The sequence below is a fragment of the Nocardioides pakistanensis genome, assembly GCF_054781215.1.
Genome location: NZ_BAAGUV010000066.1, coordinates 1 through 54743, shown reverse-complemented (window position 1 = coordinate 54743; position 54743 = coordinate 1). Strand labels below are relative to the sequence as shown.

At 72.6% G+C, this 54743-nt stretch carries 59 protein-coding genes, 1 pseudogene and 1 riboswitch (1 of these 61 running past the window's edge); of the genes and pseudogenes, 6 read left to right on the top strand and 54 right to left on the bottom strand.

Translation table 11 applies throughout. The features are described from left to right. From argG to infC, 14 genes are all read right to left on the bottom strand, one after another. On the bottom strand, positions 1-34 hold the beginning of the coding sequence (gene argG / locus ACYVIH_RS19700; protein ID WP_460871241.1) for an argininosuccinate synthase. The gene continues 1400 nt to the left of window position 1, outside the view; only the first 34 of its 1434 coding nucleotides appear in the window; it begins with the start codon at positions 32-34; the stop codon falls past the left edge of the window. Continuing rightward, positions 31-582, bottom strand: coding sequence for an arginine repressor (locus ACYVIH_RS19695; RefSeq protein ID WP_460871240.1), 552 nt, complete (start codon positions 580-582; stop codon positions 31-33). Before ACYVIH_RS19695 ends, argG begins: the two co-directional genes overlap by 4 nt. Further along, entirely contained in the window at positions 579-1514 is a 936-nt protein-coding gene (gene argF / locus ACYVIH_RS19690; protein ID WP_460871239.1) for an ornithine carbamoyltransferase, read from the bottom strand. The genes ACYVIH_RS19695 and argF overlap by 4 nt, the downstream gene beginning before the upstream one ends. Continuing rightward, the gene (locus tag ACYVIH_RS19685) at positions 1511-2701 is read right to left on the bottom strand and encodes an acetylornithine transaminase (RefSeq protein ID WP_460871238.1); all 1191 of its coding nucleotides are present in this window, start codon (positions 2699-2701) and stop codon (positions 1511-1513) included. Before ACYVIH_RS19685 ends, argF begins: the two co-directional genes overlap by 4 nt. A 1-nt stretch (position 2702) precedes the next feature. Then, a complete protein-coding gene (gene argB, locus ACYVIH_RS19680) occupies positions 2703-3605 on the bottom strand; it encodes an acetylglutamate kinase (RefSeq protein WP_460871252.1) in 903 nt (300 codons plus the stop codon). Positions 3606-3681: 76 nt separating this feature from the next. Next, entirely contained in the window at positions 3682-4833 is a 1152-nt protein-coding gene (gene argJ, locus ACYVIH_RS19675; RefSeq protein WP_460871237.1) for a bifunctional glutamate N-acetyltransferase/amino-acid acetyltransferase ArgJ, read from the bottom strand. Positions 4834-4882: 49 nt separating this feature from the next. Further along, positions 4883-5926, bottom strand: coding sequence for an N-acetyl-gamma-glutamyl-phosphate reductase (gene argC / locus ACYVIH_RS19670; RefSeq protein ID WP_460871236.1), 1044 nt, complete (start codon positions 5924-5926; stop codon positions 4883-4885). 43 nt (positions 5927-5969) lie between these two features. Next, complete coding sequence (pheT, locus tag ACYVIH_RS19665) at positions 5970-8468, bottom strand: phenylalanine--tRNA ligase subunit beta (protein WP_460871235.1); 2499 nt, start codon at positions 8466-8468, stop codon at positions 5970-5972. Continuing rightward, positions 8468-9580 (bottom strand): phenylalanine--tRNA ligase subunit alpha, encoded by a 1113-nt coding sequence (pheS, locus tag ACYVIH_RS19660; RefSeq protein WP_460871234.1) that lies wholly within the window; start codon positions 9578-9580, stop codon positions 8468-8470. The genes pheT and pheS overlap by 1 nt, the downstream gene beginning before the upstream one ends. 91 nt (positions 9581-9671) lie before the next feature. Beyond that, the gene (locus ACYVIH_RS19655) at positions 9672-10730 is read right to left on the bottom strand and encodes a sensor histidine kinase (RefSeq protein ID WP_460871233.1); all 1059 of its coding nucleotides are present in this window, start codon (positions 10728-10730) and stop codon (positions 9672-9674) included. A gap of 46 nt (positions 10731-10776) precedes the next feature. After that, entirely contained in the window at positions 10777-11622 is an 846-nt protein-coding gene (locus ACYVIH_RS19650) for a TrmH family RNA methyltransferase (protein ID WP_460871232.1), read from the bottom strand. 32 nt (positions 11623-11654) lie between these two features. Then, positions 11655-12041, bottom strand: a complete 387-nt coding sequence (gene rplT / locus ACYVIH_RS19645; RefSeq protein ID WP_460871231.1) for a 50S ribosomal protein L20 — start codon at positions 12039-12041, stop codon at positions 11655-11657. 54 nt (positions 12042-12095) lie between these two features. After that, a complete protein-coding gene (gene rpmI, locus ACYVIH_RS19640; RefSeq protein WP_460871230.1) occupies positions 12096-12290 on the bottom strand; it encodes a 50S ribosomal protein L35 in 195 nt (64 codons plus the stop codon). Between the two features lie 52 nt (positions 12291-12342). Further along, positions 12343-13020 carry a translation initiation factor IF-3 gene (gene infC, locus ACYVIH_RS19635; protein WP_460871251.1) on the bottom strand — a complete coding sequence of 226 codons (678 nt, stop codon included), beginning with the start codon at positions 13018-13020 and terminating at the stop codon, positions 12343-12345. 416 nt (positions 13021-13436) lie between these two features. Between infC and ACYVIH_RS19630 the strand changes: the two genes are divergently transcribed. Further along, positions 13437-13811, top strand: coding sequence for a DUF1844 domain-containing protein (locus ACYVIH_RS19630; protein ID WP_460871229.1), 375 nt, complete (start codon positions 13437-13439; stop codon positions 13809-13811). On the opposite strand, the gene ACYVIH_RS19625 is transcribed toward ACYVIH_RS19630, so the two are convergent. Beyond that, a complete protein-coding gene (locus tag ACYVIH_RS19625) occupies positions 13777-14298 on the bottom strand; it encodes an SseB family protein (protein WP_460871228.1) in 522 nt (173 codons plus the stop codon). The genes ACYVIH_RS19630 and ACYVIH_RS19625 overlap by 35 nt on opposite strands. 59 nt (positions 14299-14357) lie before the next feature. Between ACYVIH_RS19625 and ACYVIH_RS19620 the strand changes: the two genes are divergently transcribed. The 3 genes from ACYVIH_RS19620 to ACYVIH_RS19610 are packed head-to-tail and all read left to right on the top strand — an operon-like array spanning position 14358 to position 16653. Continuing rightward, positions 14358-14816, top strand: coding sequence for a hypothetical protein (locus tag ACYVIH_RS19620; protein WP_460871227.1), 459 nt, complete (start codon positions 14358-14360; stop codon positions 14814-14816). Next, complete coding sequence (locus ACYVIH_RS19615) at positions 14813-16042, top strand: alanine racemase (RefSeq protein ID WP_460871226.1); 1230 nt, start codon at positions 14813-14815, stop codon at positions 16040-16042. The genes ACYVIH_RS19620 and ACYVIH_RS19615 overlap by 4 nt, the downstream gene beginning before the upstream one ends. Beyond that, positions 16039-16653 (top strand): uridine kinase family protein, encoded by a 615-nt coding sequence (locus tag ACYVIH_RS19610; RefSeq protein ID WP_460871225.1) that lies wholly within the window; start codon positions 16039-16041, stop codon positions 16651-16653. The genes ACYVIH_RS19615 and ACYVIH_RS19610 overlap by 4 nt, the downstream gene beginning before the upstream one ends. On the opposite strand, the gene ACYVIH_RS19605 is transcribed toward ACYVIH_RS19610, so the two are convergent. The 35 genes and pseudogenes from ACYVIH_RS19605 to efp all read right to left on the bottom strand — a co-directional run bounded on the left by ACYVIH_RS19605 (position 16650) and on the right by efp (position 48730). Next, positions 16650-16949, bottom strand: a complete 300-nt coding sequence (locus tag ACYVIH_RS19605) for a hypothetical protein (RefSeq protein ID WP_460871224.1) — start codon at positions 16947-16949, stop codon at positions 16650-16652. The two genes, ACYVIH_RS19610 and ACYVIH_RS19605, sit on opposite strands and share 4 nt — an antisense overlap. A gap of 45 nt (positions 16950-16994) precedes the next feature. Then, a complete protein-coding gene (locus tag ACYVIH_RS19600) occupies positions 16995-17987 on the bottom strand; it encodes a GNAT family N-acetyltransferase (RefSeq protein WP_460871223.1) in 993 nt (330 codons plus the stop codon). Between the two features lie 44 nt (positions 17988-18031). Next, a complete protein-coding gene (locus ACYVIH_RS19595; protein WP_460871222.1) occupies positions 18032-18499 on the bottom strand; it encodes a PH domain-containing protein in 468 nt (155 codons plus the stop codon). Beyond that, complete coding sequence (hisG, locus tag ACYVIH_RS19590; RefSeq protein WP_460871221.1) at positions 18483-19355, bottom strand: ATP phosphoribosyltransferase; 873 nt, start codon at positions 19353-19355, stop codon at positions 18483-18485. The genes ACYVIH_RS19595 and hisG overlap by 17 nt, the downstream gene beginning before the upstream one ends. Positions 19356-19392: 37 nt before the next feature. Then, entirely contained in the window at positions 19393-19659 is a 267-nt protein-coding gene (locus tag ACYVIH_RS19585; protein WP_460871220.1) for a phosphoribosyl-ATP diphosphatase, read from the bottom strand. 143 nt (positions 19660-19802) lie between these two features. Then, complete coding sequence (gene ribH / locus ACYVIH_RS19580) at positions 19803-20303, bottom strand: 6,7-dimethyl-8-ribityllumazine synthase (protein WP_460871219.1); 501 nt, start codon at positions 20301-20303, stop codon at positions 19803-19805. Further along, complete coding sequence (locus ACYVIH_RS19575) at positions 20300-21553, bottom strand: bifunctional 3,4-dihydroxy-2-butanone-4-phosphate synthase/GTP cyclohydrolase II (protein ID WP_460871218.1); 1254 nt, start codon at positions 21551-21553, stop codon at positions 20300-20302. Before ACYVIH_RS19575 ends, ribH begins: the two co-directional genes overlap by 4 nt. Then, complete coding sequence (gene pnuC, locus ACYVIH_RS19570; protein ID WP_460871217.1) at positions 21550-22239, bottom strand: nicotinamide riboside transporter PnuC; 690 nt, start codon at positions 22237-22239, stop codon at positions 21550-21552. Before pnuC ends, ACYVIH_RS19575 begins: the two co-directional genes overlap by 4 nt. Then, positions 22236-22844: a riboflavin synthase gene (locus ACYVIH_RS19565; protein ID WP_460871216.1), complete on the bottom strand. Its 609-nt coding sequence runs from the start codon at positions 22842-22844 to the stop codon at positions 22236-22238. Before ACYVIH_RS19565 ends, pnuC begins: the two co-directional genes overlap by 4 nt. Next, positions 22844-23857 carry a bifunctional diaminohydroxyphosphoribosylaminopyrimidine deaminase/5-amino-6-(5-phosphoribosylamino)uracil reductase RibD gene (ribD, locus tag ACYVIH_RS19560; protein ID WP_460871250.1) on the bottom strand — a complete coding sequence of 338 codons (1014 nt, stop codon included), beginning with the start codon at positions 23855-23857 and terminating at the stop codon, positions 22844-22846. The genes ACYVIH_RS19565 and ribD overlap by 1 nt, the downstream gene beginning before the upstream one ends. A gap of 132 nt (positions 23858-23989) precedes the next feature. After that, positions 23990-24119: riboswitch (FMN riboswitch) on the bottom strand. Between the two features lie 160 nt (positions 24120-24279). Then, a complete protein-coding gene (gene rpe / locus ACYVIH_RS19555; RefSeq protein WP_460871249.1) occupies positions 24280-24948 on the bottom strand; it encodes a ribulose-phosphate 3-epimerase in 669 nt (222 codons plus the stop codon). A 108-nt stretch (positions 24949-25056) separates the two neighbouring features. Next, positions 25057-25347: pseudogene (locus ACYVIH_RS19550) on the bottom strand (YchJ family protein); the annotation flags it as partial. Continuing rightward, complete coding sequence (gene ligD, locus ACYVIH_RS19545; RefSeq protein ID WP_460871215.1) at positions 25344-26321, bottom strand: non-homologous end-joining DNA ligase; 978 nt, start codon at positions 26319-26321, stop codon at positions 25344-25346. The pseudogene ACYVIH_RS19550 and the gene ligD, both read right to left, overlap by 4 nt. 10 nt (positions 26322-26331) lie before the next feature. Then, on the bottom strand, positions 26332-27798 hold the full coding sequence (locus tag ACYVIH_RS19540) for an RsmB/NOP family class I SAM-dependent RNA methyltransferase (RefSeq protein WP_460871214.1): 1467 nt from the start codon (positions 27796-27798) through the stop codon (positions 26332-26334). Then, on the bottom strand, positions 27791-28720 hold the full coding sequence (fmt, locus tag ACYVIH_RS19535; RefSeq protein WP_460871213.1) for a methionyl-tRNA formyltransferase: 930 nt from the start codon (positions 28718-28720) through the stop codon (positions 27791-27793). The genes ACYVIH_RS19540 and fmt overlap by 8 nt, the downstream gene beginning before the upstream one ends. After that, positions 28720-29265, bottom strand: coding sequence for a peptide deformylase (def, locus tag ACYVIH_RS19530; RefSeq protein WP_460871212.1), 546 nt, complete (start codon positions 29263-29265; stop codon positions 28720-28722). Before def ends, fmt begins: the two co-directional genes overlap by 1 nt. Before the next feature lie 93 nt (positions 29266-29358). Continuing rightward, positions 29359-31482 carry a primosomal protein N' gene (locus ACYVIH_RS19525; RefSeq protein WP_460871211.1) on the bottom strand — a complete coding sequence of 708 codons (2124 nt, stop codon included), beginning with the start codon at positions 31480-31482 and terminating at the stop codon, positions 29359-29361. A gap of 153 nt (positions 31483-31635) precedes the next feature. Beyond that, on the bottom strand, positions 31636-32832 hold the full coding sequence (gene metK, locus ACYVIH_RS19520; RefSeq protein ID WP_460871210.1) for a methionine adenosyltransferase: 1197 nt from the start codon (positions 32830-32832) through the stop codon (positions 31636-31638). Between the two features lie 103 nt (positions 32833-32935). Continuing rightward, a complete protein-coding gene (coaBC, locus tag ACYVIH_RS19515; protein ID WP_460871209.1) occupies positions 32936-34192 on the bottom strand; it encodes a bifunctional phosphopantothenoylcysteine decarboxylase/phosphopantothenate--cysteine ligase CoaBC in 1257 nt (418 codons plus the stop codon). Positions 34193-34194: 2 nt separating this feature from the next. After that, the gene (rpoZ, locus tag ACYVIH_RS19510; RefSeq protein WP_460871208.1) at positions 34195-34488 is read right to left on the bottom strand and encodes a DNA-directed RNA polymerase subunit omega; all 294 of its coding nucleotides are present in this window, start codon (positions 34486-34488) and stop codon (positions 34195-34197) included. Positions 34489-34521: 33 nt separating this feature from the next. Then, complete coding sequence (gene gmk, locus ACYVIH_RS19505) at positions 34522-35076, bottom strand: guanylate kinase (protein WP_460871207.1); 555 nt, start codon at positions 35074-35076, stop codon at positions 34522-34524. A gap of 5 nt (positions 35077-35081) precedes the next feature. Beyond that, positions 35082-35414, bottom strand: coding sequence for an integration host factor, actinobacterial type (mihF, locus tag ACYVIH_RS19500; RefSeq protein ID WP_460871206.1), 333 nt, complete (start codon positions 35412-35414; stop codon positions 35082-35084). A gap of 117 nt (positions 35415-35531) precedes the next feature. Continuing rightward, positions 35532-35999, bottom strand: a complete 468-nt coding sequence (locus ACYVIH_RS19495; RefSeq protein ID WP_460871205.1) for a hypothetical protein — start codon at positions 35997-35999, stop codon at positions 35532-35534. Next, complete coding sequence (gene pyrF / locus ACYVIH_RS19490; RefSeq protein ID WP_460871204.1) at positions 35996-36823, bottom strand: orotidine-5'-phosphate decarboxylase; 828 nt, start codon at positions 36821-36823, stop codon at positions 35996-35998. Before pyrF ends, ACYVIH_RS19495 begins: the two co-directional genes overlap by 4 nt. Beyond that, positions 36823-37758: a beta/alpha barrel domain-containing protein gene (locus tag ACYVIH_RS19485; RefSeq protein ID WP_460871203.1), complete on the bottom strand. Its 936-nt coding sequence runs from the start codon at positions 37756-37758 to the stop codon at positions 36823-36825. The genes pyrF and ACYVIH_RS19485 overlap by 1 nt, the downstream gene beginning before the upstream one ends. Beyond that, complete coding sequence (locus ACYVIH_RS19480) at positions 37755-38630, bottom strand: iron-sulfur cluster-binding protein (RefSeq protein WP_460871202.1); 876 nt, start codon at positions 38628-38630, stop codon at positions 37755-37757. The genes ACYVIH_RS19485 and ACYVIH_RS19480 overlap by 4 nt, the downstream gene beginning before the upstream one ends. Then, a complete protein-coding gene (locus tag ACYVIH_RS19475) occupies positions 38627-39700 on the bottom strand; it encodes a quinone-dependent dihydroorotate dehydrogenase (RefSeq protein WP_460871201.1) in 1074 nt (357 codons plus the stop codon). The genes ACYVIH_RS19480 and ACYVIH_RS19475 overlap by 4 nt, the downstream gene beginning before the upstream one ends. A gap of 4 nt (positions 39701-39704) precedes the next feature. After that, positions 39705-43010 (bottom strand): carbamoyl-phosphate synthase large subunit, encoded by a 3306-nt coding sequence (gene carB / locus ACYVIH_RS19470; RefSeq protein ID WP_460871200.1) that lies wholly within the window; start codon positions 43008-43010, stop codon positions 39705-39707. 1 nt (position 43011) lies between these two features. Next, positions 43012-44259, bottom strand: coding sequence for a glutamine-hydrolyzing carbamoyl-phosphate synthase small subunit (gene carA / locus ACYVIH_RS19465; RefSeq protein ID WP_460871199.1), 1248 nt, complete (start codon positions 44257-44259; stop codon positions 43012-43014). Next, a complete protein-coding gene (locus ACYVIH_RS19460; protein WP_460871198.1) occupies positions 44256-44816 on the bottom strand; it encodes a PH-like domain-containing protein in 561 nt (186 codons plus the stop codon). The genes carA and ACYVIH_RS19460 overlap by 4 nt, the downstream gene beginning before the upstream one ends. After that, positions 44813-46099 carry a dihydroorotase gene (locus ACYVIH_RS19455; protein WP_460871197.1) on the bottom strand — a complete coding sequence of 429 codons (1287 nt, stop codon included), beginning with the start codon at positions 46097-46099 and terminating at the stop codon, positions 44813-44815. Before ACYVIH_RS19455 ends, ACYVIH_RS19460 begins: the two co-directional genes overlap by 4 nt. After that, the gene (locus ACYVIH_RS19450; RefSeq protein ID WP_460871196.1) at positions 46096-47067 is read right to left on the bottom strand and encodes an aspartate carbamoyltransferase catalytic subunit; all 972 of its coding nucleotides are present in this window, start codon (positions 47065-47067) and stop codon (positions 46096-46098) included. Before ACYVIH_RS19450 ends, ACYVIH_RS19455 begins: the two co-directional genes overlap by 4 nt. After that, positions 47064-47651: a bifunctional pyr operon transcriptional regulator/uracil phosphoribosyltransferase PyrR gene (gene pyrR / locus ACYVIH_RS19445; RefSeq protein ID WP_460871195.1), complete on the bottom strand. Its 588-nt coding sequence runs from the start codon at positions 47649-47651 to the stop codon at positions 47064-47066. The genes ACYVIH_RS19450 and pyrR overlap by 4 nt, the downstream gene beginning before the upstream one ends. 105 nt (positions 47652-47756) lie before the next feature. Continuing rightward, on the bottom strand, positions 47757-48167 hold the full coding sequence (nusB, locus tag ACYVIH_RS19440; protein WP_460871194.1) for a transcription antitermination factor NusB: 411 nt from the start codon (positions 48165-48167) through the stop codon (positions 47757-47759). Next, positions 48167-48730, bottom strand: a complete 564-nt coding sequence (gene efp, locus ACYVIH_RS19435; RefSeq protein ID WP_460871193.1) for an elongation factor P — start codon at positions 48728-48730, stop codon at positions 48167-48169. The genes nusB and efp overlap by 1 nt, the downstream gene beginning before the upstream one ends. A gap of 99 nt (positions 48731-48829) precedes the next feature. On the opposite strand from efp, the gene ACYVIH_RS19430 reads away from it, so the two are divergent. Further along, positions 48830-49714 (top strand): AAA family ATPase, encoded by an 885-nt coding sequence (locus ACYVIH_RS19430; RefSeq protein WP_460871192.1) that lies wholly within the window; start codon positions 48830-48832, stop codon positions 49712-49714. Beyond that, positions 49702-51069, top strand: a complete 1368-nt coding sequence (locus ACYVIH_RS19425; RefSeq protein ID WP_460871191.1) for a vWA domain-containing protein — start codon at positions 49702-49704, stop codon at positions 51067-51069. Before ACYVIH_RS19430 ends, ACYVIH_RS19425 begins: the two co-directional genes overlap by 13 nt. Before the next feature lie 12 nt (positions 51070-51081). Here the strand turns inward: ACYVIH_RS19425 and aroB are convergent, their stop codons facing one another. From aroB to ACYVIH_RS19405, 4 genes are read right to left on the bottom strand one after another with little or no spacing between them, the layout of a single operon-like run. Further along, a complete protein-coding gene (gene aroB, locus ACYVIH_RS19420) occupies positions 51082-52179 on the bottom strand; it encodes a 3-dehydroquinate synthase (RefSeq protein WP_460871190.1) in 1098 nt (365 codons plus the stop codon). Further along, positions 52176-52718: a shikimate kinase gene (locus ACYVIH_RS19415; RefSeq protein ID WP_460871189.1), complete on the bottom strand. Its 543-nt coding sequence runs from the start codon at positions 52716-52718 to the stop codon at positions 52176-52178. Before ACYVIH_RS19415 ends, aroB begins: the two co-directional genes overlap by 4 nt. Then, positions 52715-53893: a chorismate synthase gene (aroC, locus tag ACYVIH_RS19410; protein WP_460871188.1), complete on the bottom strand. Its 1179-nt coding sequence runs from the start codon at positions 53891-53893 to the stop codon at positions 52715-52717. Before aroC ends, ACYVIH_RS19415 begins: the two co-directional genes overlap by 4 nt. Positions 53894-53927: 34 nt before the next feature. Then, a complete protein-coding gene (locus ACYVIH_RS19405) occupies positions 53928-54680 on the bottom strand; it encodes a prepilin peptidase (RefSeq protein WP_460871187.1) in 753 nt (250 codons plus the stop codon). Positions 54681-54743 lie beyond the last annotated feature (63 nt).

Here is a 54743-nt window from a genome sequence, read left to right as displayed (position 1 = left end):
CGCCGACGGGCAGGGAGGTCAGGACCTTGCTCACGTGTGGTCTTCCTTCTGGGTTGGGGTGGAGCTGGCATGGGGCTGGTTGGCGAGGGCGATCAGCCTCTCGGCGAGCACCGCACCGCCGTCGGGGTCGCGGCTGATCACCAGGACGGTGTCGTCGCCGGCGACGGTGCCGAGGATCCCGGGCAGGTCGGCCTTGTCGAAGGCCGAGGCGAGGAACTGCGCCGCTCCCGGCGGCGTGCGCAGCAGGGCCATGTTGGCCGAGGCGTCCGCGGAGACCATCAGCTCGGCGAGCAGCCGCGCCAGCCTGGCCTCGGCCGCCGCGGGGTCGCCGCCGGGACGGGGGGTGCGGTCACCGCCCTCGGCGGGTACGGCGTACACGAGGGCCCCGCCGGGCACACGCACCTTGACCGCGTCGAGCTCGACGAGATCACGGGACAACGTGGCCTGGGTGACGCTGACCCCGGACTGCGCGAGCAGCTCGGCGAGCTCGGTCTGCGAGCGCACCTGGTGCCTGCTCAGCAGCTCGACGATCCGCTGCTGGCGGGCACCCTTGGTCATCGGCATCGCGCCGGGGCCGGTCACGACGGCACCTCGCCCTCGTCGAGCAGCCAGGTCAGCACCGCCTTCTGCGCGTGGAGACGGTTCTCGGCCTCGTCCCAGACGACGCTCTGCGGGCCGTCGATCACCTCGGCGCTGATCTCCTTGCCCCGGTAGGCGGGCAGGCAGTGCAGCACGATCGCGTGCCCGGCCGCCTTGCCGAGCAGGTCCGCGGTGAGCGAGTAGGGACGGAACGGCTCCATCCGCTGCTCGGCCTCGGCCTCCTTGCCCATCGACACCCAGGTGTCGGTGGCGACGACGTCGGCGCCGGCCACCGCACCGGTCGGGTCCGGGTCGTACGTCGCCGAGCCGCCCGTGCCGGCGGCGATCTCCTGGGCCCGCGCCAGCACGGCCGCATCGGGTTCGAACCCGGCGGGACCGCTGACCACCACGTGCATGCCGGCCGTCGCGCCGCCCAGGAGGTAGGAGTGCGCCATGTTGGAGGCGGCGTCGCCGAGGAACACCAGCCGGCGCCCGGCGAGGTCGCCGAGGTGCTCGGTGACGGTGAGCAGGTCCGCGAGGACCTGGCAGGGGTGGAAGGCGTCGGTGAGGGCGTTGACCACCGGCACGCCGGCGTACTCCGCCATCTCCTCCAGGTCCCGCTGGTGGAAGGTGCGCCACACGACCGCCGTGGCCTGCCGGCCGAGCACCCGGGCGGTGTCGGCGACCGACTCGCGGGTGCCGACCTGGGCGAGCCGCGCGTCGATGATCATCGGGAAGCCGCCGAGCTCGGCGATGCCCGAGGTGAACGACGCCTGCGTGCGCAGCGTGGGCTTGTCGAAGAGCACGGCGACCGTGCGGGGCCCCTCCAGCGGACGGGCTGCGAACCGGTCGGCCTTCAGCCGTGCCGCGAGTGCCAGCACCTCGGCCTGGGCCGCGGGGGTCAGGTCGTCGTCGCGCAGGAAGTGCCGGGTCATGAGGCCTCCCCCGCGAACGCCTCGTCGAGGATCGCCGGCCACGCCGCTGCGAACGCATCGGCCTGCGCCTCGGTCAGCACCAGAGGCGGTGCGAGCCGCACCCGGTCGGGCGCGCAGTCGTTGATGATGAACCCGTGGCGCAGCGCGACCGCGGTCGCCTTCGCCGCCACGGGGGCGGTGAGGTCGAGCCCGATCAGCAGCCCGACCTGACGGATCTCGCTCACCCGCGGGTCCCGCAGCTTCTCGGCGAGGTGTCCCCCGACCCGCTGCGCGTTGCCGAGGAGGTCGTCCTTCTCGATGGTGTCGATCACCGCGAGCGCGGCCGCCGCCGCGACCGGGTTGCCGCCGAAGGTGGTGCCGTGGTTGCCGGGCTGCAGGAGCGAGCCGTGCTCGCCGACGGCGATGCAGGCGCCGATCGGGATGCCGCCGGCGAGGCCCTTGGCCAGGGTGACCACGTCGGGGACCACCCCGCCGGCGGTGTGGGCGAACCAGGCCCCGGTGCGACCCATGCCGGTCTGCACCTCGTCGAACCAGAGCAGGGCGCCGTGGGCGCTGGTGATCTCCCGCGCTGCCCGGAGGTAGCCCTCCGGGGGCACGACCACGCCCGCCTCGCCCTGGATCGGCTCGAGCACCACCGCGGCGGTCTCGTCGGTGACTGCCGCGGCGAGCGCGTCCGCGTCGCCGTAGGGCACGAAGGTCACCTCACCGGGGAGCGGCTCGAAGGGCTCCCGATAGGCCGCCTTGGCGGTCAGCGCCAGAGCGCCCATCGTGCGCCCGTGGAAGGCTCCCTCGGCGGCGACGATCCTGGTCCGGCCGGTGCGGCGGGTCAGCTTGAACGCCGCCTCGTTGGCCTCGGTGCCGGAGTTGGCGAAGAAGACCTTGCCCTCCACGCCCAGGAGGTCGAGCAGCCGCTCGGCGAGGGTGACCTGCGGCTCGGTGGCGAAGAAGTTCGAGACGTGCCCGAGGGTGGCCAGCTGCTCGCTGACGGCGGTGACCAGGGCGGGGTGTGCGTGTCCGAGGGCGTTGACGGCGATGCCGCCGAGCAGGTCGAGGTGCTCCTTGCCGTCGGCGTCCCAGACCCGGGCGCCCTCGCCGCGGGTGAGCACCAGCTTCGGCGGACCGAAGGTGTTCATCAGGGCGTGGCTGTAGCGCTCCTTGACCGTCTCGGTCGTGGTCTCGTCGGTCATCTCACTCACCCTCCTTCCGCAGCGCGGAGCGGACCTTGGTCTCCACCCCGGGAAGCACCTGCGTGCCGACGCCCTCGTCGGTGAAGATCTCCAGGAGCACGGCGTGCGGCTCGCGACCGTCGACGACCGTGGTGCGCGGCACGCCGCCGCGGATCGCGGTCAGGCAGGCCCGCATCTTCGGGACCATGCCGCTGGCCAGCGACGGCAGCAGCTCCTCGAGCGCCTCGGGACTGATCTGACCGATCACGTCGTCGCTGTCGGGCCAGTCGCGGTAGAGACCCTCGACGTCGGTGAGCACGAGCAGCTTCTCGGCGCCGAGCGCGGCGGCCAGGGCACCGGCTGCGGTGTCGGCGTTGACGTTGTGCACGACGCCGTCCTCGTCCGGCGCGACCGACGAGATCACCGGGATCCGCCCGGCCTCGATCAGGTCCCGCACCGCCTCGGGGCGGACCTGCTCCACCTCGCCGACCAGGCCGAGGTCGACCTCCTCCCCGTCGACGACCGCGTTGGTGCGGCGCGCGGTGAACAACCCGGCGTCCTCACCGGACAGGCCGACCGCCAGCGGTCCGTGCTGGTTGAGCAGCCCCACAAGCTCGCGGCCCACCTGACCGACGAGGACCATCCGCACGACGTCCATCGCCTCGGGCGTGGTGACGCGCAGCCCGCCGCGGAACTCCGAGTCGATCTCCAGCCGGTCCAGCATCCGGTTGATCTGCGGGCCGCCGCCGTGCACCACCACGGGGTGGAAGCCGGCGTAGCGCAGGAAGACGATGTCCTCGGCGAACGCCCGCTTCAGGTCGTCGTCGGTCATCGCGTTGCCGCCGTACTTCACCACGATGGTCTTGCCGTGGTACTGCTTGAGCCAGGGCAGCGCCTCGGCGAGCGTGGCTGCCTTCTGGGTCATCTTCTTCCACTCCGCCGGGCTCTTGGCGGCGGCGAGCTCGGAGCTCGAGGGGTCGGTCGTCATCGTCGGCGCATCCTCAGCTGGAGTAGGCGGAGTTCTCGTGCACGTAGGCGTGCGTCAGGTCGTTGGTCCACACCGTCGCGCGGGCGTCCCCGGCCTTGAGGTCGATCGTGACCGTGACCTCCCGACCCGACAGGTCGACCAGGTCCGGGGACTCGGCGGGCTCCGAGGCGCGGCAGACCCAGACGCCGTTCATCGCCACGTCGAGGTCGGCGGGGTCGAACGCGGCCTGCGTGGTGCCGATCGAGGCGAGCACGCGGCCCCAGTTGGGGTCCTTGCCGAAGACGGCTGCCTTGAAGAGGTTGCTGCGGGCGACCGAGCGTCCGACCTCCACGGCGTCGTCCTCGCTCGCGGCGTTCAGGACGGTGATCGCGATCTCGTGGTCGGCGCCCTCGGCGTCGGCCAGCAGCTGCATCGCGAGGTCCGTGCAGGCCCGGGTCAGCGCCTCGGTGAAGTCCTCGAGCGTCGGGGTGATCCCCGAGGCGCCGCTGGCCAGCAGGGTCACGGTGTCGTTGGTGGACATGCAGCCGTCGGAGTCGAGCCGGTCGAAGCTGACCCGGGTCGCTGCGCGGAGCGCCTGGTCCGCCTCCTGCGCGGTGATCTTGGCGTCGGTGGTGAGTACGACGAGCATCGTGGCCAGCTGGGGGGCCAGCATCCCGGCGCCCTTGGCCATCCCGCCGATCGTCCAGCCGCTGCCCTCGACGACGACCCCCTTGCTCACCGAGTCGGTGGTCATGATCGCCTCGGCGGCGTCACGGCCGCCGTCGACCGAGAGGGCCGCCGCACACGCGTCCACGCCGGCGAGGAGGTCCTCGCGGTCGTTCCTGAGGCCGATCAGGCCGGTGCTGCAGACCACCACGTCGATCGGCCCGATCCCGAGCGCGCCGGCGGTCTGCTCGGCGACGGCATGCGTGGTCTGGAAGCCCTCGGCGCCGGTGTAGCAGTTGGCACCGCCGGAGTTCAGGATCACCGCGCGGACGACACCGTCCTTGACGACCTCCTGGCTCCACAGCACGGGGTTGGCTTTGCAGCGGTTGCTGGTGAACACCGTCGCGGAGGCGTGCTGGGGCCCGTCGTTGACGACCAGCGCCATGTCCTTGGCGCCGGTGGACTTCAGGCCGGCGGCCACGCCGGACGCACGGAAGCCCTTGGGGGCGGTGACACTCATGATGTTCCTTCGGGTGCGGTCCGGCCGGTGGTCCGGGCGGAGGCGGGGTTCACGGCGCGAGACCGACCGTGGTGAGACCGGTGGTCTCGGGCAGACCGAGCGCGAGGTTCATGCACTGGACCGCGGCGCCGCCGGTGCCCTTGGCGAGGTTGTCGACGGCGCCGACGGCGACGAGCCGTCCGGCGTCGGCGTCCACGGTGACCTGCACGTGCACGCTGTTGGACCCGACGACGGACTTGGTCTGCGGCCACTGCCCCTCGGGCAGCACCTGGACGAACGGCTCGTCGGCGTACGCCTTCGCGTAGATCGCGCGGGCGTCCTCGGCGGAGAGCTGCCCGGTCAGGGGCGCCGAGCAGGTGGCCAGAATGCCGCGAGGCATCGGGACGAGCATCGGGGTGAACGAGACGCGCACCTGCTCGTCGGTGAGCCCGGAGAGGTTCTGGATGATCTCGGGGGTGTGCCGGTGGGTCCCGCCGACGCCGTAGGCGCTCGCCGAGCCCATCACCTCCGACCCGAGCAGGTGCGGCTTGGCGGCCTTGCCGGCGCCCGAGGTGCCGGAGGCGGCCACGACCACCACGTCGGAGGGATCGACCACCCCGGCCGCAACCGCCGGGGCGATGGTGAGAGTCGAGACCGTGGGGTAGCAGCCGGGCACCGCGATCCGGGTCGCGCCGGCGAGCCGGTCGCGCTGGCCACGCAGCTCGGGCATGCCGTAGGGCCACGAGCCGGCGTGCTGCCCGCCGTAGAACTTCTCCCACAACCCAGCGTCGGCGAGCCGGAAGTCCGCACCACAGTCGATCACGACGCAGTCGTCGGGCAGTGCCTTGGCGATCTCGCCGGACTGTCCGTGCGGAAGCGCCAGGAAGACCACGTCGTGGCCCGACAGCACCTCCACGGTGGTGTCCTCGAGGACCCGGTCGGCCAACGGGACCAGGTGCGGCTGCAGCCGGCCGAGCCGCTCACCGGCATTGGAGCCGGCGGTCAGCGCACCGATCTCGACGGCCGGGTGGTCCAGGAGCAGGCGTAGCACCTCGCCCCCGGCGTACCCGCTGGCGCCGGCGACGGCGACCTTGACGTTCCTCGCCTCAGACATGCGCATGACCATACGGGAAAGTGCATGGGCATGCAAGTTGCGCTCAGGACCGGAGCGTCGCCCCATGTCGCTGCGCGGCCAGCCGGACCGCGGTCTCCCGAGCCTCGGCGACCTCGGCATCGGTGAGCGTGCGGTCGGGTGCCCGGAACCGCAGGGCGAAGGCCAACGACTTCTTGCCGGCACCGACCTGCTCGCCGGTGTAGACGTCGAAGAGCCGCAGCGACTCCAGCAGCGGACCGGCACCTTCTCGCAGCGTTCCCGCGACCGCGGCCGCCGAAACCGTGTCGTCGACCACGAGCGCGACGTCCTCCTTCGCCACGGGGTACGTCGAGAACGCCGGGGCCGGGACGACGTCGGCCGCGGCCAGCATCAGCGCGTCGAGGTCCACCTCGGCCACCGCCGTGCGCGGCGGGACACCGAACGCCTTGCAGACGTTGGGGTGCAGCTCACCGGCGTGACCGACGACGGCGCCGTCGAGCAGCACCTCGGCGCAGCGGCCCGGGTGCCAGGGAGCGCGACTCGCGGAGCGCACGTCCACCTCGGCGCCGAGCGTGCGCGCCAGGCGGCGCACCGCCTCCACCGCGTCGGCCCACTCGGCCTGGCGGCCCTTGCCCCACCATCCCGAGCGCTCCCGCTCACCGGCCAGCGCGACCGCTACGTGCATCGGCTGGTCGGGGACGGCGGCCTGGAGCTCGGCCCACTCCTCGGGGGTGGGCCGGCGGTCGACGCCCAGGATCGGCGCCGTCCGCTCCCCCGGCCCCGGCAGGTACACCGGCGCCTGCTCGAAGAGGGCGACGTCGCTGATCCCGCGGCCGACGTTGCGGGCCAGCGTCTTGAGCAGGCCGGGCAGCAGCGTGGTGCGCAGCTCCGGCTCCTCCTCCGACAGCGGGTTGGCCACCCGCACGGTGCGCCGGCGGTCGTCGTCGGCGTCGAGCGCGAGCGCGTCCCAGTCGGCCTCGCCCACGAACGGGTAGGTCAGCACCTCGACGTAGCCGGAGCCCGCCAGGGCCCGCCCGGCACGCCGACGCAGCCGCTGCGTGCGGGTCAGCCCGCGACCGGTCGGGGCGCTCGGCAGCACCGAGGGCACCCGGTCGTAGCCGACCACGCGGACGACCTCCTCGACGAGGTCGTAGGGGTCGGTGATGTCGGGCCGCCACGATGGCGGCGCGACCGTGAGCCGGTCCCCGTCCACGGCGACCGCGCAGCCGACCGCGCGCAGGTGCTCCGCTGCGGTGTCGGCCGGGATGTCGATCCCGCTGATCCGGGCAGGCAGTCCGGCGTCGATGACGAGGTCGGCGGCCTCCGGCGGGCTGCCGACGTAGGTCACCCCGTCGGTGACCGTGCCGCCACCGAATGCGACCAGCAGCTCGGCCACCCGGTCCGCGGCGTAGGCGGGCAGCAGCGGGTCGACGCCACGCTCGAAGCGCTTGGAGGCCTCCGAGGGCAGCTTGTGCCGGCGGGCGGTGCGGAAGATCGAGGTGGGCTCGAAGTGCGCCGCCTCGATGACCACGTGGGTCGTGGTCGCGCTGAGCTCGGTCTCCTGGCCGCCCATCACCCCGGCGAGGCCGATCGGTCCCCGGTCGTCGGTGATCAGCAGGTCCTCGGGATCGAGGTCGCGGGTGACGTCGTCGAGCGTGGTGAGCTTCTCCCCCGGCCGGGCCCGGCGTACGACGATCGGGCCCTGCAGCTTGTCGCCGTCGTAGCCGTGGATCGGCTGGCCAAGCTCGAGCATCACGTAGTTGGTGATGTCGACGGCGAGCGAGATCGGGCGCATCCCGGCCAGCTGGATCCGGCGGGCGAGCCAGCGCGGGGTCGGCGCGCTCGGGTCGAAGCCGGTGACCGTCCGGGTCGCGAACACCGGACAGCCGTCCGGCGCCTCGACGCGCACCGGGTAGCCGGCGTCGTTGGGTGCGGGCACCTCACGGACCGCCGGGTCGTGGAAGCCGACGCCGAAGCCCAGGGCGGCTTCACGGGCCAGCCCGCGCAGCGACAGCCCGTAGGCGCGGTCGGGGTTGATCTCGAACTCGATCACGTGGTCGCGCAGGTGCAGCAGCTCGATCGCGTCGTCGCCGGGCTTCACGTCCGGCTCCAGCCGCGGGTCGAGGACCAGGATCCCGCCGTGGTCGTCGCCGGTGCCGAGCTCCCGGGTGGAGCAGATCATGCCGTCGGAGACGTGACCGTAGGTCTTGCGCGCGGAGATCGGGAACGGTCCGGGCAGCACCGAGCCGGGCAGGGAGACCACGACCAGGTCGCCCTCGGCGAAGTTGTGCGCACCGCAGACGATGCCGCGCCCGCCGTCGGCGTCGTTGTGCTCGGGTCCGACGTCGACCCGGCACCACCGGATCACCTTGCTGTTCTTCTGCGGCTCGTCGTCGAAGCCGAGCACCCGGCCCACGACGAGCGGGCCCTCGATCTCGGCGCCGGGGGCCTCCAGGGACTCGAGCTTCAGCCCGAGCATGGTCATCCGGTGCGCGAGGTCCTCCGGGGTGAGGTCGGCGGGCAGGTCGACGTACTCACGCAGCCAGGAAAGCGGGGCCCGCATCAGATCTCCATTCCGAAGGGCAGGGTGAACCGGACGTCGCCCTCGACGATGTCGCGCATGTCCCCGATGCCGTGGCGGAACATCAGGGTCCGCTCCAGGCCCATGCCGAACGCGAAGCCGGAGTAGGTCTCGGGGTCGATGCCGCAGGCGGTCAGCACCCGGGGGTTGACCACGCCGCAGCCGCCCCACTCGATCCAGCCCTCGCCCTTGCAGGTGCGACAGTCCTGCTCGCCGCTGCTGTCGCGGCCGGTGCCGCGGCACACGAAGCAGACCAGGTCGACCTCGGCGCTGGGCTCGGTGAACGGGAAGTACGACGGGCGGAACCGGGTCGTGATGCCCTCGCCGAACATCGCCTCGGCGAAGTGGTCGAGGGTGCCCTTCAGGTGCGCCATCGAGATGCCCTTGTCGACGACGAGCCCCTCGACCTGGTGGAAGACCGGGGTGTGCGTCGCGTCGAGCTCGTCGGTGCGGTAGACCCGGCCCGGCACGACGACGTAGATCGGCGGCTGCTCGGTGATCATGGTCCGCGCCTGCACCGGCGAGGTGTGGGTGCGCAGCACCAGCCCGCCCTCGGAGGGCTCGAGCCAGAAGGTGTCCTGCATGGTCCGCGCCGGGTGGTCGGGGCCGAGGTTCAGAGCGTCGAAGTTGAGCCACTCGGCCTCCACCTCGGGACCCTCGGCGACCTCCCAGCCCATCGCGACGAACACGTCGGCGATCGTCTCCTGGATGGTGGTCAGCGGGTGCCGGGCGCCCTGCGGCTCGCGGTCCCACGGGACGGTGACGTCGACGGTCTCCTCGACCAGCATCCGGGCCTCGCGCTCGGCCTGCAGCACCTCATGCCGCTCGGCCAGCGCCTTGCTGACCGCGCCGCGGGCCTGGCCCACGCGCATCCCGGCCTCCTTGCGCGCCTGCGGCGGGAGGGCACCGATCTCCCGGTTCGCCAGGGCGAGCGGCGAGCGCTCCCCCGCGTGGGCGAGCCGGACCGCCTTGAGCTCCTCCAGGTCACCGGCCTCGGCGATCGCCGCGAGCGCTGCGTCGCGCATGGCGTCGACCTCGTCGGCGCGCAACGGGGTGACCTCGACGGGGTCGTAATCGGTGTTCGGGCCCGACATGGTTGCCTTTCACGGGGCGGCGGGTGGTGGGTGCACGCACCAGTCTAGGAACTGCCCGCGCCGCAGCGCGAACCGGATTCGCCCGCTGGACTCACTCCTCGCGGAGGTCCTCGGCGGGCCAGGTCACGGTGATCCGGGCGCCGCCTCCGGGCGCGTCGCCGATCTCCACCGCGCCACCGTGGGCGGTGACCAGGCCGTGCACGATGTACATCCCCAGCCCGGACCCGCCGCGCACCCCGTGCTTCCAGAACTTGGTGAAGACCCGGTTGCGGATCTCCGGGCTGATCCCCTCACCCTGGTCGTCGACGTGCATCCGGACCCCGCGGAACGCATCGCCGTCGCCGGTCGGGCCGAGCGTGAGCCGGACCACGCCCTCGCCGTGCCGCACGGCGTTCTCCACGAGGTTGGTGACCACCTGCACGAACTTGTCGGGGTCTGCGTGCACCCGCGGCAGGTCGGGCGCGGCGTCGAGCACGATCTCGCGTCCCGTGCCCGCCCGCACCGAGTCCAGGACCCGCTCCACGGCCGGGGTGAAGTCCAGCGGCCGGGGGTACAGCGACAGCCGGCCGGTGTCGATCCGGGCCACGTCGAGCAGCTCCGCGATCAGCCGCGTGAGCCGGTCGGCATCGGAGTTGACCGTGGTGAGCATCAGCTTCTTCTGGTCGTCGTTGAGCCGGTCCCACTTGGTGAGCAGCGTGGCGACGAAGCCCTTCACGCCGGTCAGCGGCGAGCGCAGCTCGTGCGCGACGGTGGCGACCAGGTCGGAGCGCTCGCGGTCGAGCCGGGCGCGTGCGCGCGAGGTGCGCAGGCACAGGGCCACCCCGCGGGTGGGGCCCTGCTTGCCCTCGCGCAGGATCCGCACGGTGAGCAGCAGCTCGGTGCCGTCGGCGAGGAACCACGACTGCTCGGGGATCCCGGAGCGCAGCCGCGGACCGTCGTACAGGCCGACGGTGGTGTACCAGTCGTTGCCGGCCTGGTCCTGGAGCGCGACCACGTCGGAGAGGTGCTTGCCGCGTCCGTCGCCGGTGCGCAGCATCATCCGGGCGGCGGCGTTCATCCCGACCACCGTGCCGGTCTGGTCGGCGAGGATCACTCCGTCGGGCAGCGCGTCGAAGCTCAGCGGGTCGACGGGCTCGGGGAGGAACGGCACGCAGCCCAGGCTAGTGGTTGAAACCGGGCGTTGCGACTCGTCGCGCTCAGCGTGCCGCGCGTCGCTGCGCGCCCGCCGAGGCGTAGAGACAGACCGCTGCTGCCGTGGCCAGGTTGAGGCTCTCGGCGCGGCCATGGATCGGGATCCGCACCCGGTGGTCGGCCAGTGCGGCGACCTCGTCGGGCAGGCCCCAGGCCTCGTTGCCGAACAACCACGCGGTGGGGAGGTCGAGCAGGCCGTCGTCGAGTGCGCGGTCGAGGTCGGTCTCCCCGGCGCCGTCGGCGGCGAGCACCAGGAAGCCCCGGCGGCGGAGCTCGGCCACCACCTCCGCGGTGTCGGGCTCGATCGCCAGTCCGAGGTGGAACAGGCTGCCGGCGCTGGCGCGCACCGCCTTGCCGTTGTAGGGATCGACCGAGCTCCCGGTGAGGACCACCGCGGAAGCACCGGCAGCGTCCGCGGACCGGATGACCGTCCCGGCGTTGCCCGGGTCGCGCACGTCCGCGCACACCGCCACGAGCGCCGGGGTGGCCACGGGCGGCTCGGGGAGTACGGCGGTCAGCGGCCGGTCCAGGAACCGGCACACCGCGACCACGCCCTGCGGGTGCACGGTCTCGGCGAGCGACCGCAGCGCGTCGTCGTCGACGAGGTGCCAGGCGATGCCCTGGTCCGCCGCACGGGCGCTGAGCTCGGGGTGCGCCTCGGCCGCGCGCGGCAGCGCGAACACCTCGGCCACACAGCCGGCCAGCTCGAGTGCCTCGCGGACCGCCTGCGGCCCCTCGGCGAGGAAGAGCCGGGTCTCGGCCCTGGAAACGCGTCTGGCGAGCCTCCGTACCGCCTTGACCCGGCCACTCCTCGCGGAGAGCACGGTCGGGTCGGCAGGGAGACTCGCCATCGACGTGGGTTGCCCGGTGGTCGCCGCAGCGATCAGGCGGACGCCTTCTCGGCGTTGACGTCCTCGGGGAGGTTCGCCTTCGCCAGCTCCACCATGGCGGTGAACGTGGCGGCGTCGTTGACGGCCATGTCCGCGAGGATCTTGCGGTCGACCTCGACACCGGCGGCCTTGAGGCCCTGCATGAACCGGTTGTAGGTCATGCCGTTGGCGCGGGCCGCGGCGTTGATGCGCTGGATCCACAGCTTGCGGAACTCGCCCTTCTTGGCGCGACGGTCGCGGTAGCTGTACACCAGCGAGTGGGTGACCTGCTCCTTGGCCTTGCGGTAGAGGCGCGAGCGCTGACCGCGGTAGCCGGACGCGCGCTCGAGGGTTACCCGGCGCTTCTTCTGGGCATTGACTGCCCGCTTGACGCGTGCCACTTCTTACTCCTTGATGCTTCTACGTGTTCGGGGACCGGCGAGGTGACCGCGAGGTCACTTGCCGAGCAGCTTCTTGACCTTCTTGACGTCTGCCTTGGCGACGTCCTCGGTGCCGGCGAGGCGGCGGGTGAGGGTCGACGGCTTGTGCTCGAGCAGGTGGCGGCGGCCGGCCTTCTGGCGGCGCAGCTTGCCCGACCCGGTCACCTTGAAGCGCTTGCTCGCACCGGAGTGCGCCTTCATCTTCGGCATTGGTTGTCCTTTTCGGTTCTCTCGCGCCCGTCCGTGCCCGGACGGGCTGGTGTCACATGTCTGGGTCGAGGTTCTCCGAGCGACGCTTCGGCTTCTTCGACTCGACCGGCGCCGCGGTCGCCCCGGCGGAACGCTCGGCGTGCTCCGCCTCGCGCTCGGCGGCCCGTTCGGCGGCCTTCTCGGCCTTCTCCGCCTTGACCTCCGCCTTGGCCTCGGCCTTCTTCTTGTGCGGGCCGAGGACCATGATCATGTTGCGGCCGTCCTGCTTGGGGGCCGACTCCACGAAACCGAGGTCGGTCACATCCTCGGCCAGGCGCTGGAGCAGCCGGAACCCGAGCTCGGGACGGTGCTGCTCACGACCGCGGAACATGATCGTGATCTTGACCTTGTCGCCCTGCCGGAGGAACCGCACGACGTGACCCTTCTTGGTCTCGTAGTCGTGCGCGTCGATCTTCGGCCGGAGCTTCATCTCCTTGATGACCACGTTGGTCTGGTTCCGACGAGCCTCGCGCGCCTTCTGCGCGTTCTCGTACTTGAACTTGCCGTAGTCCATGAGCTTGCAGACGGGCGGACGCGCAGTCGGTGCGACCTCGACGAGGTCGAGGTCGGCCTCCTGCGCCAGGCGCAGTGCGTCCTCGATGCGAACGATGCCGACGGTCTCGCCGTTCGGGCCGACGAGCCGGACCTCGGGCACCCGGATCCGGTCGTTGATGCGCAGCTCTGTGCTGATGGGTCCTCCTGGGGTGGGTCTTGTGGGCTGACCTGGTCGCCCGGCGGCCCCGTGCCCGTTGGGCAAGAAAAAAGGCCTCCGCTCGACACACAAGCGGAAGCCAGCCTCGACGACGTCCGGGTCCGGCGGTGTCGCCACCGCGGACCAGGCTCGACGCCTGGCGAGACGCGCCCCACCCGGCGTGCGCCGTGCGAGATGCTCCTCGCGACCGGACCCGACGACCCGGGGGTCGATGCGGGTGGGAGAACTGGTCTCCGCTTGTCAGATCTCGTGATGGTCAACCATCTGCAGGCTCCGGGTGTTCCCAAGGGGGTGGCCGGGGCACACAGACGGCCGATCATCGAGATCGGTCCCGGCAAGCATACCCGCAGACCACCGCCGAACGCACATCGCGGCGGCCGTGACACCCTGGGAACATGACCGACATGCCCTCCGAGGTCGCCATGGGCGCGGCCGAGGCCACCTCCCGCGACATCGCCGACGTCCCCGCCATCGAGATCGTCTCCACCGCCGCGCTGCACCTGATGAGCTCGGCCGCGGTCAACCTGGGCCTGGCCGAGGACCTCCCCGACCACGTCGACCTCGACGAGGCACGCACCCTGATCGAGGCGCTCGCGGGCCTGGTCACCGCGGCGGCGCCCCGGCTCGGGCACCACCACGCCGCGCCGCTGCGCGACGGGCTGCGCACCCTCCAGCTGGCGTTCCGGGAGGCCTCGGACATCGAGGACGCCCCCGGCGAGGGCCCCGGCGAGAAGCTCACCGGTCCGGTGCGCCCCCAGCGGGCTCGCTGAGCCGGGCCCAGGCCCAACCGCCGGCGGACTCGACCAGGCGGAACCCGTCGGCGAGCGACCGCAGGTCGTCGGCCTCCACGACCAGCATCACCGGTCCGGCGACGTCGACGACGAGTGCGGCGGCGTCGTCGTGCACCGCGGCCTGCGCCGCCTGACGTACGGTCACCGGCACGGGGCGCGCCTCGGGGTTCCAGCGGTGCAGCGGGTCGGTGCCGGTGAAGGCCAGGAGGGCGAGCCGGCCGTCCTTGCCCCGCATCAGCACGGTCGCCATGTCGGAGGTCTTGTCATGGGCGAGCCCGTGCTCGTCGTACTCCACCTCGCCGAGAACCGCGACCACCGGGACCAGCAGCCGGCTGTCCTGCAGGGTCGCGAGCGTGCGGTGGTGCAGCCCGGACGGGTCACCGGCGTAGGCGGCCAGGGCGGCGGCCACCTCCGCGGCCACGGAGCCGTCGTCACCGGCGAACCCGGGATCTGCGATGGTGCGCATCCGGCCAGTCTGCCAACACAGGCCGCACCCGGCCCCGCCGGGTGTGACAGGCTGGTGCCGTGGGTTCGTTCGACACCATCACCTGGCAGGCACTGACCGCGGTCCTGACCCTGCTCGGGCTCGTCGGCACGGTCGCGTTCTGGCGTCGCCGAGGGCCGGTCGCCGGGCTCCGGATGCTGGCAGTGGCGCTGCTGCCGGCCGCGGCCTACCTCACCGGGACCCTGCGGCTGCTGTGGCGGATCGGCGACGCGGTGGTCGACTGGGCCGCCCGCCTCGTGCTCAGCCCGTCGGTCTGGTTCGGGATCGCGGTGGCCGGCGTCTCGGCGCTGCTCTTCGTCGTCGCCGGTGCTCTCGGCCGGCGCGGGGTGGGTTCGGCACCGCGCTCCCGCAAGGAGGCTGCGCTGCCCGCCGCGCCCTCGCAGCCCCCGGCCCGTCCTGGCGGTACGGCGGCCACGCCCGCCGCCGACGACGACCTGGCCGACATCGAGGCGATCCTGAAACGGCACGGCATCTCGTGAGCCGCGCGGACCTCGCGGCAGCCGTCGACCGCCACCGGCTCGCCGCCCGGCTCGACCGAGCCGTGTCGGCACTGTCCGAGCAACCGCCGACCCCCACCGTCGTGGTCGACCTGGACGCCTTCGACCGCAACGCCGAGGACCTGGTCCGGCGTGCCGGCGGCAAGCCGATCCGGGTGGCGTCGAAGTCGTTGCGGGTCCCCGAGCTGATCGGCCGGGCACTGGCCCGCCCCGGGTACGCCGGAGTGCTGGCCTACTCGCTCAGGGAGGCGCTGTGGCTCGCCGAGCAGCAGGTCAGCGACGACGTCCTGATGGGCTACCCCAGCGTGGACCTGCCGGCGCTGGCGCGGCTCTGTGGCGACGAGGACCTCGCCGCCAGGGTGACGCTGATGGTCGACGCGACCGAGCACCTCGACCTCGTCGACCGGGTGCGTGGGCCCGGCGGGCCGGTGGTGCGGGTGGCCGTCGACGTCGACGCCGGCCTGAGGCTGGCCGGCGCCCACGTGGGCCCCCGCCGCTCCCCCCTGACTCACGCCGCCCAGGTGGTGGCGCTGGTGGACGAGATCCTGCGCCGCCCCGGCTTCGAGCTGGCCGGGGTGATGACCTACGAGGGTCAGGTCGCCGGAGTCCCCGACGACGTTCCCGGCCAGGCGGCCCGGTCCGCCGCGGTGCGCCGGATGAAACAGGCTTCCGTCAGGCAGCTGGTGTCCCGTCGGGCCGAGGTCGCCGCGGCGCTCCGGGAGCGGTGCGCGATGCCGCTGTGGAACGCCGGTGGGTCGGGCAGCCTCGAGACGTCCGCGGCCGATCCGGTGGTGACCGAGGTGACCGCGGGCTCCGGACTGCTGGTGCCGCACCTGTTCGACCACTACCGCAGCTTCGTCCCGCACCCCGCGGCCTTCTTCGGCCTCCGGGTGGTGCGTCGGCCGTCCCCCGGCGTGGTGACGGTGGCCGGCGGCGGGCTGATCGCCTCCGGAGCCACCGGGACCGACCGGTCGCCGCTGCCCTGGGCGCCACCGGGGCTGGCGCTCACGACGCTGGAGGGAGCCGGTGAGGTGCAGACCCCGCTGGTCGGCCCCGGCGCGGACCTGCTCGCGATCGGTGACCTGGTCTGGTTCCGCCACGCGAAGTCCGGCGAGCTCGCCGAGCACACCCGTCAGGTGCACCTGCTGACCGGCTCCCGCATCGAGGACACCGTTCCCACCTACCGCGGGCTCGGGCACGCCTGGTGACCACGGGCGACGCCTGGCAGCGACGCGTGCGCGACGTCGCCGACCTGGTCGTGTGGACGGCCTCGATGCGCCCTCCGACGCTGGCCGACGGTCGGCTGGTGTGCATCGACGGGCCGGCCGGCTCGGGCAAGTCGACGCTGGCCGCCGCGGTCGTCGATCACGCCGGTGCCCTCGGTTCGGTGGCGCTGGTGCACCTCGACGACCTGCTCGACGGCTGGGGCGGCCTGCCGCAGGTGAGCGCGACCCTCGAGCGCGACGTGCTCACTCCCCTGCGCGAGGGCCGGACCGCGCGCTACGGGCGCTACGACTGGCACCAGGAGCGGTTCGGCGAGACCTGTGAGGTGGCGCCGGTGGACCTGCTGGTGGTCGAGGGAGTCGGGTCGGGGGCGTTGTCGTACGCCTCCTCGGTCACCACCCTGGTCTGGGTGGAGGCACCGGCCCAGCTCCGGCTGGCCCGGGGCATCGAGCGCGACGGCGAGGCACTGCTACCGCAGTGGCGCCGGTGGATGGCCGACGAGGACGCGCTGTTCGTCCGGGAGCGGACCCGCGAACGCGCCGACCTGCTGGTCGACGGCACCGGCGAGGCGGACGCGGCAGTCGTGCTCGGCTAGCGCCGGCTCGCCGCCCCCGCGCCGCCTCCGCCGGAGAAGATCATCGCCAGCCCGAACACGTAGCCGAAGTCGTACCAGTTGCCGTTGTTGCGCACCTCGTAGATGTTCACGTCGTCGGTGAACAGAGAGATCACGAACGTCACCGGCGTGATGAAGCCGTGCCACAGGCCGAGCCAGAACCCCGCGGGGTCGGCACCGGCGGGCACGTCGTTGGGGCCGGCTGCGCAGGAGCTGAGCAGGCCGATGCCGAGCAGCAGAAGTGCGCCGAGCAGGCACCGCGACACGATCGATCTCATGAGCCCACCGTCTCCTTCCTCAGGTCCCGGGGCCAGGGGCGTTGGTCATCCCCGCCCTGATCCGGCCGGGACCCGCTCCGCGTAGTCGGTCCAGCGGCTCTCCACCTCGAACCCGGCGCGTCGGTAGATCCCGAGCGCGCCGGTGGGGTTCTCGGAGTCCACGTCGAGCGAGGCTTCGTCGTACCCGGCCGCCTGGTAGGCCAGCAGCGCGTGCCCCAGCAGAGCACCGGCCAGCCCGCGACCGCGATGCTCGCGCCGGGTGCCGACCTTGCCGACGTAGGCCTCCCGCCTGCCGGTGCTCTGGAAGTAGGCGTCGTACTCGTTTGTCTGCAGGTACGCCACGACCTCCCCCGGGGCCATGGGATCGACCACGACGAAGCTCAGCTCAGGTCGGAAGCTGCGGCTGTCGGTCACCCACTGCTTCCACATCGCCGTCGACCACGGCGCGAAGTTCGGATGGTCCACGAACGCGGCGTTGTGCGCGGCGTGCATGGCAGTCGCCAGGGAGTCGTCGTACCTGCGCAGCTCCAGCCCCGCGACCACCGGAGGCGCCGGGGCAAGCTCGCCGGCGAGGTCCGCACGCATGACGAAGCTCCACCGCTCCGGCAGCAGTCCCACCCCGCGCAACAGGTCCTCCTGAGCGACGTTGCCCGACAGCCCCCTCAGGGTCAGCAGCGCGTCGAGACCGGGGTGGCGCTCGGCATGCGCGGCCAGGGCCCGGTCGCGCATCGCGGCCGCGAGCACGGTGCCCACCCCGCGGCCACGGAAGTCCGGGTGCACCGCACCGTCCAGCCCGATCTTGTGGACGTCCTCGACACCGGAGCGAGGGTAGACCGCGAAGAACCCGACCAGCTCCTCACCGGCACAGGCGCCGACGATGTCCTTGCCGACCTCGATGTCCGGGTTGGCCATCTCTTCGGCGAGGTCCGCCTCGTTGTAGTGCTCGCCGGTCCGGTCGGCGGCCTCCACGGCGGCGAGCAGCCGGCTCCAGGCAGGGATGTCGGCGGGGGCCAACGGGCGAAGCGTCGGTGCGTCCATGCCGTGAGGCTAGGAGCGCCGGCCGCGGCACCGCACCTGCTTTTTCAGGCCTCGCTGACCTGCCGCGAGCGCTGGATGGCGCGCAGCTGCTTGACGTGGCGTACGGCGCGCGCACCGTCGGAGCCCTGGATGCCCATCGCCGGCGCGGTCGTGCCGTCGGTCAGCTCGATCAGGCCCCACGGGGCACCGTTGCGCAGGGTGATCCGCGAGATCCGCGCCCAGGGGTAGAAGTGCGACCGGTAGCCGTTGACGACCAGCAGCCCGTCCCCGCGGGCGTCGATCCGGCATCGGCCCATGGCGTGCCCCATCACCGCGTAGGCGAGGCCGAAGCCGAGCACGGTGAGCTGCTGGAGCACGGTGAAGGCGTCGCGGGTGCGTTCGGGGAAGGCGAACCAGATCGCCGCGGTCACCGCGACCAGTCCCAGACCCAGCACGACCACCGCGACCCGGACCCCCAGCGGGCGGAAGGTCACCGGCAGGGTGGTCGCCGGGGCGTCAGAGGCGGCAGGCATGGATGTCGGTCACCAGGATGCCGCGGGCGCCGATCTCCCAGAGCGCGTCCATCAGTCGCTGGGCACCCTCCCGGGGCACCATCGACCGGACCGCGACCCAGCCCTCGCGGTGCAGCGGCGAGACGGTGGGGCTCTCGATTCCCGGGGTGAGTGCGACCGCCTGCTCGACGTGGTCGATGCGGATGTCGTAGTCCATCATCACGTAGGCGCGGGCCACCAGGACGCCCTCCAGGCGCCGCCGGAAGACCTCGAGACCGGCCGGCACCTCAGCACCCGAGCGGGTGATCAGCACCGCCTCGGACTCCAGGATCGTGTCGAGGACCACCTCGAGCCCGGCCTGGCGCAGCGTCGACCCGGTCTCCACGACATCGGCGATGACGTCGGCGACGCCGAGCTGGATGCTGGTCTCCACAGCACCGTCGAGCCGCGTGACCGTGGCGTCGATCCCGCGCTCCTCCAGGAAGCGGCGGACCACCCCGTCGTACGACGTGGCGATCCGCTTGCCGTGCAGGTCGTCCTGCGAGGTGACCGTGCCGGGACGGGCTGCGAACCGGAACCGCGACCGCCCGAAGCCGAGGGTGAGCACCTCCTCGGCCTTGGCACCGGAGTCCAGGAGCAGGTCCCGGCCGGTGATGCCGATGTCGAGGGTGCCCTCGCCGACGTACAGCGCGATGTCCCGGGGACGCAGGTAGAAGAACTCGACGTCGTTCTCCGGGTCGGCGAGCACGAGCTCCTTGGAGTCCGTGCGCTGCCGGTAGCCGGCCTCGCGCAGGATCTCCGAGGCGGACTGGGACAGCGATCCCTTGTTGGGGATCGCCACCCGCAGCGTGCTCGCGGGTGCGGGCGTGGTGGTCATGGTGGGCCTTCCGGAACGGGCGGGCTGGGTCAGCAGGTCACAGGTGCGCGTAGACGTCGTCGAGGGTCAGCCCGCTCGCGATCATCAGCACCTGTGCGTGGTACAGCAGCTGGCTGATCTCCTCGGCCGCCCGCTCGGGCCCCTCGTGCTCGGCGGCCATCCACGACTCGGCGGCCTCCTCGACCAGCTTCTTGCCGATCGCGTGGACGCCGGCGTCGAGCGCCTGGACGGTGCCGGACCCGGCAGGTCGGGTCTGGGCCTTCTCGGTGAGCTCGGCCCAGAGCTCGTCGAACGTCTTCATCAAGGTGCTTTCCGTGAGGGTCTGCCCACGTCCGCTTGCTCGCGGCGGGCGGGTCAAGCCTACGGCGTACGACGACCCGGCCCGCCGTGGCTCCTGCCGCGCGAGACGTGGCTCACGCCCACCCCTGCTCCCTGGCGGGGTGCGAATCAGTGGGCGTAGCCGCGTCGGACGTCCCGCAGCAGCATCGCGGTGCGCAGCGCCGCCGCGGTTGCCTCGTAGCCCTTGTCCTCGCTCGACCCGGGCAGGCCGGCGCGGTCGAGCGCCTGCTCCTCGTCGTCGCAGGTGAGCAGGCCGAAACCGACCGCCACCCCGCTGTCGAGCGCCACCCGGGCCAGCCCGTCGGTGGCCGCGGAGCAGACGTACTCGAAGTGTGGGGTGCCGCCCCGGATGACCACGCCGAGGGCGACCACGGCCTCGTAGTGCTTCTCGGCGAGCGCGCCGGCGATCACCGGGAGCTCGAAGGACCCGGGGACCCGGACGATCGTCGGCGCCTCGACCTGGTGGTCGGCCAGCGCGCGAGCAGCGCCGTCGAGGAGCCCGTCCATCACCTTCTGGTGCCAGCTCGCCGCGACGACCGCGACCCGGAGGTCGTGGCAGTCGACGGGCGCGCCCGCATCGGTGCCCAGGGGCGAACCTTCACCGCTCATGCCGGCTCTCCTTCGGTGCTCGGCCCGCCCAGGTCGGGCAGGTCGTGGCCCATTCTGTCCCGCTTGGTGAGCAGGTAGGCCAGATTGTGGTCGTTGGGATGCGGGGTGAGTCGCACGCGCTCGGTGACCGCGACGCCGTACTCCTCGAGCCCCGAGGTCTTCGCGGGGTTGTTGGTCAGCAGCCGCACCGACCGCACCCCGAGGTCGCGCAGGATCTGGGTCGCGGTGCCGTAGTGTCGCGCGTCGGCGGGCAGCCCCAGGTCGAGGTTGGCGTCGACGGTGTCGCGGCCGCCGTCCTGGAGCTGGTAGGCCTGCAGCTTCGCGACCAGGCCGATGCCGCGGCCCTCGTGGCCGCGCAGGTAGACCACCACTCCCCTGCCCTCGGCCACGACCCGCTCGAGCGCCTCCTCCAGCTGGGGGCCGCAGTCGCAGCGTCGGGAGCCGAACACGTCCCCGGTCAGGCACTCGGAGTGCACCCGGGTGAGGACGTCCTCGCCGTCGCCGATCTCGCCGTGCACCAGGGCGATGTGCTCGGAGTCGTCGATGGTGATCCGGTAGCCGTAGGCGGTGAAGTCGCCGTGCGCGGTCGGCAGCCGGGTCTCCGCGACCCGCTCGACGTGGCTCTCGTGCCGGCGTCGGTAGTGGATCAGGTCGTCGATGGAGATCATCTTCAGACCGTGCTCGTCGGCGAAGTCGCGCAGCTCCTGGCCGCGCTTCATGGTCCCGTCGTCGTTGACGATCTCCGAGATCACCCCGGCCGGCGGCAGGCCCGCCAGCCGCGCCAGGTCGACGGCCGCCTCGGTGTGCCCGGGGCGGACCAGCACGCCGCCCTCCTGGTAGCGCAGCGGGAAGACGTGCCCGGGCTGGGTGACCTCGAACGGCTCGGTGGCCGAGTCGGTGAGCACCCGCACCGTCCGGGACCGGTCGGCCGCCGAGATGCCGGTGGTCACCCCGTCGCGGGCGTCGACCGAGACGGTGTAGGCGGTGCGGTGCCGGTCGCGGTTGTGCGGCGTCATCAGTGGGATGCCGAGCCGGTCCAGGGTGCTCGCGGTCAGCGGCGCACAGATCACTCCGGAGGAGTAGCGGATCGTGAACGCCATCAGCTCGGGCGTGGACTTGCTGGCGGCGAACACCAGGTCGCCCTCGTTCTCACGGTCCTCGTCGTCGACGACCACGACCGCCTTGCCCGCGGCGATGTCGGCGATCGCCTCCTCGACGGTGTCGAGCCGGACCTGTGCCTGCGTGGTCATGCGGCCACCTCCACCCGGTCGTCGACAGGCCGGTCGTCGATGCTGCGGCGGAGCCGGACCCAGGTCCAGAACCCCCAGGCGCAGAAGACCCCGTAGACCAGGTAGAGGACCGCCGAGGGGTAGTAGCCGGCCTGCAGCAGCAGGGGGACGCCGACCACGTCGACGGCGATCCAGATCAGCCAGAACTCGATCCAGCCGCGCGCCATGCCGTAGGTGGCCAGGATCGAGCCGGTCAGGATCCAGGCGTCCGGCAACGGCCCCCAGGAACCGAGGCGGTCGAGCACGACGTAGAACACCGCGGTGCCGACGACGGCGCCGCCGAGCAGCTGGGCCCAGCCGCGGCGACCGGCCCAGGTCGGGATGATCGCGCCGTCACCGTCTCCGTCGCCGCGGCTGCGGCTCTGCCGCCAGCGCCACCAGCCGTAGGACGACACCGCGAGGAAGAAGACCTGACGTCCGGCCTGGCCCCACAGGTCGTGCACCTGCGGCTTGTCCAGGATGCCGCCGACGAAGACCGTGAACAGCACCAGGTTGCCGGCGATGCCGACCGGCCACGCCCACACGCGGCGCCGCATGCCGCCGACCGCGCTGGCCAGGCCGAAGCCGTTGCCGACCACCTCGCGCACGAGGATGGCCGAGGAGCCGATGCCGATGCTGCCTTCGAGCAGCCAGTCCAGGGGGGTCACGCGCGGTCCTTCTGCAGGGTCGGGTCGAGCAGGCGCTCGACGTACTTGGCGATCACGTCCACCTCGAGGTTCACCCGGTCCCCGGCCTGCTTGAAGCCGAGCGTGGTGCGGGCGAGGGTCTCCGGGATCAGCGAGATGGTGAAGCTGTCGGGGCGTACGTCGACCACGGTCAGCGAGACGCCGTCGACGGTGATCGACCCCTTCGGCACCAGGTACCGCGCGATCGACGCGGGCAGGCCGACCTCGACGACCTCCCAGTGCTCGCTGGGCTCCCGCCGCAGGATCGCACCGGTGCCGTCGACGTGGCCCTGGACGATGTGCCCGCCGAGCCGGGTCTGCGGGGTCACCGCGCGTTCGAGGTTGACCCGGTCACCGGGGCCGAGGTCGCCCAGCGAGGTCTTCTCGAGGGTCTCGCGCATCACGTCGGCGGTGAACGTCTCCTGGTCGCGCTCGGCGACGGTCAGGCAGCAGCCGTTGACCGCGATCGAGTCGCCGAGACCGGCGTCGACGGTGACGTGCTGGCCGCGGACGGTGAGCCGCACCGCGTCGCCCTGGTCGACGACCCCTTCGACGACGCCGAGCTCCTCGACGATTCCGGTGAACATCAGCGCTCCTCGTGGTGGATCGGGGTGAGGGTGAACCGGGCGTTGGCGTCGTTGCCCTCGCCGACGACGGAGAGGTCGACGACCTCGAACCGCAGCGCGTCGGCGATCGTGCCGATGCCGAGGTCGGCGACGGCCGGGCTGCCCGCGCCCAGCAGTGCGGGGGCGACGTAGGCGACGACCTCGTCGACGAGGCCGGCGCGGAGGAACGCGGCCGCCAACGTCGGGCCGCCTTCGAGGAAGACGTGGCGGTGCTCGCGGGCGTGCAGCTCGGCGAGCGCCTCGGCGGGGTCGCGGGTGGGCAGGAACAGCGTCGACGCGGCGTCGTTGTGCACCCGGCTTGTCGGCGGCACCGCGCGCAGGCCCATCACCGCGCGGACCGGCTGGGTGGCGAGCGCTGCGCCGTCGGCGTCGCGGACGGTCAGCTCGGGGTCGTCGGCGAGGACGGTGCCGGTGCCGGCCAGGATCACGTCGGCGAGTGCACGCAGCCGGTGGGTGTCCCGGCGTGCGGCGGGCGAGCTGATCCAGCGGCTGGTGCCGTCGGCGGCCGCGCTGCGTCCGTCCAGGGTCGTGGCGAACTTCCAGGTGACGAACGGCCGGCCGTGCCGCACCGCGAAGGACCAGGCCCGGTTGACCGCGAGCGCCTCGGCCGCCAGGAGGCCATGCTCGACGTCGACCCCGGCGGCACGAAGGGTCTCGGCGCCGCCGGCGGCCAGCGGGTTCGGGTCGGCCTGGGCGTAGACGACCCGGCTGACGCCTGCTTCGAGGAGCGCCTGCGCACAGGGGCCGGTGCGCCCGGTGTGGTTGCAGGGCTCGAGGGTCACCACGGCCGTCGTACCCCTCGCCCGCGCGCCAGCCCGCCGCAGCGCGTCGACCTCGGCGTGCGGCGTGCCCGCCCCGCGGTGGTAGCCCTCGGCGACGACCGAACCGTCGGCAGCGAGCAGGACACAGCCGACGCGGGGGTTGGGGCCGCTCGGGACGCCCGGGGTCTGCGCCAGCTCGAGGGCGCGCGTCATCGCGCTGCGCTCGGCTGCGGTGGTGGCCACCGGTGCCCCTCTCGTCCGGTCGCGGACCCCGGGGCGTGGACGTGGCCGTCGCCGACGTCCCGACGTGGCACGGTGGCTGGCGTCGCGGCGTACGGCGGAGACCTGCGTGCGCTTCCCATCCGGACTTTCACCGTCGGTCCAGGAGTTCCACCTGGTCAACCGGCCGCTGGATGCGGACGGGTCGCGGACTGTCACCGCCGGTTCGGAATTACACCGACCCCAGAGCACGCGAGCTCTTCACTCGTCAGAGCCAAGGGTGCCACACCACCCCGTCGCCCGCACATGTGACCTCCCCCACCCCGGGCGGATTCCCATGTCAACTTGGGAAACTGCCACTTGGCATGGCACACGGGCCGTGCCAAGTGCCGGTTTGCCGTGCCAAGTCCCGCCGGTCAGGCCGACCGGTACGCCGCCTGCGCCGACGAGCGCAGCTTCTCCACCATCTCGGCAGGGTCGTCGGCGCGGAACACCGCCGAGCCGGCGACGAACACGTCCGCTCCTGCCTCGGCGCAGCGCTCGACGGTCTCCGGCGAGATCCCGCCGTCGACCTGCAGCCACATCTCCAGGCCGTGCTTGGCGATCAGCTGCCGGGTGCGGCGGATCTTCGGCAGGCACATGTCGAGGAACGCCTGGCCGCCGAAGCCCGGCTCCACGGTCATCACCAGCAGCATGTCGAGCTCGGGCAGCAGGTCCTCGTAGGGCTCGATCGGCGTGGCCGGCTTCAGGCCCATCCCGGCGCGAGCGCCCTTCGCACGCAGCTCGCGGGCCAGCCGCACCGGAGCCGCGGCCGCCTCCACGTGGAAGGTCACCGACGAGGCGCCCGCCTCGACGTAGCCCGGCGCCCAGCGGTCGGGGTCCTCGATCATCAGGTGACAGTCGAGCGGGGTGTCGGCGGACTTCGCGAGCGCCTCCACCACCGGCATGCCGAGGGTCAGGTTCGGCACGAAGTGGTTGTCCATCACGTCCACGTGCAGCCAGTCGGCGTTGGCGATGCGACGGGCCTCGGCGGCGAGGTTGGCGAAGTCGGAGGCGAGCAGGCTCGGCGAGATCTGGATACCCATGTCGGGCTCGATCCTAGTGCTGGTCCCCGTCGACGTAGACCCAGCGTCCCCTCGCCGCTCGAACCGGCTGGTCTCGTGCAGCACGTGCTCACCGGTGGCGTCGCGGAACCGCGCCCGGAACTCCACGGTCCCGGTGTCGTCGCCAACGCCGCCCGCGACCGTGCGCAGCACCTCCAGCCCGGTCCAGGTCAGGCCCGGGGTCGGGGTCAGGTCGTCGGGTCGGGTCCGCGGGTGCCAGGTGCGGAACACGTGGTCCAGGTGCCCTCGGGCGTAGCCGGCGTAGCGCGAGCGCAGCAGCTCCTCCGCGGTCGCTGCAGGCCGCCCGTCGTGAATCGGTCCGCAGCAGGCGGCGTACGGCGCCCCGCTGCCGCACGGGCACTCCTCGAAGACCGGGGTCACTGCGCCTCGTCCGGGTCGGCCGGTGGCTCGGCTCCCTCGCGCTCGTCACGGTCGGCCCACTCCAGCAGCGGGGTCAGGTCGAACACCGCGTCGTCGATGCCGGCGTGCAGGTCCCCGAGGTCGGCGTAGCGCTTGGGGACGGTGGCGATCGTGAGCTCCCGGGGCTCGACGTCGTCCACCTCGGCCCACCGGATCGGGGTGGACACCGTCGCCTCCGGGTTGCCACGCACGGAGTAGGCGCTCGCGATCGTGTGGTCGCGGGTGTTCTGGTTGTAGTCGACGAACAGCTTCGACGGGTCCCGGTCCTTGCGCCACCAGGTGGTGGTGACCAGGTCGGGTGCGCGCCGTTCCACCTCCCGGGCGAACGCCAGCGCCGCCCGTCGTACGTCGGCGAAGCCCCACCGCGGCTCGATCCGGACGTAGACGTGCATGCCGTTGCCGCCGGAGGTCTTCGGCCAGCCGGTGGCACCCAGCTCGTCGAGCACCTCGTGCGCGACCTGCGCCACCTGGCGGACCGTGCCGAAGGGGCAGTCCGGCATCGGGTCCAGGTCGATGCGCCACTCGTCGGGCTTCTCGGTGTCGGCGCGCCGGGAGTTCCAGGGGTGGAACTCGACGGTGGACATCTGCACCGCCCAGATCACGTGCGCCAGCTCGGTGACGCACAGCTCGTCGGCGTGCCGGTTGTAGCGGGGGAACTTCACCCGCACCGTCTCCAGCCAGGGCGGCGCGCCGTGCGGCACCCGCTTCTGGTGCACCTTCTCCCCCGACACCCCCTCGGGGAACCGGTGCAGCATGCACGGCCGCTCACGCAGCGCGTTGACGATGCCGTCGCCGACGGAGAGGTAGTACTCGACCAGGTCGAGCTTGGTCTCACCGCGCGCCGGGAAGTAGACCCGGTCGGGGTTCGTGACCCGCACGACCTTGTCGTCGACCTCGATCTCGACGGGCGGCGACTTCGGTGACTTGGCGGCCATGCCGCCGACGTTACCGCTGCTCGTGCCGGCGGAGCAGTGCGAAGAACATCGCGTCGGTGCCCTGCCGGTGCGGCCACAGCTGGACCGTCCCCGGCAACCGGGCCTGCTCCGCGTGCAGCTCGGGGACGCCGGCGAAGAGCGGGACGGCATCCTCGAGCACGATGTCGGGGCGGTCGGCGAGCACCCGGGAGACCACCGCGGAGGTCTCGGCCACGACCGGCGAGCAGGTCACGTAGGCCACCACTCCCCCCGGCCGGACCGCGTCGAGCGCCGACCGGAGCAGCTCCTCCTGCAGAGGCACGAGGGTGTCCAGGTCGGCCGGGGTGCGCCGCCAGCGTGACTCGGGGCGCCGGCGGAGAGCCCCGAGCCCCGAGCACGGCGCGTCGACGAGGACCCGGTCGAAGGTCCCCGGCGCCCAGGCCGGACGCGTGCCGTCGGCGGTGATCACTCCGGTCAGCCCCTCGGACGCGGCGGCCGTTGCGCGACGCACCAGCCCCGCGCGGTGCACCTGCCGCTCGGAGGCGAGGACGTGCGCGCCGCGCTCGGCTGCCAGCGCGGCCAGCAGGGCCGACTTGCCGCCAGGCCCGGCGCACATGTCCAGCCACTGTGCGTCGCGGCCCGCCACGCCGGCCCGGGCCAGCGCCAGCGCCACGAGCTGGGACCCCTCGTCCTGGACACCGGCCCGGCCCTCGGCGACGGCCGGGACCGATGCGGGGTCACCCGCGGCGAGCTCGACGGCGTACGGCGACCGGGTCGACGCAGTGCCGCCGGCGGCGACGAGCTCCTCGACGGTGGCAAGTCCGGGACGGGCCACCAGGGTCACCTTCGGTGGGGCGTTGTCGGCGGCGAGCAGCTCGTCGAGCTCGCGCTCGTCGCTCGCCAGGCCGGGCACACCACCGGCTGCGTGGCCCAGCGCCTCGCGCAGTGCCTCCACCACCCAGCGCGGGTGGGAGTGGGCGACCGAGGCGAACCCGACCGGGTCGGTCACCGGGTCGGGCGCGACCCTGCGCACCCAGCCGGCGAGGTCCTGCCCGGCGACCTTGCGGAGCACGGCGTTGACGAACCCGGCGGGACCGTGGCCGACCCGCTGCCGGACCAGCTCGACGGTGGTCGAGACGGCGGCATGCGTCGGCACTCGCATCCCGAGCAGCTGGTGCGCCCCGAGCCGGAGTGCATCCAGCACGGCGAGATCGACCTTGGCGAGCGGCCGGTCCACACAGGCAGCGATCACCGCGTCGTAGGTGCCCTGCCGGCGGATCGTCCCCGACACCAGCTCGGTCGCGAACGCCGCGTCCCGCCCGGAGAGCCCCCGCTCGCGCAGCATCGCGGCGAGCAGCAGGTTGGTGTAGGCGTCCTGCTCGCGCACCGCCACCAGCACGTCGTAGGCGACCAGCCGCGAGGCGTCGACCTTGGAGCCGCGAGCGGCTTTGCCGGGACGGGGGCGTCCGGCGCGTGGACGTCGCCTCGGGTCAGCCACCGAGCTTCTCGCCCGAGGCGAGCCGGGCACCGCGGGCCCAGTCGGCCGCGGGCATCTGTTTCTTGCCGAACGGCTTGACCTCGCCGAGCTGCACAGGATCGGAGGCGGTGCCGACGAACACGGCGTTCTTGGTCACCTCCAGCACGCCCGGTGCCAGCGGCTCACGGCCCTGCGTCGCGGAGACCGGGCCGATCTTGACCCGCTCCCCGGCGTACGTCGACCAGGCCCCCGGCCCCGGCGTGCAGGCGCGGACCCGCCGGTCGACGGCCATCGCCGGCTCCGACCAGTCGATCTCGGCGTCTTCGACCAGGATCTTGGGGGCCATGCTGATCCCGTCGGTCGGCTGCTCCCGGGCCTCGAGCGACCCGTCCTCGATCCCGTCGAGGGTGGCCACGAGCAGCCCTGCGCCGCTGTGGGCGAGCCGGGTGAGCAGGTCCCCGGCGGTGTCGGTGGGCCGGATCGTCTCGGTTACCACGCCGAAGGTCGGCCCTGCGTCCATCTCTCGGACGATCCGGAACGTGGTGGCACCGGTGATCTCGTCACCGGCCCAGATCGCGTGCTGCACCGGCGCCGCGCCCCGCCACGCCGGCAGCAGGGAGAAGTGCAGGTTGACCCAGCCGTGGGTGGGGATGTCGAGCGCGCTCTGCGGCAGCAGTGCGCCGTAGGCGACCACCGGGCAGCAGTCCGGTGCGAGCTCGGTGAGCTGGGCCTGGAAGTCCGGGTCCTTGGGATGCTGCGGCTTGAGGACGGGTACGCCGAGCTCCTCGGCGCGCTGGGCGACCGGCGACGCCACCAGCTTGCGGCCACGCCCGGCAGGCGCGTCCGGCCGGGTGACCACGCCGACGAGCTCGTGGGAGCTGGCGGCGATCGCCTCCAGCGCGGGCACGGCGACCTCGGGGGTGCCGGCGAAGACGACGCGCATCAGAGACCGAACCCCTTCATCGCGTGCGGCGAGACCTTCACGGTCGGCGGCGTCTGCCCGAACCACTCCGCCTCGCGGATCGCCCTCATCGCGGCCTTGCGGGTCTCCCGGTCCAGCCGGTCGATGAACAAGATCCCGTCGAGGTGGTCGGTCTCGTGCTGGATCGCCCGGGCCAGCATCTGCGAGCCCTCGACGGTGACCGGGTCGCCGTACATGTTCCAGCCGCGAGCGACCACCGACATCGCCCGCTTGCAGTCGAAGGTGAGGTCCGGGATGGAGAGGCAGCCCTCGGGGCCGTCCTGCTCCTCCTCGGACAGGGAGAGGTCCGGGTTGACCAGGTGGCCGAGCTCGCCGTCGACGTACCAGGTGAACACCCGCAGGCCGACCCCGATCTGCGGGGCCGCGAGCCCGGCGCCCGGCGCGTCCTGCATGGTCTCGGTGAGGTCCTCGACGAGGCGGCGCAGCTCCTTGTCGAAGTCGACGACCTCGACCGCGGGTGTGGTCAGCACCGGGTCTCCGAAGAGGCGGATGGGCTGGACGGCCACGTGGTCTCCTTGGCGTGGGTCGGGGGACGGCGACCCGGGCGGTCGTGCGTCCGGGCGGCTGCCCAGTCTACGGACCTGCTCGCTCGTCCGCGGTCACCCCAGGGCTACCGGGTCGATCTGCACCCGCACCGGCTCGAGCTTCTTCGCGTCGCGCACCCCCTGCATCTCCACCAGTGCCCGGGACAGGGCGGCTCCGTGGGCCCGGGGAACGCGGATGACCACCCTGGTCTGGGGCGGACCGTCGGCGGCCCGGGGGCCGGGACGCTCCTCGACCGGCACCGGGCCGAGCACCTCCGCCCCGGCCGGCAGCTGCAGGCCGGTGAGCGCGGACAGCACCGCCTCCTCGCCGCCGGTGAGGGTGACCAGCCGGGAGGCCGGCGGCAGGTGGGCGGACTGCCGCTCGGCGAGCTCACGCTCGGCGAAGCCCGCCGGGTCCCAGCGCAGCAGCGCCTGCAGCACCGGCTCGGTGCTCTCCCCGACGACGAGCACGCGCCCGCCGGCGCTCGCGGGACGGGCCAGGGCGGCGGCGTTCATCCACCGGCGCAGCGACTCCTCGGTGGTCCGCAGGTCGGTGCGCGCCAGCATCAGCCAGGTGTCGAGGAGAACGACGCAGGCGTAGCCACCGTCGGCAACCGGCTCGGCGCCCGGGGTCGCGACCACCAGCGCAGGCTTCGCGGGCACCCGGTCGAGCACCCGGTCGCCGGAGGAGGTCCGGACGGTCACGGCGGGGAACGCCCGGCCGAGCTCCTCGGCGGTGCGACGGTCGCCGCGCACAGGGGCGCGCAGCCCCCGGCCGCCGCACTCGGGGCAGGCCCAGGCCCGCTCCTCCTCACCGCACCAGGCGCAGCTCGGCGGCCGGTGGGCAGCAGTCACCCGCAGCGGGCCCGAGCACGTCCGGCAGCGAGCCGGTGTCCGGCACCGGTCACAGGCAAGGCTGGTGGCATATCCGTGTCGCGGGGTCTGCAGCAGCACCGGCCCGTGCTCCAGGGCCGAGCGGATCGCGTCGAAGGCTGCCTTCGGCATCCGCGCGGACCGGGCGAACGGGTCCCGATCGAGCTCGCGGTCGGTGGCGCCGGCGATGCTCACCTGGGCGCCTCGCTCGCGCACCACGTCGCGTGAGGCGCTGATCTGTCCGGCCCAGCCGGTGCGGAGCAGGAACTCGGCCTCGACGGTGCGGGCGTGCCCACCGACGAGGGCTCCGGCGGACTCCTCGTGGGCGCGGAGCAGCAGCACCTCGCGGGTGTGGGGGTACGGCGCGTGCGGGTCGGCGTACAGGTCGTCGCCGTCGTCCCAGATCGCCACCAGCCCGAGCTGCTGCACGGGGGCGAACGCGGCGGCCCGAGTGCCGACCACGACCCGGACGGCGCCGCGGGCGACCGCCAGGAACGAGCGGTAGCGCTCGGCCGGCCCCAGGTCGGCGGTGAGCACGACATGGTGACCGTCACCGAGCACGTCGCGCAGCGCCGCGTCGACCCGCTCGACGTCGCGGCGGTCCGGCAGGCACAGCAGCGCGCCGCGTCCGGAGGCGTAGGTGGCTGCGGCGGCGTGGGCGAGCAGGCGCGGCCAGTCCTCGGCCGGGGTCGCCGACCACACCGCGCGTGGGTGGCCGCCCTCGGCGAGGTGGCGGGTGAAGGCCGCGCCCCCGTCGTAGGCCGACCAGGCCTTCTCGGCGGCCGTGACGTCCACGGATGCGGGCGGCGCCGGAGCGGAGGGCTGCTTCTCCACGGTGGCGTGCCGCGGTGGCACCGCCAGCCGGAGGACATCCGAGCGGGTGCCGGCGTACCTCGCCGCGACCGAGGCCGACAGTCGTGCGACCGCCGGCGAGAGCACCGGCTCGGCACTCACCGCGCGGCGCAACGGGGCCAGCCGCCCGGCGTGGCTGCTCTCGGCGACACGCGCCAGCACGAACCCGTCCACGTCCTGACCGGCGAACCGGACCTTCACCCGCGCCCCAGGCACCGCGGTCGCTGACATCTTCTCCGGCACGAGGTAGTCGAAGGGCCGGTCGAGGTGCGCCAGCGGCACGTCGACGAGCACCTGCGCGACCGGGTCGACAGCGGCCGGCTCGACGGGGGGCTTCGCGGCGGCCTTCTTGCGGGTGGTCTCGCTGCGCTGCTTCGCGGCGCGGGCGACCTCCCGGGCCCGGGCGAGCTCGGGCATGAGCGCAGGCTGACCCTCCTCTGCTGCCCCTGCCGGGGTGGCGGCCTGCTCGCTCATGGAACTCATCCTCGCAGCCGGCACCGACGCTCGAGCCTGCCCTGCCCGGCGGCTGTGGACGGTCGGTTCATCCACGGCGCCGGCCGGGACGCCGGGCTGGTCGACGTACCTTGCTCGCGCCGGCTCGCGCGGCGGCCGGGCCGGCGGAGGCGGTCAGATGCCGGCGGCCTTGCGGAGCGCCTCGACCCGGTCGGTCCGCTCCCAGGTGAACTCCGGCAGCTCACGGCCGAAGTGGCCGTAGGCGGCGGTCTTGGCGTAGATCGGCCGGAGCAGGTCGAGGTCGCGGATGATCGCCGCCGGCCGCAGGTCGAACACCTCGAGCACGGCCTTCTGGATCGTGGCGACCGGGACCGTCTCGGTGCCGAAGCAGTCGACGTAGAAGCCGACCGGGTGCGCCTTGCCGATCGCGTAGGCGACCTGCACCTCGCAGCGCCGGGCCAGGCCGGCGGCGACGACGTTCTTGGCCACCCAGCGCATGGCGTACGCCGCCGAGCGGTCGACCTTCGACGGGTCCTTGCCGGAGAAGGCACCGCCGCCGTGGCGGGCCATGCCGCCGTAGGTGTCGATGATGATCTTGCGCCCGGTGAGGCCTGCGTCGCCCATCGGGCCGCCGATCTCGAACCGGCCGGTGGGGTTCACCAGCAGCTTGTAGCCGTCCGACGGGATGTCGAACTGGGCGAGGATCGGGTCGACCACGTGCCGGCGGATGTCGGGGGTGAGCATCTCGTCGAGGTGGATGTCGGCGGCGTGCTGGGTCGAGACCACGACGGTGTCCACGCGCACGGGACGGTCCTCGTCGTCGTACTCGATGGTGACCTGGGTCTTCCCGTCGGGACGGAGGTACGGCATCGTCCCGTCCTTGCGGACCTGGGCCAGGCGCTGCGAGAGCCGGTGGGCGATCATGATCGGCAGCGGCATCAGCTCGGGGGTGTCGTCGCAGGCGTAGCCGAACATCAGGCCCTGGTCACCGGCGCCCTGGCGGTCCAGCGGGTCCATCGAGTGGTCGTGCCGCTCCTCGTAGGCGTCGTCGACGCCCTGGGCGATGTCGACCGACTGCGCGCCGATCGCCACCTGCACACCGCACGACCAGCCGTCGAAGCCCTTGAGCGAGGAGTCGTAGCCGATGTCGAGCACCTTCCGGCGGACCAGCTCGGCGATCGGTGCGTACGTCGTCGTGGTCACCTCGCCGGCGACGATCACCAGGCCGGTGGTCACGAGCGTCTCGACGGCGACCCGGCTGCGCGGGTCGTCGGCGAGCAGGGCGTCCAGGATGGTGTCGCTGATCTGGTCGGCGATCTTGTCCGGGTGCCCCTCGGTCACCGACTCGGAGGTGAAAAGGCGTCCTGCCACTGGTGTTTCCCCTGTCTCGGCGTCGCGCGGCGACGCGTCCTTCGGCTCGGGCTGCGGGTCTTGTGTGCGTTCCATGAACGATAACCGGTGTCGGTGACCGGCCTCAGACGGTCTCGAACCGCGACAGCACCTGGTCCCAGATGACGTGCGCGAGCGCGGTCTTCGACCCTCGCGGCACCGGAACGGGCTCGCCGTCGGTGCTCAGCACCACGGCCTCGTTGTCGGTGGACCCGAACACCTTGCCACCGCTGACGTCGTTGACGACGAGCAGGTCGCAGCCCTTCCGGGCGAGCTTGGCGCGCGCGTGCTCGAGGACCGACCCCGACTCGTCGCCGGTCTCCGCGGCGAACCCGACCACCACGGCGCCCGGGGCGGGCCGGTTGCGGGAGAGCTCGGCGAGGATGTCGGGGGTCTGGTCGAGCTCGATGACCGGTGCGGACCCGTCGTCGGACTTCTTGATCTTGGTCTCGGCGAACCTGCTGGGCCGGAAGTCCGCCGGCGCGGCCGCCATCACGACCGCGTCCGCGTTGACGGCGACAGCGACCACGGCGTCCCGCAGCTCGGCGGTGGTCTCGACCCGGACGATCTTCGCTCCCGCCGGGTCGGGCAGCGTGACGTTGGCGGCCACCAGGGTGACCTCGGCACCGCGGGCGACCGCGGCGCGCGCCAGGGCGTAGCCCTGCAGCCCTGAGGACCGGTTGCCGAGGAATCGCACCGGGTCGAGGTACTCCCGGGTGCCGCCGGCGGAGACCACCACGTGCCGGCCGGCGAGGTCTGCGAAGCGGTGGGCGTCGCCACGAGCCAGCACCCCGGTGCAGACCTCGAAGATCTCCCCCGGCTCCGGCAGCCGGCCCTTGCCGGTGTCGGCGCCGGTCAGCCGGCCCTCGGCCGGCTCGATCACGAGCACACCACGCTCGCGCAGGGTGGCGACGTTGGCCTGGGTGGCCGGGTGCTCCCACATCTCGGTGTGCATCGCCGGCGCGAGCACCACCGGGCACCGTGCGGTGAGCAGCGTGTTGGTGAGCAGGTCGTCGGCCAGCCCGTGCGCGGCCTTGGCGACGAGGTCGGCGGTGGCGGGTGCCACCACGACCAGGTCCGCGCTCTGCCCGATCCGCACGTGCGGGACCTCGTGCACGCCGGTCCACACGTCGGTGGCCACCGGCCTGCCCGACAGCGCAGCCCAGGTCGGTGCCCCGACGAACTCCAGTGCGGCGGCGGTGGGTACGACGGTCACGTCGTGCCCGGACTCGGTGAACCGGCGCAGCAGCTCACAGGCCTTGTACGCAGCGATGCCGCCACTCACGCCGAGAACGACGTGAGGGCGGCGATCGCCGTCAACCGGTGACCCGGCCGAGCTCATGCTCAGGCCTCGGTGGGCTCAGGCGTCTCGGCGTTGGGGTCGATGTCCTCACAGGTGAGGAGGTCCTCGTTGATCTCCCGGAGGGCGATCGACAGCGGCTTCTCCTGCACGTGGGTGTCGACGAGCGGACCGACGTACTCCAGAAGGCCCTCGCCGAGCTGCGAGTAGTAGGCGTTGATCTGACGGGCGCGCTTGGCGCTGTAGAGGACCAGCTTGTACTTCGAGTCGGTCTTCGTCAGGAGCTCGTCGATGGACGGGTGGGTGATGCCCTCGGCAACGGGCAGGGAGCCAGACACGCTTGTAGGCCTCACAGAGTCTTGGGGTCGGAGTCAGGAACGTGAAGGCACGTTCTTGATCAAGGCTACCAACTCTTCGCTGGCGGCGTGAACTTCGGTGTTGACGATCGTCACGTCGAACTCCGCCTCGGCGGCGAGCTCCTCCCGGGCGGTCTCGAGCCGGCGCTCGCGCTCCTCGGGGGTCTCGGTGCCGCGTCCGACCAGCCTGCGGACCAGCTCCTCCCACGAGGGCGGCGCGAGGAAGACGAACAACGCGTCGGGCATGGTGCGGCGGACCTGACGCGCGCCGTTGAGGTCGATCTCGAGCAGCGCCGGACGCCCCTCGGCGATCGCGTCCTCGACCGGTTTGCGCGGCGTGCCGTAACGGGCACCCCGGTGCACCACCGCCCACTCCAGGAGCTGGTCGCCGGCGACCAGCTCGTCGAACTCCTCCTCGGAGACGAACCAGTAGTGCCGGCCGTGCACCTCGCCGGGCCGCGGCTTGCGGGTGGTCACCGACACCGAGATCCAGATCTCGGGATGGTGCTTGCGGATCTCGGCGGCGACGGTGCCCTTGCCGACCGCGGTAGGGCCCGCCAGGACGGTCAACCGGCTCACTTGGAGCCGAACTCGCGCTCGAGGGCGGCGATCTGGTTCGCGCCGAGCCCGCGGACGCGGCGGCTCTCGGAGATGTTGAGACGCTCCATCACCTGGCGGGCGCGGACCTTGCCCAGCCCCGGCATCGACTGGAGGAGGTCGACCACCTTCATCTTGGCGATGACCTCGTTCTGCTGGCCTTCTTCGAGGACCTCCGCGATCGAGGCCCCGGAGTGCTTGAGACGGTTCTTCACCTCGGCGCGCTCGCGGCGCGACGCCGCGGCCTTCTCCAGCGCAGCCTGGCGCTGCTCGGGGGTGAGTGGCGGAAGGGCCACGGTGTCAGTCCTCATCGGTCAGGTGTCAGGGTGCGTCCGGGCGAAGAGCGGACGGACCGAAATCTAGTCATGACGTGCAGCGCACCGCAACGCGGGTGCGGCGTGCGGGCCGGCGCCGGGGCGACCGGCCGCTCAGCCCGCGCCGAGGCCGAGGTCGACCTTGCAGACGTCCTTGGCGTGCTGCTCCACGCCGTCGCCGGCGGCGGTGACCCGGCGGGAGGCCAGCTCCGCTGCGGCGTCCTCGAGCCGCTGCGCCTCCTCCTCCGACACCCCGGCCGGTGGCTCCTCGGGGTTGTACTCGCTCGGCGTGGTGCCCGCCGCGTCGAAGGCGTCGACGAGCCCCTCGAGGGCGAACACCAGGGTCTGCCACTCGTCGGCGATGTCGTCGGGAGCCGCCTCGTGAAGGTCCTGCCACACCGCGAGGGTCTCGGCGAGCACGTCGGTGTCGGGGTCCGCGGACCGGGCGGCCAGGTCGGAGAGCTCCTGCTTCTGGTCCTCGATCGCGTCGCAGTACCTCTCCGTCTCGGTGGCGCAGCCGGCCAGCGACGCGGCCACCACGATCCCGAGCACGGCAGCGGCGGAGCGACGTACGGCGCTCACGGTGCCCCCAGCTCCTCGAGCGACCGCGCTGTGCGAGCCGCGGCCTCGCGCAGGGCGGACCGGACCGGTCCGGCCCGGAGGATCTCCCGCGAGCTGCTGGCCAGCACGTTGCGCGCCGCGGCACCGAAGATCCGGCGTACGTCGGACGGGGTGCCGCCCTGCGCCCCGAGCCCGGGCACGAGCAGCGGGCCGTTGACGGCCAGGTTCTCCGACGTCTCCCCGATCGTCGCGCCGACCACCGCACCGACCGAGCCGAGCGGCTCCGCTCCGGCGTTGCGGGCCGCGATCGCGTCGAGCACGGCGCCGGCGACCGTGCGCCCGTCCGCGGTCCTCGCGTGCTGGAACTGCGGCCCCTCCGGGTTGGAGGTGAGCGCCAGGACGAAGATGCCGGCTCCGTTGGCCAGCGCGGTGTCGATCATCGGGTCCAGCGAGCCGAAGCCGAGATAGGGGCTGGCCGTGATCGCGTCCACGGCCAGCGGCGAGGACGCGTCGAGGTAGGCGTCGGCATAGGCCTGCGCGGTGGATCCGATGTCACCGCGCTTGACGTCGAGCACCACGAGGCTTCCGCGGGCGCGGGCCTCGGCGATCACCTTCTCCAGGACCGCCACGCCGCGGGACCCGTGCCGTTCGAAGAACGCCGACTGCGGCTTGAGAGCCGCGGCCGTCTCGGCCAAGGCCTCCACCGCGGTCATCGCGAAGGTCTCCAGCCCCTCCGGGCTGTCGGTCAGACCCCAGTCGGTGAGCAGGCCGGGGTGCGGGTCGATCCCCGCGCAGAGCGGTCCGCGGGCGTCCATGGCCTCGCGCAACCGGGTGCCGAACGTCATCAGAGCTCTCCCGTCGGGTCGGTGGGTCGGTGGGCGCTGCCGACGGCCGCGGCGACCGAGGGGAAGCCGCGCCGAGCCAGCTCGTCGGTGAGCCCGGTGACGATGCGTCCGGGCAAGGTCGGGTCGTGCAGCAGGGCGGTGCCGACCTGGACGGCGCGGGCACCCGCGGCAAGCATCGCCAGGGCGTCGAACCCGTTGCGGACCCCGCCGCTGCCGACCAGGGGTACGCCGGGCAGGGCGGTGTGCAGCTCCCACAGGGCACGGAGCACGACCGCGTGCAGGGCCGGGCCGCTCAACGTCCCGCCGCCGCTGCCGAGTGCCGGCCGGAGGGTGCTCTCGTCGAGCACCAGGCCGGGGACCGCAGCCGCGACCACGACCGCGTCGGCTCCCTCCTTGACGACCGAGCGGGCGACGTCGACGGCGTGCGGGAGCTCGGCGGGGATCTTGGCCAGGACCGGCACCCCGCGCGGCACGTCGCGACGCACCGCGGCGAGCACCTTGCCTGCCTGGTAGGAGTCTCGGCCGAGCCTGCCGGCCGGCCACGCCAGGTTGACCTCGATGCCGGAGAGGCCGGGACTCAGCCCGACCCGGCGGGCCAGCTCGGTCCACTCCCCCAGGCTCGCGCCGGCCACGGAGACCACCGTGCGCACGCGCTGCTGGGCCAGCCACGGCAGGTCGGTGGCGAGGAAGGTCTGCAGCCCCGGTCCCTGCGGACCGGCGTCGTTGAGCAGGCCACCGACGGTCTCCACCGCCCGCGGGGGCACGCCGCCGGCCTGCGGGTCGAGGGTGACCGAGCGCGTCACCAGCGCACCCAGGTCGCCGAGGTCTCCGTAGGGGACGAGCTCGCGCCCGGAGCCGCCGCAACCGGCGGCCACCATGACCGGGTTGGCCAGGGTCAGCTCCCCGAGATCGGTCGCGAGGTCCACCTGTGTCATCGGGCTGGACCCTCCGTGCGAGCACCCCGGACGTCGGCCGGCACGGCGCCCAGGTCGTCCCAGCGCACGCGGTCCCCCCGGAACACCGGCCCCTCGACGCAGGCGCGCACCATCCGCGACACCCCGTCCTCCCCCACCACCGGCACGACGCAGGTCTGGCAGGCGCCGGTCAGGCACATCAGCTCCACGTCGACCGCGGTCTGGCTCCACGCGCCGTGCTGCTCCGCGGCCGCCGCGGACTCGTGCAGCATCTTCACGGGCCCGGCCGCGTAGACGACGTCGGCCGCGGTCCGCTCCAGCACCTCCGGCAGCACGCCGGCGACGCTGCCGCGGACACCGAGCGAGCCGTCCTCGGTGGTGGCCACGACCGTGCGCACCGCCCGCTTGGCGTCGAGCACGCCGAGCACCTCCCGCTCGGTGGCCCCGCCGAGCACCATGTGCACCGTGCACCCGCGCTCACGCAGTCGTTCGGCGAGGCCGAACAGCGACGCGGCTGCCGCTCCGTGGCCGGCCAGCACGCAGGCCACCGGCTCCTTGGGCAGCGCGTAGGGACGGCCGAGCGGTCCGACGACGTCGACGCGGGTCCCGGTCGCGAGGTCGGCGAGCCAGGCCTGCCCCGGCTCGGCGACCGAGAGCACGACCTCGACCGTGCTGCGGTACGTGCCGGTGGCGCGGGCCCGGTACACCGGCAGGGCGCGTCTCAGCAGCCGGTCGCTGAGCGGGCCGCCGACGGCGAGCGCGACGAGGTTGCCGGGCCGGAACCGCTCGGCGATGCCGGGGGCGACCAGGGTCAGGTGGTGGAACGCGCCGGCCCGCTTGTTGCTCAGCACCTCCGCCTCGACCCGGAGGGGTCCCCGCGTCGCCTGGGTCATCGCGTCGACCCGGTGCGGCCCCGGTCGTCGGCCGGCGCGGCCAGCTCCCGCTGCAGCCGGGACGGCCAGAGCGCGCCTTCGTAGATGAACGCGGTGTAGGCCTGGAGCAGGTCCGCACCCGCGTCGAGGCGCTCCTGGGCGTCGGCTGCCGTGCTGATCCCACCCACGGAGACCACCGCGGTGGCCGGGTCGAGCCGGCCGCGGAGCAGGCGAAGCACCTCCAGCGACCGCTGTCGCAGCGGCGCCCCGGAGAGGCCGCCGTCGCCGGCGCGGGCGATCGCCTCGGGGCTGGAGACCAGCCCCACCCGCGAGATCGTGGTGTTCGTGGCGACCACGCCGTCGAGCCCGATCGCGCCGGCGAGGTCGGCGACGGCGAGCACGTCGTCGTCGCTGAGATCGGGCGCGATCTTCACCAGCAGCGGAACCCGTGCAGCAGCGACCGCGTCGGCCTGACGGCGCACCGCCTCCAGCAGCGGCTGCAGCTTCTCCACCGCCTGCAGGTCGCGGAGTCCGGGGGTGTTCGGGGAGCTGACGTTGACCACGAGGTAGTCGGCGTACGGCGCCAGCAGCCGGGTGCTCTTCTCGTAGTCGGCGACCGCTTGCTCCTCGGGGACGACCTTGGTCTTGCCGATGTTGACCCCGACCACCACGGGACGGGCGACACCACGGCGGGCCCGTGCCGCCAACCGCCGGGCGACGGCCTCGGCACCGTCGTTGTTGAACCCCATCCGGTTCACGACAGCGCGGTCCGCGGGCAGCCGGAACAGCCGGGGCCGCGGGTTGCCCGGCTGGGGCTCGCCGGTGACGGTGCCGACCTCGACGAAGGAGAACCCGAGCGCGGCGAGCGCGTCGATGCCCTCGGCGTTCTTGTCGAAGCCGGCCGCCAGCCCGAGCGGCCCGGGGAAGCTCAGCCCCAGCGCCCGGACCGGGGCCGCCGGGCCAGCGTGGCGCCGGGTGAGCCCGGCGAGCGCCGGCCGTCCCGCGCACAGGGCGGCGAACCCGGCCCGGTGCGCGGTCTCTGCGTCGACCCGCGTGAGGACGTGGTCGAACAGCCAGCGGTACGGACTCACGCGGTCACCCGACGACGTCGGGACGAACGTGGGCCGCCCAGTCCTGCAGCGACCTGACCTGGATGTCGCCGGCTCGCATCGCCTCGATCCCCTGCACCGCCGCCGCGACGCCCTGGATCGTGGTGATGCAGGGGATGTCGGCGAGGATCGCCGCGGTCCGGATCTCGTAGCCGTCCAGACGCGGCGAGCCGCCCGAGGTGGTGCCGTGCGGGGTGTTCACGATCAGCCGGACCTCACCGTCGAGGATCCGCCCCACGATCGTCGGCTTCCCCTCGGCGCTGGGCCCCTCGCTGTGCTTGCGCACCACCTCGGCCGGCACGCCGTTGCGGCGCAGCACCTCCGCGGTGCCCTCGGTGGCGAGGATCTCGTAGCCGAGGTCGTAGAGCCGCTTGATCGGGAAGATCATGTGCCGCTTGTCGACGTTGGCCACCGACACGAACACCTTGCCCTCGGTCGGCAGGGCTCCGTAGGCCGCGGTCTGGGACTTGGCGAAGCTGGTCCCGAACACCGCGTCGAAGCCCATCACCTCACCGGTGGAGCGCATCTCCGGACCCAGCACGGTGTCGACGTTGCGGCCGTCGATCGTGCGGAACCGGTTGAACGGCATCACGGCCTCCTTGACCGCGATCGGCGCGTCGGTGGGCAGGTCGCCGCCGTCGCCGACGGCCGGGAGCACGCCCTTCTCGCGGAGCGAGGCGATGGACTCACCGAGCATCACCCGTGCGGCGGCCTTGGCCAGCGGCGTTGCGGTCGCCTTCGACACGAACGGCACCGTCCGCGACGCCCTCGGGTTGGCCTCGAGGACGTAGACGACGTCGGAGGCCATGGCGTACTGCACGTTGAGCAGCCCCCGCACGCCGACGCCCCGGGCGATCGCCTCGGTGGAGCGCCGGATCCGCTCGATCGTCTCGCGACCGAGGGTGATCGGCGGCAGTGCGCAGCTCGAGTCACCGGAGTGGATGCCGGCCTCCTCGATGTGCTCCATCACGCCGCCGAGGAACAGCTCCTCGCCGTCGAAGATCGCGTCGACGTCGATCTCCACCGCGTCGTCGAGGAACCGGTCGACCAGCACCGGGTGCTCCGGCGAGATCTCCGTCGCCCGGGTGATGTAGCTGCGCAGCGCGTCGTCGTCGTACACGATCTCCATGCCGCGGCCACCGAGCACGTACGACGGCCGCACGAGCACCGGGTAGGTGATCTCCTCGGCGATCACCCGGGCCTCGTCGTACGACGTCGCTGTGCCGTGCTTGGGCGCGGGCAGACCGGCCTCGGCGAGCACGCGCCCGAACGCGCCGCGCTCCTCGGCGAGGTGGATCGCTTCCGGAGCCGTCCCGACGATCGGCACCCCGGCGTCCTCGAGCCCCTGCGCGAGCCCGAGCGGGGTCTGGCCGCCGAGCTGGCAGATCACGCCCGCGACCGGCCCGGCCTGCTGCTCGGCGTTGACGATCTCGAGGACGTCCTCGAGCGTCAGCGGCTCGAAGTAGAGCCGGTCGCTGGTGTCGTAGTCGGTGGAGACGGTCTCGGGGTTGCAGTTGACCATCACGGTCTCGTAGCCGGCCTCGGACAGCGCCAGCGACGCGTGCACGCACGAGTAGTCGAACTCGATGCCCTGGCCGATCCGGTTCGGGCCGGAGCCCAGGATGATCACCGCCGGCCGCTCGCGCGGCGCCACCTCGGTCTCCTCGTCGTAGGAGGAGTAGTGGTAGGGCGTCCGTGCGGCGAACTCGGCAGCGCAGGTGTCGACGGTCTTGTAGACCGGCCGAAGCCCGAGCGCCCAGCGCACGCCGCGGACCACGTCCTCGCTCATCCCGCGGATGCCGGCGATCTGGGCGTCGGAGAACCCGTGCCGCTTGGCGCGCCGGATCAGGACCGCGTCGAGGTCGTCGGCCTCGCGGATGTCGGTGGCCACCTCGTCGATCAGGGACAGCTGGTCCAGGAACCAGGGGTCGATCTTGGTGGCCTCGTGCAGCTCCTCGGGCGTGGCGCCGGCGCGGATCGCGTCCATCACCTCGCGCAGCCGGCCGTCGTGCGGCGTCCGGACCGAATCCATCAGCTCGGCGAGCGGGGCCGGCTCGCTGCTCCAGTCGAAGATCGCGCTCTTGTGCTCCAGGCTGCGCAGCGACTTCTGCAGCGCCTCGGTGAAGTTGCGGCCGATCGCCATCGCCTCGCCCACGGACTTCATGTGCGTGGTCAGCGTGGGGTCGGCGGTCGGGAACTTCTCGAAGGCGAACCGCGGCACCTTGACCACGACGTAGTCGAGCGTCGGCTCGAAGCTGGCCGGGGTCTCCTTGGTGATGTCGTTGGGGATCTCGTCGAGGGTGTAGCCGATCGCCACCTTCGCCGCGATCTTCGCGATCGGGAAGCCGGTCGCCTTCGACGCCAGGGCGCTGGAGCGGGAGACGCGGGGGTTCATCTCGATCACGATCAACCGGCCGTCGCTCGGGTCGACCGCGAACTGGATGTTGCAGCCGCCGGTGTCGACGCCGACCGAACGGATGATCCCGATGGAGAGGTCGCGCATCTTCTGGTACTCGCGGTCGGTCAGCGTCATCGCCGGGGCGACCGTGATCGAGTCGCCGGTGTGCACGCCCATCGGGTCGAGGTTCTCGATCGAGCAGACGATGACGACGTTGTCGGCCTTGTCGCGCATCACCTCCAGCTCGTACTCCTTCCAGCCGAGGATGGACTCCTCCAGGAGCACCTCGGTGGTCGGGCTGGCGGCGAGACCCGCGCCGGCGATGCGGCGCAGGTCGGTCTCGTCGTAGGCCATCCCGGAGCCGGTGCCGCCCATGGTGAAGCTGGGCCGCACCACCATCGGGTAGCCGAGCTGGTCGGCGGCGGCGAGGCAGTCGTCCATCGAGTGGCAGATGACCGACCTGGCCACCTCTCCGCCGAGCTCCTCGACGATCCGCTTGAACGACTCGCGGTTCTCGCCGCGCTCGATGGCGTCGATGGAGGCACCGATCAGCTCCACGCCGTACTTGTCGAGCACGCCGGCCTTGTCGAGCGCCATCGCCGCGTTGAGTGCGGTCTGGCCGCCGAGGGTGGCGAGCAGCGCGTCGGGGCGCTCCTTGTCGATCACCTTCTCGACGTACTCCGGGGTGATCGGCTCGATGTAGGTGGCGTCGGCGAACTCCGGGTCGGTCATGATCGTCGCCGGGTTGGAGTTGACCAGGATCACCCGAAGGCCCTCGTCGCGCAGCACGCGGCAGGCCTGGGTGCCGGAGTAGTCGAACTCCGCGGCCTGGCCGATGATGATCGGCCCGGAGCCGATCACGAGCACGCTCTTGATGTCGTCGCGCTTGGGCATCTCAGCTCTCCTCCGTTCCGGTGGTCGAGGAGGGCGACGAGGCAGCCCGTCTCGAGACCGACGCCCGTCGTTCGGACATCAGGTCGGTGAACCTGTCGAACAGGTACGCCGCGTCGTGCGGACCGGCGGCCGCCTCGGGGTGGTACTGCACCGAGAACGCCTTGAGCGCACCGGACCCGTCGCGCAGCTCCAGGCCCTCGACGACGTCGTCGTTGAGGCAGACGTGGCTCACGCTGGCCTCGCCGTACGGCGTGGCCTGCGGTCCGAAGGAGGGCGCCGGCCACTGGATGGCGAAGCCGTGGTTGTGCGCGGTGACCTCCACCTTGCCGGTCGTCCTGTCCATCACCGGCTGGTTGATCCCGCGGTGGCCGTACTTCAGCTTGAAGGTGCCGAAGCCGAGCGCCCGGCCGAAGAGCTGGTTGCCGAAGCAGATACCGAAGTACGGGATGCCGCGCTCGAGCACGCCCTGCAGGAGTGCGATCTCGTGGGTGGTCGCGGCGGGGTCGCCGGGACCGTTGGAGAAGAACACTCCGTCGGGCTCGACCGCGAGCACCTCCTCCAGGGTCGACTTGGCCGGGAGCACGTGCACCTCGATGCCGCGCTCGGCCATCATCGCCGGGGTCATCGACTTGATCCCGAGGTCGAGCGCGACCACCGTGAACCGCTTCTCCCCCGCCGCCGGCACCACGTAGGCCTCCGGCGTGGTCACGTCGGCGGTCAGGTCGGCGCCCGTCATGTCGGGCGCCTCCAGCACCCGGCGGCGCAGCGCCTCGGGGTCGGTCTCCGTGGTCGAGATGCCCACGCGCATCGCGCCGCGCTCACGCAGGTGCCGGGTCAACGCCCGGGTGTCTACCCCGGAGATGCCGACGACACCCTGTGCGCGGAGCTCGTCGTCGAGCGAACGCCGGCTCCGCCAGTTCGAGGGCACCCGGGCGGGGTCGCGTACGACGTACCCGCTGACCCAGATCCGGCCGGACTCGGGGTCCTCGTCGTTGATGCCGGTGTTGCCGACGTGCGGCGCGGTCATCACGACGACCTGACGGTGGTACGACGGGTCGGTGAGCGTCTCCTGGTAGCCGGACATGCCGGTGGAGAACACCGCCTCGCCGAAGGTCTCCCCCTCGGCGCCGAACGACTCGCCGTGGAAGGCGCGGCCGTCCTCGAGGACGAGCAGGGCCGGCACGGTCCTGCGCCGGGTGGGCCTGTCGGCGTGCTGGTCGAGCGTGTCGCCCCGCTGATCGAGACTCATTCAGTGTGCTCCTTGTGTTCCCGGACGAGCTTGCTGATGGAGCGGACCCAGGCGTTGTGGGTCTCGGTGATGTCGGGGCGGCCGGTGCCCTCACGGCCCGGCTCCAGACGGAACCCCGTGTCGAGGAGCAGGTCGCCGTGCTGCCAGGTCACCACCAGCACGCCGTGGGGAGGCACGACCTTGCCGGCGATCCCCTGGTCGTGGCGTGCTCCGCGGAGCGCCTCGGCGGGAATCCGGAAGCTGCCGGCGAGCCGGATCACGTCGATCCCCTCGGGCGAGAGCGACAGCCGGGCGCTGCTCCGGGCGCCGAGTCCCTGGGCGGTGACGCGCTCGAGCCAGTTGCCGCTGACCGTCGTGCCGAAGTAGCGGGCGCCGGCCTGGAGCTTCGCCTCGGGCAGCTCGGCCACCGGCGGCGCGGGTGGCAGGGGCGGCAGGTCATGGCGCCGTGCGCGGGCGCGCCAGCCGCGCCACATGCCGACGTAGGCCAGCCCGAGCAGCGCGAACATGACCAGCACCGGGGCCAGCCACTCCGGTGCACCGGCCGCGAGCGGGGTCATGCGAGCTTCCCGTCGAGCACGGTCGGCCGACCACGCAGGAAGGTCGCCACCACGCGACCCGGCAGCTCCCGTCCGGCGTACGGGGTGTTGCGCGACAGCGACGCCAGCTCCGCCGGGTCGACCACGCGCGTGAACGCGGGGTCGTAGAGCACGACGTTGGCCGGCTCCCCCTCGGCCAGCGGCCGACCGTGCTCCTCGAGCCGGCCGATGCGCGCCGGGGCGTAGGACATCCGCTCGGCGACGCCCGCCCAGTCCAGCAGCCCGGCGTCGACCATGGTCTGCTGCACGATCGACAGCGCGGTCTCCAGGCCGAGCATCCCGAAGGCCGCGTCCTGCCACTCGCAGTCCTTGTCCTCCAGCGGGTGCGGCGCGTGGTCGGTGGCGACGATGTCGATCGTGCCGTCGGCCAGGCCGGCCCGGAGCGCCTCCACGTCGGCGGCCGAGCGCAGCGGCGGGTTGACCTTGTAGATCGGGTCGTAGGTCGCGGCGAGCTCGTCGGTGAGCAGCAGGTGGTGCGGGCACGCCTCGGCGGTGACGTCCCACCCCTTGCTCTTGGCCCAGCGCACGATCTCCACCGAGCCGGCCGTCGAGACGTGGCACACGTGCAGCCGGGAGCCGACGTGGGCGGCGAGCAGGCAGTCGCGGGCGATGATCGCCTCCTCGGCGACCGCGGGCCAGCCGCGCAGCCCGAGCCGGCCGGAGAGCTCGCCCTCGTTCATCTGGGCGTCCTCGGTCAGCCGCGGCTCCTGGGCGTGCTGGGCGACGACGCCGTCGAAGGCCTTGACGTACTCCAGCGCGCGGCGCATCAGCACCGCGTCGGAGACGCACTTGCCGTCGTCGGAGAAGACCCGCACCCGGGCGGCGGAGTCGGCCATCGCGCCGAGCTCGGCCAGCCGCTCCCCCTGGAGCCCGACCGTGACGGCGCCGACCGGGAACACGTCGCAGTGCCCCGCCTCGCGCCCGAGGCGCCAGACCTGCTCGACGACGCCCGCGGTGTCCGCAACCGGGTCGGTGTTGGCCATCGCGTGCACGGCGGTGAACCCGCCGAGGGCCGCGGCGCGGGTGCCGGTCTCGACGGTCTCGGCGTCCTCCCTGCCGGGCTCGCGCAGGTGCGTGTGCAGGTCGACCAGCCCGGGCAGGGCGACCAGCCCGTCGGCCTCGACCACCTCGGCACCGTCGGCCTCCAGGCCATCGCCGATCGCGGCGATCACCCCGTCGCGCAGCAGCAGGTCGGTGGGCTCGCCGCCGAGGATCCGGGCTCGTCTGATCAGGTGGCTGCTCACGCCTGCGCTCCGTCGGTGTCGGTGGTGGCCGGCGCACGGCCGGCGTCGGACTCGTTGCCGCTGAGCAGCAGGTAGAGCACCGCCATCCGGACCGCGACCCCGTTGGTGACCTGCTCGACGATCACGGAGCGGTCGGAGTCGGCGACGTCGGCGGTGATCTCCATGCCGCGGATCATCGGGCCGGGGTGCATCACGATCGTGTGGTCCTGCAGCATCCCCATCCGCCGGGCGTCGAGGCCGTAGCGGCGGCTGTACTCGCGCTGGGTCGGGAAGAAGGCGGCGTTCATCCGCTCCCGCTGGACCCGCAGCATCATCACCGCGTCGGCCTTGGGCAGCACCGCGTCGAGGTCGTACGACGTCTCGGCGTCCCAGCTCTCCACCCCGACGGGCAGCAAGGTCGGCGGCGCGACGAGGGTGACCTCCGCGCCGAGGGTGCGCAGCAGCAGCGCGTTGGAGCGCGCCACCCGGCTGTGCAGGATGTCGCCGACGACGGCCACCCGGCGGCCGTCGAGGCTGCCGAGGTGGCGCCACATCGTGAACGCGTCCAGCAGTGCCTGCGTCGGGTGCTCGTGGGTGCCGTCACCGGCGTTGACCACGCTCGAGCGGACCCAGCCGGAGTTCGCGAGCAGGTGTGGCGCACCGGAGGCCCAGTGGCGTACGACGACCGCGTCGGCGCCCATCGCCTCCAGGGTCAGCGCGGTGTCCTTCAGGCTCTCGCCCTTGCTCAGGCTCGACCCCTTGGCGGAGAAGTTGATCACGTCGGCCGAGAGCCGCTTGGCCGCGGCCTCGAAGGAGATCCGGGTGCGGGTGGAGTCCTCGAAGAACAGGTTCACCACGGTGCGCCCGCGCAGGGCGGGCAGCTTCTTGATCGGCCGGTCGGCCAGCGAGCGCAGCTCCTCGGCGGTGCTGAGGATCAGCTCGGCGTCGTCACGGGTCAGGTCGCCGGTGCTGAGCAGGTGGCGGTTCACGCGCTCGCCTCCTCGCCGGCGGTGCCGCCGGAGATCACGACCGAGTCGCCGCCGTCGAACTCCTCGAGCCGGACCGCGACCTTCTCCACCAGCGAGGTCGGGAGGTTCTTGCCGACGAAGTCCGCGCGGATCGGGAGCTCGCGGTGGCCGCGGTCGACCAGCACCGCCAGCCGCACCGACCGCGGCCGGCCGACGTCGTTCATCGCATCGAGCGCGGCCCGGATCGTGCGACCGGAGAACAGCACGTCGTCGACGAGGACGACCACCTTGCCGTCGATGCCGCCGGTGGGGATCTCGGTGGGGAGCAGGGTGCGTGCCGGGCGCATCCGCAGGTCGTCGCGGTACATCGTCACGTCGAGCGAGCCGACCGGGACGTCGATGCCCTCGACGGCGGCGATCTTCGCCGCGATCCGCTGCGCGAGCGGGACCCCGCGGCTGGGGATGCCGAGGAGGACGAGGTCGTGAGCACCCTTGTTGCGCTCGAGGATCTCGTGGGCGATGCGGGTCAGGGCGCGGGAGATGTCACGCGCGTCGAGGACGGTGCGTCCGTCCCCGCCCGGTGGTGCCGTCGTCTCGGCAGGCATGAGCGAGCCAGACCTCCTTCTCCGCCTCACGGGACGGCTCGTTAAAGGATGTCGAACGCTCCGGAGCCTACCAGCCGGAGCCGACCGTTCCGTACGCGACGGTCGTCACACGGACAGCGCGGGCTTGTTGCGCACGATGCTGCCCAGCACCCCGTTGACAAAGGTGGGTGACTCGTCGGTGGAGAGGTCGCGGACCAGGTTGAGCGCCTCGCTCACCGCGACCGCGTCGGGGACGTCGTCGACGTACAGGATCTCGAAGATCCCCAGCCGCAGCACGTTGCGGTCCACCGCCGGCATCCGGTCCAGCGTCCAACCCTCGGCGTACGTCGCCAGCAGCTCGTCGATGCGCGCGGAGTGCTCGACGACCCCGTTGACGAGGACGACGGTGTACTCGTTCACGGGTGGGTCGCCGGCGGTGAGGCGCTCACGGAGCACCTCCTCGGCGGCGACACCCCGTGCTTCGCTCTCGAACAGGATGTCGAGCGCGCGCTTGCGTGCCTTGGAGCGAGCGCTCATCAGGAGCTGACTCGGCCCTGGTAGCTGCTGTCGCGGGTGTCGACCTTGATCTTCTCGCCGGTCGAGATGAACAGCGGCACCTGGATCTCGTGGCCGGTCTCCAGGCGGGCCGGCTTGGTGCCGCCGGTGGAGCGGTCGCCCTGCAGGCCGGGCTCGGTGTACTCGACGGTCAGCTCGACCGAGGCCGGGAGCTCGACGTAGAGCACGCGGCCCTCGTTGGTGGCGACGATCGCCTCCTGGTTCTCGAGCAGGAAGTTCTTGGCGTCGCCGACCAGGTCGGGGGCGACCTCGATCTGCTCGTAGGTGCCGGTGTCCATGAAGACGTACGACGTGCCGTCGTTGTACAGGTACTGCATCGTCCGCTTGTCGACGTTCGCGACCTCGACCTTGACGTCGGCGTTGAAGGTCTTGTCGACGGTCTTGCCCGACTCGATGTTCTTCAGCTTGGTGCGGACCACCGCGCCGCCCTTGCCGGGCTTGTGGTGCTGGAACCACACGACGGACCAGAGCTGTCCGTCGAGGTTGAGAACCATGCCGTTCTTGAGGTCGTTGGTCGTCGCCATGCGCGTGGGGATCCTGTTCTCTTCTTCAAGGAGCGATGCAGCGTCCGAGTCTAACGACCGGCCCGCCTCGCGACGAATCCCGCCGACTACCCTGGCGCGATGAGCACCTGGTTCGCCTCCCCCGCCGACGCGGAGACGCGGCTGCACGGGGCGGGCTACCTGCCCGACGCGGCCACCGCGACCACGACCTACCTCGCCGGCGAGCTCGGCAAGCCGCTGCTGATCGAGGGACCGGCCGGGGTCGGCAAGACCGAGCTGGCCAAGGCGGTCAGCCGGGCGACCGGGGCGGGGCTGGTGCGGCTGCAGTGCTACGAGGGGCTCGACGAGGCCCGAGCGCTCTACGAGTGGAACTACAAGAAGCAGCTGCTGCGGATCCAGGCCGCCGGCAACGACGCCGCCTGGGAGCAGACCCACGACGACATCTTCACCGACGAGTTCCTGCTCACCCGGCCGCTGCTCACCGCGATCCGGCGCGAGGAGCCGACCGTGCTGCTCGTCGACGAGGTGGACAAGACCGACGTCGAGGTCGAGGGACTCCTCCTGGAGGTGCTGTCCGACTTCCAGGTCACGATCCCGGAGCTGGGCACCGTGACCGCCGTACGTCGACCGTTCGTCGTGCTGACCTCCAACGCCACCCGCGAGCTGTCCGAGGCGGTCAAGCGGCGCTGTCTCTACCTGCACCTGGACTATCCCGACGCCGACCGCGAGCGCGAGATCGTGGAGTCCCAGGTGCCCGGCATCGCCGCCGGCCTGGCCGCCCAGGTCACCGAGACCGTGGCCCGGCTGCGCGACCTCGACCTGAAGAAGGCACCGTCGATCTCGGAGTCGATCGACTGGGCCCGGACGCTGATCGCGCTGGAGATCGGCGACCTCGACGACGCGGCGGTCACGGCGACGCTCGGTGTCGTGCTCAAGCACGCGTCCGACCACGAGAAGGCGACCCGAGCCCTGCGACAGCGCGACGCACGGCCATGGCGCTCCTAGACCGGCACATCGAGTTCGTCGAGGCGCTGCGGACCGCGGGCCTCCCGGTGTCGGTGGCCGAGGGTCTCGACGCGGTGCGGGCGGTCACCGCGCTGGGGCTCCACGACCGGGAGCTGCTGCGGGCCGGTTACGCCGCGACCTTGGTCAAGCAGCAGGTGCACCGGCCGAGCTTCGAGGCGGTCTTCGACCTGTTCTTCCCGGCGCTGGTCGGCTCCGGAGCGCGCGGCGACGCCGCGGCCGACGACGAGCCGACGACCGCTGCGGTCCCCGGAGACGCGCTGGACGACCTCCGCTCCCGGGTCGCCGACGCGCTCGCGAACGGGGACGAGCAGGCGCTGGCCGCCCTCGCCGTGGAGGCCGTCGAGCGGCTGGGATCACTGCCGCAGCGCGGGCAGGGGATGTCGGCCTGGTCCGCGCACCAGACCCTCTCCCGGCTCTCCGTCGACGACCTGGTCGGCCGGGTCGCCGGCGCGCTCGCGGGATCGGTGCCCGGTGACGAGCCGCGACGTGCGGCGGAGCGCCGGGCCGCGGCGTTCGGTCGCCGGGTCGAGGCCGAGGTACGACGCCGGATCTCCCAGGACAAGACGCCGCAGGCCGTTCTGGAAGCCACCCTGCGCCCGCCGGTGGACCAGATCCCCTTCACCTCCGCCCACCGGGCGGAGCTGGAGCAGATGCGCCGCGAGATCTATCCGCTGGCCCGCCGCCTCGCGACGCGGCTGACCAAGGAGCAGCACGCCCGGCGGCGTGGTCCGCTCGACTTCCGGCGCACCGTCCGCGCCTCGATGTCCACCGGCGGCGTCCCGATCACCACGCACCAGCGCCCGAAGCGGCCGCACCGCAGCGAGCTCGTGGTGCTGTGCGACGTCAGCGGTTCGGTGGCGCAGTTCGCCCAGTTCACGCTGTTCCTCGTGTTCGCGCTGCGCGAGCAGTTCACCAAGGTCCGTGCGTTCACCTTCGTGGACCAGGTCCACGAGGTCACCGAGCACTTCCGGCCCGGGGCGGACGTCGCGGACACCATGACCGAGCTGGCGGCCTCCGTCGCGCACGCCGCACTGTGGGGACGCACCGACTACGGGCGGGCGCTCACCCAGTTCCGCGACCGGCACGCCGACGCCCTCGGGCCGAAGACGTCACTCCTGGTGCTCGGCGACGCCCGGTCCAACTACGGCGACCTCGCGCTGCCGGCCTTCGCCGACATCGTCCGGCAGACCCGTCACGCGTGGTGGCTCAACCCCGAGCACGCCCGGCACTGGGACACCGGCGACTCGGCTGCACGGGAGTACGCAGAGCTGATCTCGATGGTCGAGTGCCGCAACCTGGCCCAGCTCAGCGACTTCGTGCACGAGCTGGTCTGAACGGCTCGGGCCTCAGCGGGAGATCTCGGCGTAGGCAGCGGTCAGCAGGGCGGGATCGGGTGCAGCCAGGATCGACGGCCGGGCGAGACCCTCCAGGACCACGAACCGGAGCTGGTCTCCCCGGGACTTCTTGTCGACCTTCATCGCCTCGTGCAGCTGGCCCCAGACGCCCCCGCGGTACGACGTCGGCAGCCCGACGAGCTCCAGCACAGCGCGGTGTCGTTCGGCGGTCGGCTCGTCGAGCTTCCCGGCCAGCCGGGCGAGCTCGGCGACGAACATCATCCCGATCGAGACCGCGGCACCGTGCCGGAACTTGTAGCGCTCGACCCGCTCCACGGCGTGACCCAGGGTGTGCCCGTAGTTGAGCACCTCCCGGCCCGGGTGGCCGGCGGTCCCGCCGGTCTCCTTCAGGTCCGTGGTGACCACGTCGATCTTCACCCGGATGGCCCGCTCGATCAGCTCCCGCAGGACCGCGGTGCCGGCGGTCGTCGCCTCGGTCGGGTCCCCCTCGACCAGGTCGAGGATGGCGGGGTCGGCGATGAACCCGCACTTGATCACCTCGGCCAGGCCGCTGACCAGCTCGTTGCGCGGCAGCGACTCCAGGGTGGCCAGGTCGCAAAGCACCCCGGCGGGCTCGTGGAACGCCCCGACGAGGTTCTTGCCCTCAGAGGTGTTCATCCCGGTCTTGCCGCCGACCGCGGCGTCGACCATGGCCAGCAGCGTGGTCGGCATGTGCACGACCTTGACCCCGCGCAGCCACGTCGCGGCGACGAAACCGCCCATGTCGGTCGTGGACCCTCCGCCCACGGTCACGATCGCGTCGGAGCGGGTGAAGCCGGTCTGCCCGAGCACCTGCCAGCAGAACGACGCGACAGGGGCGAGCTTGGCCTCCTCGCCGTCGGGGATCTCGATCACGTGCGCGTCGTACCCCTGGGCGGCGAGGTCCTCGCGGATCACCTCGCCGGTCGCGGCGAGCGCGCGGGGGTGGATCACCGCGACCCGCTGGACTCCCTCGCCCAGCATCGCCGGCAGCTCGCCGAGGAGTCCGGTGCCGACGACGACGTCGTACGGCGCCGCCCCCGCCACGTGCAGGGTGGACAGGTCGCTCATCGGTCTCCTTCGTCGTCGTCCGCCTCGGCGGCCTCCACCCGGGCACGCACCTCGTCGACGACCTCCTCGACGCTGCGGCCGTCGGTCTCGACGGTGAGGGTGGCGACCTCCTGGTACAACGGCAGCCGCTCGTCGAGCAGCGCCTTCACCCGGGCCCGGACGTTGCCCAGCAGCAGCGGCCGCGCCGAGCCGAGGCCGACCCGCTTGACCGCGTCGACCAACCCGACGTGGAGGAAGACCACGGTGTGGCCGGCCAGCGCGCTCCGGGTCTCGGCGTCGAGCACCGCGCCGCCGCCGAGGGCCAGCACGCCGTCGTGCTCGGCGAGCGCCTTGGCCACGGCCTCGCGCTCGAGGTCGCGGAAGTAGCGTTCGCCCCGGTCGACGAAGATCTCGGAGATCGGGCGGCCCTCGGTGGCCTCCACGTCCCGGTCGGTGTCCCGCAGGGCGATCCCCCACGACTCGGCGAGCCGTTCGCCGACCGTGGTCTTGCCGGCACCCATGGCGCCCACCAGGACGACACGGGGACGCAGCGGGCTCACGAGTACCTCAGCGAGGAGAGGTACCCCTCGTAGTTGCGCCGGGTCTCCCCGACCGAGTCGCCACCGAACTTCTCCAGCACCGCCTCGGCGAGCACCAGCGCGACCATCGCCTCGGCGACGATGCCCGCCGCGGGGACCGCGCAGACGTCGGAGCGTTGGTGGTGGGCGACCGCCTCCTCACCTGTGGACACGTCGACGGTGCGCAGCGCCCGCGGCACGGTGGCGATCGGCTTCATCGCGGCCCGCACCCGCAGCTGCTCGCCGGTGGACATGCCGCCCTCGGTGCCCCCCGAACGGCCGGAGGTGCGCCGGATGCCCTGGTCGGTGCCGACGATCTCGTCGTGTGCCCGCGAGCCCGGCGTCGCGGCCAGCTCGAAGCCGTCCCCGACCTCGACCCCCTTGATCGCCTGGATCCCCATCAGGGCGGCGGCGAGCCGAGCGTCGAGGCGCCGGTCCCAGTGCACGTGGGAGCCCAGGCCCGGCGGCAGCCCGTGCACGACGACCTCGACGACGCCGCCGAGGGTGTCGCCGTCCTTGTGGGCCTGGTCGATCTCGGCGACCATCGCCTTGCTCGCGTCGGCGTCGAGGCAGCGCACCGGGTCGGCGTCGAGGCGTTCGACGTCCTCGGGCACCGGCACCACGCCGGCCGGTGCCTTCGCCGTACCGATGGAGACGACGTGGGAGACCACCCGCGCCCCGACCGACTGCTCGAGGAACTTCATCGCGACCGCACCGAGCGCGACCCGGGCCGCGGTCTCCCGCGCCGAGGCCCGCTCGAGCACCGGCCGGGCCTCCTCGAAGTCGTACTTCTGCATGCCCACCAGGTCGGCGTGACCGGGACGGGGACGGGTCAGTGCAGCGTTGCGGGCCAGCGCCTCCAGCTCGGCGGGGTCCACCGGGTCGGCCGACATCACCTTCTCCCACTTGGGCCACTCGCTGTTGCCGATCCGGATCGCCACCGGGCTGCCGAGAGTGCGCCCGTGCCGCAGACCGCCGATGATCTCGATCTCGTCGGCCTCGAACTTCATCCGCGCGCCGCGGCCGTAGCCGAGCCGGCGCCGGGCGAGTGCGTCGGAGATGTCACCGGAGGTCACCTCCACATGGGCAGGGAGGCCTTCGAGCACAGCGACAAGGGCGGGTCCGTGAGACTCGCCCGCAGTGAGCCAACGCAGCATGCGCCCAGTCTTTCACGCCGTCCGGTGGCGTCGTTCAGGCGTACCACGCAGCGACACCGGGGCCGACGACCACGCCGACCAGGGCGCCGAGGATCATGAACGGGCCGAACGGGTAGGCCTTCCGGTCGACGATCCGCAGCGCCGAGAGCAGCAGCCCGCCGACCCCGCCGAGCAGGAAGCCGGCGTAGACCCCGGCGAGCAGCTCGCCCCAACCGAGCAGTCCCAGCGCGATGCCGAGGACTCCGGACAGCCGCACGTCGCCGTACCCCATCCCCCGCGGGTAGATGAACCACAGCACGAAGAAGGTGCCCCCGGCCACCAGCCAGCCCAGGCCGGCCCGGACCAGGTCGCCCCCGTCCCCGGTGAGCACGGCGGCCACCACGGCCAGGCCGCCGACCACGAGGTAGGACGGGGCGATCACCTTCGTCGGAAGCAGCCGGGTCCGCCAGTCGACCACCGCCAGCGCGACACCGACCGGGACCAGGTAGGCCCAGACCAGGAGCGCCGGGTCCCACCCCACCCGCAGCCCGACCACGCCCGCCGCGAGGCCGGAGGCCAGGGCCGACTTCCAGGCCAGCCCGGGGAGGGCCGCGATCGAGGCGTAGAGCTCCTTGGGCTCCTCGGTCTCCGGGACGGGGCCCGCCGGCGGTTCCCCTGCTGCGCCCTCCTCGTCGGGGAGCTCCGGCTCGGGCTCGGGGATCCGCGCGATGAGTGCGGGCACGAACCAGCCCAGCAGCGCACCCACCAGGGCCATCACCAGACCGGCGGACCAGCTCGCGTCACTCATGGGTTTCTCCTATGTCAAGCCGCTGCCGTGAGGCAAGTCGCGGCGCGGGCTTGGTGGTCGGTG

What these genes read in the sequence shown, in the direction of transcription:
- argF (WP_460871239.1), bottom strand. Translation starts at nt 1,514, where the DNA reads ATGACCCGGCACTTCCTGCGCGACGACGACCTGACCCCCGCGGCCCAG.
- ACYVIH_RS19685 (WP_460871238.1), bottom strand. Translation starts at nt 2,701, where the DNA reads ATGACCGACGAGACCACGACCGAGACGGTCAAGGAGCGCTACAGCCAC.
- argB (WP_460871252.1), bottom strand. Translation starts at nt 3,605, where the DNA reads ATGACCCAGAAGGCAGCCACGCTCGCCGAGGCGCTGCCCTGGCTCAAG.
- argJ (WP_460871237.1), bottom strand. Translation starts at nt 4,833, where the DNA reads ATGAGTGTCACCGCCCCCAAGGGCTTCCGTGCGTCCGGCGTGGCCGCC.
- argC (WP_460871236.1), bottom strand. Translation starts at nt 5,926, where the DNA reads ATGTCTGAGGCGAGGAACGTCAAGGTCGCCGTCGCCGGCGCCAGCGGG.
- pheT (WP_460871235.1), bottom strand. Translation starts at nt 8,468, where the DNA reads ATGCGGGCCCCGCTTTCCTGGCTGCGTGAGTACGTCGACCTGCCCGCC.
- pheS (WP_460871234.1), bottom strand. Translation starts at nt 9,580, where the DNA reads ATGTCGGGCCCGAACACCGATTACGACCCCGTCGAGGTCACCCCGTTG.
- ACYVIH_RS19650 (WP_460871232.1), bottom strand. Translation starts at nt 11,622, where the DNA reads ATGGCGAGTCTCCCTGCCGACCCGACCGTGCTCTCCGCGAGGAGTGGC.
- rpmI (WP_460871230.1), bottom strand. Translation starts at nt 12,290, where the DNA reads ATGCCGAAGATGAAGGCGCACTCCGGTGCGAGCAAGCGCTTCAAGGTG.
- ACYVIH_RS19630 (WP_460871229.1), top strand. Translation starts at nt 13,437, where the DNA reads ATGACCGACATGCCCTCCGAGGTCGCCATGGGCGCGGCCGAGGCCACC.
- ACYVIH_RS19625 (WP_460871228.1), bottom strand. Translation starts at nt 14,298, where the DNA reads ATGCGCACCATCGCAGATCCCGGGTTCGCCGGTGACGACGGCTCCGTG.
- ACYVIH_RS19605 (WP_460871224.1), bottom strand. Translation starts at nt 16,949, where the DNA reads ATGAGATCGATCGTGTCGCGGTGCCTGCTCGGCGCACTTCTGCTGCTC.
- ACYVIH_RS19600 (WP_460871223.1), bottom strand. Translation starts at nt 17,987, where the DNA reads ATGGACGCACCGACGCTTCGCCCGTTGGCCCCCGCCGACATCCCTGCC.
- ACYVIH_RS19595 (WP_460871222.1), bottom strand. Translation starts at nt 18,499, where the DNA reads ATGCCTGCCGCCTCTGACGCCCCGGCGACCACCCTGCCGGTGACCTTC.
- hisG (WP_460871221.1), bottom strand. Translation starts at nt 19,355, where the DNA reads ATGACCACCACGCCCGCACCCGCGAGCACGCTGCGGGTGGCGATCCCC.
- ribH (WP_460871219.1), bottom strand. Translation starts at nt 20,303, where the DNA reads ATGAGCGGTGAAGGTTCGCCCCTGGGCACCGATGCGGGCGCGCCCGTC.
- ACYVIH_RS19575 (WP_460871218.1), bottom strand. Translation starts at nt 21,553, where the DNA reads ATGACCACGCAGGCACAGGTCCGGCTCGACACCGTCGAGGAGGCGATC.
- ACYVIH_RS19565 (WP_460871216.1), bottom strand. Translation starts at nt 22,844, where the DNA reads ATGTTCACCGGAATCGTCGAGGAGCTCGGCGTCGTCGAAGGGGTCGTC.
- ribD (WP_460871250.1), bottom strand. Translation starts at nt 23,857, where the DNA reads ATGACGCGCGCCCTCGAGCTGGCGCAGACCCCGGGCGTCCCGAGCGGC.
- rpe (WP_460871249.1), bottom strand. Translation starts at nt 24,948, where the DNA reads ATGGGTATCCAGATCTCGCCGAGCCTGCTCGCCTCCGACTTCGCCAAC.
- ligD (WP_460871215.1), bottom strand. Translation starts at nt 26,321, where the DNA reads ATGGCCGCCAAGTCACCGAAGTCGCCGCCCGTCGAGATCGAGGTCGAC.
- fmt (WP_460871213.1), bottom strand. Translation starts at nt 28,720, where the DNA reads ATGCGCGTCGTCTTCGCCGGCACCCCCGAGGTCGCCGTGCCCGCGCTG.
- ACYVIH_RS19525 (WP_460871211.1), bottom strand. Translation starts at nt 31,482, where the DNA reads ATGAGCGAGCAGGCCGCCACCCCGGCAGGGGCAGCAGAGGAGGGTCAG.
- coaBC (WP_460871209.1), bottom strand. Translation starts at nt 34,192, where the DNA reads ATGAGCTCGGCCGGGTCACCGGTTGACGGCGATCGCCGCCCTCACGTC.
- mihF (WP_460871206.1), bottom strand. Translation starts at nt 35,414, where the DNA reads ATGAGGACTGACACCGTGGCCCTTCCGCCACTCACCCCCGAGCAGCGC.
- pyrF (WP_460871204.1), bottom strand. Translation starts at nt 36,823, where the DNA reads ATGACGTTCGGCACCCGGTTGCGCGAGGCCATGGACGCCCGCGGACCG.
- ACYVIH_RS19485 (WP_460871203.1), bottom strand. Translation starts at nt 37,758, where the DNA reads ATGACACAGGTGGACCTCGCGACCGATCTCGGGGAGCTGACCCTGGCC.
- ACYVIH_RS19480 (WP_460871202.1), bottom strand. Translation starts at nt 38,630, where the DNA reads ATGACCCAGGCGACGCGGGGACCCCTCCGGGTCGAGGCGGAGGTGCTG.
- carB (WP_460871200.1), bottom strand. Translation starts at nt 43,010, where the DNA reads ATGCCCAAGCGCGACGACATCAAGAGCGTGCTCGTGATCGGCTCCGGG.
- carA (WP_460871199.1), bottom strand. Translation starts at nt 44,259, where the DNA reads ATGAGTCTCGATCAGCGGGGCGACACGCTCGACCAGCACGCCGACAGG.
- ACYVIH_RS19460 (WP_460871198.1), bottom strand. Translation starts at nt 44,816, where the DNA reads ATGACCCCGCTCGCGGCCGGTGCACCGGAGTGGCTGGCCCCGGTGCTG.
- pyrR (WP_460871195.1), bottom strand. Translation starts at nt 47,651, where the DNA reads ATGCCTGCCGAGACGACGGCACCACCGGGCGGGGACGGACGCACCGTC.
- nusB (WP_460871194.1), bottom strand. Translation starts at nt 48,167, where the DNA reads ATGAGCGCTCGCTCCAAGGCACGCAAGCGCGCGCTCGACATCCTGTTC.
- efp (WP_460871193.1), bottom strand. Translation starts at nt 48,730, where the DNA reads ATGGCGACGACCAACGACCTCAAGAACGGCATGGTTCTCAACCTCGAC.
- ACYVIH_RS19430 (WP_460871192.1), top strand. Translation starts at nt 48,830, where the DNA reads ATGAGCACCTGGTTCGCCTCCCCCGCCGACGCGGAGACGCGGCTGCAC.
- ACYVIH_RS19425 (WP_460871191.1), top strand. Translation starts at nt 49,702, where the DNA reads ATGGCGCTCCTAGACCGGCACATCGAGTTCGTCGAGGCGCTGCGGACC.
- aroB (WP_460871190.1), bottom strand. Translation starts at nt 52,179, where the DNA reads ATGAGCGACCTGTCCACCCTGCACGTGGCGGGGGCGGCGCCGTACGAC.
- aroC (WP_460871188.1), bottom strand. Translation starts at nt 53,893, where the DNA reads ATGCTGCGTTGGCTCACTGCGGGCGAGTCTCACGGACCCGCCCTTGTC.
- ACYVIH_RS19405 (WP_460871187.1), bottom strand. Translation starts at nt 54,680, where the DNA reads ATGAGTGACGCGAGCTGGTCCGCCGGTCTGGTGATGGCCCTGGTGGGT.